This window comes from Roseovarius salincola (assembly GCF_026891095.1).
Taxonomy (GTDB): Bacteria; Pseudomonadota; Alphaproteobacteria; order Rhodobacterales; family Rhodobacteraceae; genus Roseovarius; species Roseovarius salincola.
In genome coordinates this window covers 113,344-165,828 of record NZ_JAPTNL010000006.1, presented here as the reverse complement: position 1 = coordinate 165,828, position 52,485 = coordinate 113,344, and the positions used below count along the sequence as shown (strand labels likewise).

Here is a 52,485-nt window from a genome sequence, read left to right as displayed (position 1 = left end):
TCGCCATGATCTGTGCATCGCTGTATCGTCCGTTCTTCATCGTAAATCTCCTCAGATATCTTGCCGAGAAAATTCTACTTTTGAACACCACTGATTTTCGGGGGGATTACCGCTGCCGCTGATGATCTTATCCTGAAACTCCAGTTCGGCAAAGGCAGCGATGGCCTTCGAGCATGAACAGGCATGCATCGGGCGCACCCCGAGTCCGGGATGAACGAAGGCGCGCGCGGGATCTTCCGGCGTTTCCGCATGGATGATCTCGACCTGGCTGTTTCGAAAGCGGGCAAGAAAGACGGTTTCCCTGAAGTGACTGGCCGCAGACTTGAGCAGAGGCCCCGCCGCCTTTCTCACATCCACGTCGGACTTCCCGAGAAGGGCGATCCGGATCAGGCGCTCACCGATCACCACGCGCCCGCCGCCTGACGGGGCCTCGACAAGCCCCTGGTCCTGAAGCGTCTGGATCAGCCTGTAACAGGTCGGCTTCGGAAGCCCGGTGGCCTTCTGGATTTCGGTCGTGGAAACGGGCCGCCCTGCGACGGCAACGATTTCCAGGATGGTGATCAGGCGGTCCAGATGCATGTCGCTCGAATCATATCGCAGAAAGAGACTGATTCTCAAATTGTGATACAATTTGCGCATAAGGCAATCAGTTTCAGAAAAATTTCACAATCCGTCGCCGCGGCGAGGATGGCGGGTTGATCCGGCGCGACGATGCAGAACCGCATGCGCAGGCTGCGCGCGGGGTCCGAGGCGCGGGGCAAAGCCGGGGCCGGCGCCAATCACTGCCCGTGTTGACCAGCTATTTCAGGACGCGGCCAGGCAGGGTTGCCCGCGTGACCATCTTTATGGCGCAGTCCGCAAACACTACATTGCCGTAGGGAAAACGACAGAACGGGAGGAAGGGCAATGACCAGGATCACGGAGTACAAGGTCATATCGGCGCTCTATGCCGAGACGGACGCGGACGAGACGCATGACAGGCTCTCCAAGCAGGTGAACGATCACATCAAGAACGGATGGCAACCGTTCGGACAACTCGCTTCGGCCACGCTCGCCGAAACGCTCATATTGACACAGCCGATGGTTCGCTAACAGGAGGTGTCACAAGAATGACCTTGCGACGGCTTTTGCCGTCGGGTTGCAATACCCGGGATCTGGGCCGGGAATACGCCCGAGGGGTCCGATTCGCCGCGGGCGATGGCTTCGGCTATCACCGTTCAGAAATACTCAAATCAGATGAACGCTGTCATCTCTCTGCGCTTCGCTGACAGCACATGCGCCGGAAGGCTGCGATCCTCTTGATCGCCTCGTCCCTCGTTTCACGTGGCCTCGTCCTGCGCGACTGCGTCCATTGCCGCCAATTCGCCAAGCGTCACTGGTTTCAGGGGCGGGCGAATGCGGAAATGGCCCGTCTCGTCCGGTGTGCGCCCATTCGCATCCGCAAGGAGCGCCGACACCGTCAGACCGCAGAATCGCCCCTGGCAAGGCCCCATGCCCGCCCGCCCGAACGCCTTGGCCTGGTTCGGTCCGAGGCAGCCCAGGCTGGCATAACGGCGGATGTCTCCGGCCGTGATCTCCTCGCAACGGCAGACAATCGTGCTGTCTCCGGGCGCAAGCGCCTCGGCGCAGGGCGGATAGGCTGTATCCAGAAACGCGCGCGGCGCGCGTTCGCGCGTCAGAGCGGCCCGCAGAGGAGTGGCCTGCTCCATGCAGCCCGACGGATCGAGGCGGCCCAGTTCCTCGGCGATCTTCAGCGCGGCAAGGCCACCGGCATGTTCCGCCGCCTTCGCCCCGCCGATCCCGGCCCCGTCTCCAGCGATGAAAACGCCCGGAATGTCGCTCTGGCCCCATTCATCCACTGCCGGGACAAAGCATTTCTGCGCCCGGCTCCATGAATGACCGACACCCAGCGAACGCGCGGCCTGCGTATTCGGCACGACGCCATGATGCAGGAAAACCGTGTCGCAGACGATTCGGCGGCTGCGGCCTGCGCTGGTGAAGGTGACGGCCTCGGCCTTCGTGTCGCCCTCGATGGCGACCCCCTGCGCTCCGGTAAAGCGTGGCACGCGGGCGCGGGTGATCTCGGCCAGCATCATCATGCCCTTCAGCAGATAGGGCCACCCGCGAAGCGCCCCGCCAAGGTGCCTCATGGCGCTGATGATGTCGCCCCGGCCTTGCGTTTCGACCATGGCGGCGGGCGGCGTGCCCGCGCGGATCATCTGTGCGGCAATGAGGTAAAGCAGCGGCCCCGAGCCCACCAGCGCAGCATTGCGTGCCAGAACGCCCGATTGCTTGAGCAGGATCTGCCCGGCGCCCGCCGTCATCACGCCCGGCAGCGTCCAACCCGGCAGCGGCATTGGTCGCTCCAGCGCTCCCGTCGCCAAAAGAACATGCGAGGCGGCGATCTGTGCACCCTGCCCGTCTTGGCTGTAGGAGATGCGAAAACCTTCTTCGATGGCCCAGACCACGGCACCGGGCAAGTGGTCGATCGCATCGCGGCGCAAACCTGCGGTCAGGGTTGCGCCATGCGCGTAATCCTTGCCCAGGATATCGCCGCGCAGTGCAGCGGCGCGGTCAACATCGCGATAAATCTGCCCACCGGCGCGGAGCTGCTCGTCCAGGATGCTGACGCTCAGCCTCAGATCGGCCGCCCGCACCGCCGCGGCCATGCCTGCGGGCCCGGCACCGATGATGACAAGATCACGCCGGATCATCATGCGCCTCCGCCTCATGCGGCCGGTTGATCCGCAGCCCCTGGGATGCCTCGACCATGCAGGCCTGCCGCACGACGCCGTCGATCTCCACCAGACAGTCGAAACAGGCCCCCATCATGCAGAAGGCCGCACGCGGCGCGCCTGTGGTCTTGGTGTGGCGGAATACCTCCACGCCCGCTGCCAGAAGGGCGGCGGCAAGATTCGCGCCCTCCGTCAGGCGCAGCGGCGCGCCTTCAAAGGTGACATCGACGCACGGACCGGCGTCGGCACCTATCTCAAGAAACGGCGAAGCGGTCTTCACTGAACACCTCCAGATCCGGGGCCGCATCGGTGCCTTCCAGCCAATCAGGCATCAGACGGGCATGCGCGGCGGCCAGCGTGATGCCGCTGTGACAGGTCACGATAAATGCCCCCGGCATCGTGGCGCTTTCCTGGTAGATCGGCAGCCCGTCGGGCGACAGCACCCTCAGCGCTCCCCAGCTTCGGACAAGCTGCGCCTTGGCCAGCGCGGGATAGGCGGCGACCGCCTTGGCGGCCAGCCCCGAAAGCCCCGGCTGCGTGACCCGATCATCAAGCCCGACCTCTTCGTTGGTGGCGCCGATCTGAATGCCGCCCTCGTCGACCTGACGGGCGATGAGCGAGGGCCGGTTGATCAGCTTCGGCAGCTTCTCGGTGATTAGCACCTGTCCGCGTTGCGCACGCACCGGGGCCTTGAAACCCATGCGCGGGCCAAGTTCTGCCGCGCCAAGCCCTGCCGACAGGACGACCTTGCCTGCACCAAGCGCCGTCCCGTCTGCGCAGACAACACGAAATCCGTCAGGCTTGGTCACCTCAGTGACGGTCTTGCCGGTCAGCACGCGCCCTCCCATCCGCCGGACATCGGCCGCCAGCGCCATGAGCAGCCTGAGCGGATTCGCATGACCATCCTGATGATGCAGGATCGCCCCCACGACCCCGGGGCCGATATGGGATTCTTCCTTGCGAAGCGCATTGTGACCCAGCACCTCGTAAGGGTAATCGCCACCCAACTGCGCTTTCAGTGTCTCGTATTTGGCGACCTTGGCTTCCAGGGCCTCTTCCGAGAAATGCAGATCATAACCGCCCCTTTGTTCGAGCGGCACATCCTGACCGGTATTGGCGCCGAGTTCATTGGCGAATTCCGCCCAGATCGCGGCGGATTGCTGCGACCAGCGGGCATATCGGGGCTGGTTCACGCCCTTGGACTGGACCCAGACCAGGCCGAAATTCCCGCGGCTGGCACGGAACGACCCATCGTCACCGTCCAGAACCGTCACCGTCAGCCCGCGCCGCAAAAGGCCCCAGGCCAGCGAGAGCCCGACAACCCCGCCTCCGATGATGGCATAATCGGTGTCCATGTCCCTGCCCCGATAGTAAAAGAAACGGGCGGGGCGGCAAGAACCGCCCTGCCCCATGCTGGCTCAGTTGGATGCGGCGGCAACCTTGTCAAGGATCGCCTGGCCCCAATCGGCGCCCACATCCTCCAGAACGGCGGGCCAGACATCGGCGCGGGTTTTCTCGGCCATGGCTGCCAGATCCTGCTCGCTCAATTCAACGACGGTCGCGCCCAGCTCGTCAACCAGACGCTGCTCGTTGCGGCCCTGATCGGCCTCGGCCACATCCCAGCGGGTCGCCTCGAAGGCCGCCGCCTGTTCCTTCAGTGCGGCCTGATCCTCATCCGACAGGCCGGCAAGGCTCTCGTTCGAGATGATCATGTACCAGACCTCGAAATGGGTGTTGGCGGGAATGTAGGTCTTGGTCACGTCGCGGAACGAGGCGTAATATCCCTCGGCGCCCGACCCGATCACACCATCGACCACGCCGGTCTGTACGGCCGTGAAGGCCTCCGAGAACGGGATCGGCGAGGGAATGTAACCCAGCGCCTCGCCGGTCAGCTGAAAGGACTTGATGCCCGGCACGCGCACCTTGATGCCATTTGCTTCGACCGAACCCGCCCCGGGATGTTCGACATTGAGCGAGATACCACCGAAATACACGGGATAAGCCGCCAGCATGGTGATGTCCTGCTCGGCGTAAAGCCCGGCCATCACCTCGCGCACGACACCGCCGGGGCCATAGACCGCGCGGGCCTGGTCCCAGTTGCCGGCCAGATAGGGGAAAGAGCTGATCTGCATGCGCCGGTCGGCGGCAGTCGCCGCAGGCTGGGTAGCCATGTCGATGGCGCCGACACTGACGCGTTCCTGCACCGTGGTGTAGTCGCCCAGCGCCGAGGCCGGGAAGATATTGACCTTGACGTCGCCGCCCGTGGCCTCATCCACTGCGGCCGAGAACGCGCGCAACTCCACGTCGATAGTGGCGTCCTGGGGGCGCACATGGCTCATCTTCAGGTCCTGCGCCTGCACGAAGGTTCCAAACGCCATCAGTGCGGCGGTAGCGGTTGTCAGAAAGGCATGTTTCATTTTGGTTTTCTCCTTGTTGGATTTTTTTGCTAGGGCTTGATCAGGGCGCCACGTCATAACCGAAGAAACGCGGCAGAAAGAGCGACAGGTCCGGCCAGAGCGAGGTCAGGAAGACCACCGGCACATAACCGAACAGGATCAGCTTCATCGCGGGCGGGATGACCTTCGTCACCTTCACCTTGCCGATCCGCGCTCCCAGGTAGAGGATCGAGGCATAGGGCGGTGTCACCCCGCCCATCGCGGTATTGACCCCCATGATCGCCGCGAATTGCACCGGGCTGACGCCGATGGCGTTCATCAGGGGCAACAGCAGCGGTGCGATCAGAATGATCGCGGTCACGTCATTGACCACCATGCCCACCATGAACAGCAGGATATTGATCATGATCAGCAACAGGACCTTGTTTTCGGTAATTGCGAAAATCCCCTGCACCAGTTGCTGGGGGATGCTTTCATAGACGAACATCTGCGACAGGATCATCGAGAACAGGATCATCAGCATGATCGCGCCCACGGCGGTTGCGGCTTCCTTGCCCGCCGAAAGGAAATTGGACAGCCTCAAACCTTTGTAGATCAGAAAGCCGACGGGCACGGCATAAATCACCGCCACGGCCGCAGCCTCGGTCGGGGTCATGACGCCGCCATAGATGCCGCCCAGGATGATCACCGGCATCAGCAGCGCGGGAAAGGCATGAAACCCGCGCCGGGCGACCTCGCCCGAGAGTTCCGAGAAGGAAGGCTTTTCATCCAGCATAAGGTCGAACTTGCGCGACATCACCAGGTTTATCACCGAGAACGCGAACATGATCAGCAGGCCGGGACCCAGCGTCGCCAGAAAACAGGCCAGGATTGAGGTATCGGTGACCCAGCCGTAAACGATCATCGTAACCGATGGCGGAATGAGCAGGCCAAGAATCGATGAATTGGCAATCAGTGCGGTGGCGTATTCGCGCGGATAGCCACGCTTTTCCATTTCGGGGATCAGCAGCGGGCCGATGGCGGCAATACCAGTGAGACCCGAGCCCGAGATCGCCCCGATCACCGCGCAGGATACGGCTGCAACCACCCCCAGACCGCCGCGGACGTGGCCGATGAAGGCGTTCACGAAGCGCAGAAGCGACGCGGCAATCCCGCTTTCGGACATGATTGTCCCGGCCAGCACGAACAGCGGAATCGCCAACAGCACCGGATTGCCAAGCTGTTGGAACCCCCAAAGCATCATGCCTTTCATCGTCACGTCGCCGAAGAAATACATCACCATCAGCGCGGCGCCGAAACAGTAGGGCAGCGGCACGCCCAGCGTAAGGGTGATCACCAGGAGGGCGATGGCGAAAAGCGCGATCTCGATCATACCATTTCCCCCCTGCCGCGCAGGCTGCGGATGTGGCACCAAAGGTGCCATGCCGTGTAGACCATCATCAGTCCAAGCCCGATCAGCAACGCGACATCGGAATAGAATGTCGGTATGTAGAGCGTCGGGCTTTCGCGCCAGACTCGCCAGGCATAGCGCGTGTAATCCCACGCCCAGGAGAGCAGCCAAAGCCCGACGATCAGGCTGATGATCTCACCTAGAATGGCAAGAATCGTGTGACCCCGCTCGGTCGTGATAAAGATCTCAAGCACGTTCGCGCGGATATGCGTGTTCTCGCGCGATGCGTTGACCGACCCGAGGATATAAAGCCACAAGGTCGGGTAAAGCATCGTCTCTTCAAGCCCCATCACGGGGACCTGCAACACATAGCGTGTAATGACCTGCACGAACTGGCCCAGGGCCACGATGCAGATCAGGGCTGTCAGCAGGTATTTGGCGAAAGTGTCCATCGGTCCCCCTCGCCCACGCGTTGTCCGCGTTAGGCTTTGATCCATAACACTGGACATCATCCATAAAATCAATTTCATAATATCTTTAAAGCCATTGATTGGATTTATACCCAATGCATCTCACGCTCCGGCAACTCGCCACCTTTAGGGAAGTCATGCGCTCGGGCTCGATCAGTCAGGCCGCGCGCGCCGTCAGCCGCACCCAGCCGGCGGTATCGACGCTGGTACAGTCGCTGGAGGGTCAGCTTGGTTTTGCTCTCTTCGTGCGCGAACAGGGCAAACTCACGCCGACACCCGAGGCGCATTTCTTTCTCGAGGAATGCGAGGAGATTCTCAGCCGGGTCGAACGCGCCGAACGCACGCTCGAACGGATCGGTACGCTTCAGTCGGGCAAGTTGCAGGTGGCGTGCCACCCGGCGGCCTCCAGCGTGCTTCTGCCCAAGCTCATGACACGGTTTCTCGACGGGCGCGACGACCTTGACGTATCCCTGATCATGCGCTCCTCGGATATCATCGAGGATCTGATCGCATCACAGCAATTCGATATCGGTTTTTCGGAAACGCCCCGGCCCCGCGCCTCGATCCGGCAGACCGATTACGATCTCGAATGCGTCTGCATCCTGCCCGCCGATGATCCTCTGGCCCAGTCAGACACGATCACCCCCGCCGATCTCGACGGGCGCCCAATGGCCGTGCTCTTTGACGAGCACCGAACAGCCGTCCAGACAGAGGCCGCGTTTCGCGCCGCGGGGTGCCGGTTCAAGAAACGGCTGGAGCTGCGCACCTTCCTGCCTGGTCTTCAGTTCGTCGCGGCGGGTGTCTGCGTGATGGTCTGCGACATGATCACCGCCTACAGCCACCTTCTCGAGGCCCCGGAAGGCGCGCGCCTGTCGATCCGGCGTTTCAGGCCGCGCATCTCGAACAGTGTCTCGATCCTCACACCCGGCTACGCCACGCAATCAATGGCCGGGCGCGCCTTCATCCGCGAACTGGAAACCGCCGTGGACCGGATGCAGGTCGAGATCAACCACGTCTTGGCGCCGGGTTGACGCCACGCTCCGCGCTAAAGCGCCAGCAGCAGCGGAACGAAGGCGATCAGCAGATAGACCACGATCAGCACCAGCAGATAGGGCAGCACCGCGCGGGCGATCCTTTCGATCGGTACATTGGCCGTGGTCGAGGCCACGAACAGATTGATCGCCACCGGCGGCGTTACCATGCCGATGGCCAGCCCCACGACGATGATGATCCCGAAATGCACCGTGTCGATCCCCAGCTGCGCCGCCAGCGGCAACAGCATCGGCGTCAGGATGATCAGCGCGCTCGCGGTTTCCAGGAACACGCCGGTGATCAGGATCAGCGCCATGATCAGGATCAGCAGCACGTAGATATTCCCCGACAGCGCCAGTGCGAAGGATGCGATCGCCCCCGGCACCTGCCAGCTGGCCAGTGCCCAGCTCAGCACCGAGGAGGCGGCAATCACAAACATGATGACGGCCGTGGTCACCCCGGCGCGCAGCACGATCCGGTAAAGCCCGCTCAGCGTCAGATCGCGGTAGATGAAGACCGAAACGAAGACGGCATAATTCACCGCCACCACCGCCGCTTCGCTGGGGGTGAAGATGCCCGAAAAGATGCCCCCGAGAATGATCAGCGGCGCCATCAGGCCCCAGCTTGCCGAAATCAGCGTGCGCCCGATGGTGGCCAGCGACAATGCCGTGCCACGCGGATAGGCGCGCCTGTGGCCCTGAATGAGCGCGACGGCGATCAGCCCCACACCCATGGCAAGGCCGGGAATGAAGCCGTTCAGGAACAGCTCCTTCACCGATTCCTGCGCAATCACCGCGTAGATGATGATCGGCACCGATGGCGGAATGACCACCCCGATCGTGCCCGATGCGGCGATCAGCGACGCCGCCGAAGCCGGGTCATACCCCTTGCGCTTCAACTCGGGCACAAGGCTTGCGCCCACCGCCGCCGTGGTCGCCGCCCCCGAGCCCGAAATCGCGGCAAAGAACATGCCCGCCAGCACCGACACCACCGACAGACCGCCCTTGATGAAACCGAACATGCTGTCGGCAAAGGCCACCAGCCGCCTGGAGATCTCGCCCTGCGCCATGATATCCCCGGCCAGCACGAACATCGGCACCGCCACCAGCGCAAAGCTGTTGATCCCCGAGAACATCTGCTGTGGCACCACCATCAGCGGCACGCCCCCGAGCTTGAGCGCGCTCATCGCCGCCGCCCCGATGACGATGGCGACGGGCAGGCCCATGAGCAGAAACAGGATGAACAGACCGGCCAGCACCAGGCTCATTCCAGCCCCTCCGGCACCGCAGCGACACCGCGCGGCTCCTGTCCCGCCAGCAGGCGGATCAGATCGATCATCGACAGAGCCGCCATGATCGCGGCGCAGACCGGCATTACCGCATAGACCAACCCCATGGACATGCGCAGCGACGGCGATTTCTGGAAACTCTGTATCCCCATGTAACGCCAGCCAATCACCGCCAGCGTGACCAGAAACGCGATCGCCACCAGCATCCCCGCGCCCGACACGACCCGACGCAGGCGCTCCGGCAGGCTGTCACGCAATAGCGTGACAGCGATATGCCGGCCTTGTTGGTAGGCCAGAGTGGCACCCAGAAAGGTGATCCAGATCAGCAGGAAACGGGCGACTTCCTCGGTCCAGCTGACCGAGGTGAACGCCACCCGCGACACGATCTGCAACGTGATCACCCCGGTCAGCGCGACCATCCCCGCGAACACCACGGGGCCAAGTATCGCGCCGACCATCCGGTCGATCCACTCCAGCAGTTTCAGCATCTTACTTCAGCGCGTCCTGGATGCGCGTCAGGTAATCGCCGAACCTCGTGCCATATTTCTCATAGACCGGCGCGACCGCTTCGGAAAACGCCGCAAGGTCGGCATCGTCCACGATCTCCATCCCCGAATCGCGCAGCGCCTGAAGCTGCTCACTCTGCTGCTCGGCATTGAGCGCGCGTTCATATTCGGCGGCGTCCTGTGCGGCCTGAACGACGATCTCCTGCGCTTCGGGCGACAGTTTCTGCCAGACCGGCATGCCCATCACGAAGATCGCCGGCGCGTAGCTGTGGCGCGTCATCGTCATGTTGGTCTGGGTCTCGTTCAACTTGAAGGAATAGACCACGCCCACCGGGTTTTCCTGCCCGTCGATGGTGCCTTGCTGCATCGCGGTCAGCGCCTCGGTCCAGGCCATGGGGATGGCATCGGCACCCAGTTCGCGGAACGTGTCGATGTAAACGGGGTTCTCCATCACGCGAATCTTCAGGCCCTCGATATCCTCGGGGCTGCGTACCGCGCGCTCGGAATTGGTCAGGTTGCGAAAGCCACGCTCGGCATAGGCCAGACCCTTGAGGTTCACTTCCGACAGACGGTCGAGAAGCTCCTGACCGATCGGCCCGTCAAGCACCTCATAGGCCTTCTCGGCCGAGGGGAACAGGAAGGGCAGTTCGAACACCGCCATATCCTCAAGGAAATTCGATACCGGACCGTTGGTGATCACGCCCATATCCACGGTGCCGATCTGCATGCCCTCCAAGAGGGTGCGTTCGTCCCCCAGTGTCGCGTTGGGGAATATCTCGACGCTGATCGCCCCGTCCGAGCGTTCACCGACAAGCTCCTTGAACTTGGTGGCAGCGGCGTGAAAGCCGTCCTGCTCGTTCACCACATGCGCAAGGCGCAAGTTCACCGGCTCGATCTCGGCGGCCAAAGGCAGGGCGCTCGCGGCCAGACCGAACCCTGCCACAACGGCGGAACGGACCATCGTTTTCAAATCATTCATCTTGTTTCCTCCTGAAACCAATCGCGAACGGCGCTTCTTGCGCCCGGGTGCTGCGTTCCGGGATCGGAGATTTCGGCCAAGCCCGGATCAGCGTCTCTCATGTGCTGAAACCCTATGCAAAACGCAGCTTTATTACGCTTAAACGTGAAAGCTGACGGGGATTCAAGGGACTCTTGCGGGGGCGCCAAACGGTGCTTGCCTTGCCTTGCCCCCGCCTTTGGCGCGCCGCGCTCAAAATGCCTGCGTCGCCGCTACGGCGCGTTTCCAGGCGTCATATTTTCGCGCGCGCTCATCCCCTTCCATCGCCGGGGTGAACTGGCGCTCCAGCGCCCATGTCTTGGCGAATTCCGCCGCATCCGGGTAAAGCCCGGATTGCATCCCCGCCAGCCACGCCGCGCCCAGCGCCGTGGTTTCCAGAACCTCGGGGCGATCCACCGGCGCGTCAATGATGTCCGAAAGAAACTGCATGGTCCAATCCGATGCGCTCATGCCGCCATCGACGCGAAGGACCGCATCGCCCTGCCCGGCCCAATCGCTTCGCATCGCCTCCAACAGGTCGCGGGTCTGGAACCCGACACTTTCCAGCGCGGCGCGGGCAAACTCCTCGGGGCGCGAATTGCGCGTCAGGCCGAATACCGCGCCCCGGCATTCGGCGTTCCAGTAGGGCGCGCCAAGCCCGGTAAAGGCCGGCACCAGCACCACGTTCTGGCCGGGATCGGCCTGTTGCGCCAGCGGCTGCGTTTCCCTGGCCTCGCGGATGATCCTCAACCCGTCGCGCAGCCATTGCACCACCGCTCCCGCGATGAAGATCGAGCCCTCCAGCGCATAAGTCGGCTTGCCGTCAAGCTGATAGGCGATGGTCGTCAGCAGGCGGTTTTGCGATGTCACCGGCGTGTCCCCGGTATTGAGCAGCGCGAAACAGCCCGTGCCATAGGTCGATTTCATCATTCCGGGCTGGAAACAGGCCTGCCCCAGCGTCGCCGCCTGTTGGTCCCCGGCGACCCCGCGAATGGGAATCTCGCGCCCGAACAGATCGTCGCGCACCATGCCGAAATCGCCCGCGCTGTCGCGCACCTCAGGCAGCATACCCATCGGGATATCCAGCATTTCGCAGATAGTGCTGCTCCAGCGCGCCTTGCGGATGTCGTATAGAAGGGTGCGTGCGGCGTTGGTCGCATCCGTCGCATGCAGCTTGCCGCCGGTCAGCTTCCAGATCAGAAAGCTGTCGACCGTACCGAACAGCAACTCGCCCCTTTCGGCGCGCGCGCGGGCGCCCTCCACATTGTCGAGTATCCATTTCAGCTTGGTTCCCGAGAAATACGGGTCCAGCAAAAGCCCCGTGCGTTGGCGCACCGCCGCCTCATGCCCCGCATCGCGCAGATCGCGGCACAGCTCGGCGGTGCGCCGGTCCTGCCAGACGATCGCGTTGTGAACCGGCGCGCCGGTTTTCCGGTCCCAGACCAGCGTGGTTTCGCGCTGATTGGTGATGCCGATGGCGGCGATATCCGCCACCGTCAGCCCGGCCCGCTCGATCACCGCGCGGCAGGTGCCCGCGATAGTCGACCAGAGGTCATTGGGGTCATGCTCGACCCAGCCCGATTCGGGATAGATCTGGGGGAATTCCTCCTGCGCGGTGGCCTTGAGGCGCATTTGATCGTCGAAAATGATGGCGCGGCTCGATGTGGTGCCCTGGTCGATCGCAAGGATATGGCTCATGTCTCTCCTCCGGCGGCGGCAGGCTCATTATGGCGCGGCCTGCGCTGCTCGGCCATCCATGCGTCCAGCGCGGTGATCTCGCTTGCGCTCATCCGCAGCCCCAGCTTGCTGCGCCGCCAGAGCACGTCCTCGGCGCAGCGCGCATATTCGCGGCGCATCAGCCACTCCACCTCGCGCTGATGCAGGGTCGCGCCGAAATCCCGGCCCAGATCGCCCGCCTTGCGCGCATCGCCCAGCACCTCGCCCGCCTCGGTGCCATAGGCCCTGATCAGCCGTCCGGCCCAGCCCGCATCAAGAAACGGATAGGTCTCACAAAGTTCCTCGATCAGACGCGCCACGGCATCGACCTCGAAAGCGCCCCCCGGCAGCGCCATCCCCGCCGTCCAGTCACGTTGCAGCCCCTGGAAGAACGGCGACAGGTTGCCCATCGCCGCCTCGGCGAGCTTGCGATAGGTGGTGATCTTGCCGCCGAAGACATTGAGCAACGGCACCCCGTCCCCCGGCTCGAGCTTGAGCACGTAATCGCGTGTCGCCGCCGTCGCCGATGCCGCGCCGTCATCATAAAGCGGCCGCACACCCGAATAGCTCCAGACGATATCCTCCCGCGTCACCGGCCGCGCGAAATATTCCGACGCGAAACGGCACAGGTATTCGGCCTCTTCTTTTGTGCAGACCGGCGGGGTCGCTGGGTCCTCGTGCTCGGCGTCGGTGGTGCCGATCAACGTGAAATCCCCCTCATAGGGGATCGCGAATATGATCCGCCCGTCACCCCCCTGAAAGAAATAACTGCGGTCGTGATCGAAAAGCCGCCTCGTCACGATATGGCTGCCCCTGACCAGCCGCACAGCCTGCCCTGCATCGCCGTTCCGCCCAAGCGCGTCGTGGATCACCTTGCCCACCCATGGGCCGCCCGCATTGACCAGCGCGCGCGCCCGCGTGGTGCTGACCTCGCCGGTCTCGCCATCCTCAAGCGTGACCGCCCAGACCCCGCCCTCGCGGCGCGCCGACACCACCTTGACGCGGGTGCGAATGGCCGCACCCCGCGCCGCCGCATCGCGCGCATTCAGCACCACGAGGCGGCTATCCTCGATCCAGCAATCGGAATATTCGAAGGCGCGCCTGAACTTGCCCTTCAACGCAACGCCCGCGCGATCCGTCGTCAGGTCCACCGCCCGCGTGCCCCGCAATATGTCCCGCCCGCCCATATGATCATAGATGAACAGCCCCAGCCGGATCATCCATGCCGGCCGCCGCCCCTTCATCCAGGGCATCACCCGGTTGAGCAGCTTGGACGCCGGCGTCTCGCCCTCGAAACGCATCCCCTCATGCAGCGGCAAGACGAAGCGCATCGGCCAGCTGATATGGGGCATTGCCCGCAACAGCGTTTCGCGTTCGATTAACGCCTCTCGCACCAGCCGGAATTCGAAATACTCGAGATAGCGCAACCCACCGTGAAACAGCTTGGTCGAGGCCGATGACGTGGCCGAGGCCAGGTCGTTCATCTCCGCCAGCTCCACGCTCAAGCCCCGCCCCGCCGCGTCGCGCGCGATGCCACAGCCATTGATCCCGCCGCCGATCACGAAAAGATCGACCGGATCCTTGCCCCGCGCTGCTTCCACCTGCCGTCCTTTCACTGCCATGCCGATGCGCTGACGCAAGCATGGCCCGCCTGACAGAGTCAATCCGAATCCTTCGTTTAGGTTCGTTTTGATTAAATTTATGTTCTAAATTTCGCTATATCGCATCCATTTATCAAGTTTTTCTTGCCATTCTGCCATATACGAACATAATCGAACAAATCAGCGAAAGGCCCCGAAACCCCGTGCCACAAAGCTTCCGGCAACCTGACATCCTCGAAATCGCCCGCAGCGCGGGCAAGGTCACCGTCGACGGACTGGCCGCGCATTTCGGCGTCACCGTCCAGACCATTCGCCGCGACCTCACCGAACTCGCCGATGCCGGCAAGCTCGAACGCGTCCATGGCGGCGCCATCCTGCCCTCGGGCGTCAGCAATATCCTATACGAGGAACGTCGCCGCCTTCACGACAGCGCCAAACAGGCCATCGCCCGCGCTTGCGCCGCCACGATCCCCGACAGCGCCTCGCTGTTCCTCGATATCGGCACCACCGCCGAAGCCGTGGCACGCGCCTTGCTGGGGCATGAAAACCTGATGGTGGTGACCAACAACATGAACGTCGCGCAGATCCTGCTGGCCAATGAAAGCTGCGAGATCGTGGTCGCGGGCGGTACGCTTCGGCGCTCGGATCGCGGGCTGGTGGGCGCGCTGACCGCGCGCACCATCGCAGATTTCAAGTTCGATCATGCGATCCTTGGCTGCTCGGCGCTCGATCCCGATGGCGACATGCTCGATTTCGACATGCAGGAGGTGATCGTCGGCCAGACCCTCCTCAGCCGCTCACGCGAATGCATCCTCGTGGCCGATCATTCCAAGTTCGCCCGCAACGCCCCGATGCGGATCGGTTCGTTGTGCGATATCGACCAGTTCTTCACCGACAGCCCCCTGCCCGCGCCACTGGCCGAACGCTGCCGGGGCTGGGACACCCGTGTCTGCGTCGTTGATCCCTGAGCACCGCCGCTAACTGCCGTAAACCGCGCCCCAGCGCTCGATCAGCGCCTGTTGCAGCGTCTTGGCGCGACCGTTCCAACCGGCGGCACCCGGCGGGCGGCCCGCCGCCCCAAGATTCGCCTGCCGGCGTCGCCCCTGATTCGCGGCCAGGATCGCAAAGGCCAGTTCGCTGCCGTCCGGCGTGGTCATGTATCCTGACAGCGAGCTGACAAAGTAAAGCGTGCCGGTCTTTGCCACCACCTTGATCGGATTGCGCTTGTTGACCGCACCATTGTCGTCGCGCAGCGGAATTTCCTTCAGAATTGCGCGCAACTGGCCATCCCGGCGCGCCTTGACCATCGCCTGCGCCAGCGCCTCGGCGCTCAGCCGTGATTTCTCGCCCAAGCCCGAATGATCGACCAGCGACGCCGCCTCCATGCCCAGTTCGGTGCGCGCCCACCGGCTCATTTCGCGCGCCGAGGCTGCCAGCGACTGTGCCCGCCCGACGCGTTTGGCGCTGGCGGTCATGCCGATCAGTTCGGCCGTCAGGTTGTTGGAGTATTTCAGCATGTCGCGCAGCACCTCGCGCAACGGCGCGCTTTGATGCACGACCAGCGTCTTGCCCTTTGGCGGTTCGCGCAACGCCGCGCCCCCTTCAAGGACAATCCCGTGCGAGCGCACCAGGGTCGCGAACACTTCGGCGGCATAGGCTTCGGGCTTGCGCACCGGCAGCCATCGAGCGCCGCCATTGCCCAGCGCCGCATTCGCCACGGTCCAGGAATCGTGGTCGCCGCCGTCTCGGTATGTATAGACCGGCCCCTTGCGCTGCGACACCGCCATGCGTGCGATCGTGACCGCCGGGCGATTGGCCCGCGCGCGCGCGTCCATCGTCACCTGATAGCCGCTTCCACCGCGCTTCCATTCGAAATGCACGCGATTGAAATTGAGGTTCATCCCCGAGATCGACGGGTTGTAACCCGCATGTTCGGGCTGCGTCGGGTCGATTGTCCGCTCGAAGGGCAGCGCCCCGCCCCAGACGTGGAACCGCCCCCGCACCTCATGGACGCCCTTGCGCTTCAGTTCGGCGGCCATATCGGCCAGGGCATCGGTATCCAGCGTCGGATCGCCGCCGCCCGCCAGGATCAGATCGCCCTTGATGACCCCGTTCTCGATCGCTCCGGTCGTCAACAGCCGCGTGCTGAAACGGAAATCCGCACCCAGCGTGGCCAGCGCGTAAAGCGCCGTTACCGATTTGGTGACACTGGCCGGGGGCAGCCCGTCATGCGCGCCGCGCGTTTCCAGCATCAAGCCGGTTTTCACATCCATCACCGCGAAGGTGACGTCGCCCCCCAGCTTCGCCGACTCGACCAGCTTTTCGGCGCCCGGCGCGACGCGCGCCGCCTTACTGCCGGGCCTGGCCTGCGGGCGCAGCGATACCGCCGGCGCACCGGCCCATGCAACGGAAGCTCCCAGCGGCGCCAGCGCGCCAATGGCACCCAGCGCGCTTCCAAGGAAAACGCGTCTCGAAACAGGTCTGCTCATGATGCGAAAATAAGCCGAGCGCGGCGTCCAAGACAATCGGTTTCAGGCAGATTTCCGGGTTCAGCTCCGATCGCGGCCCGGCCATTCGCCCCGACGGCGCAGCCCTGTCGATGAAAGCGCGATCATCGGCACGTTCACAAAGCACCATGCCGGCACGTCACTTCGGCCCAGAAGTCGGCTGTCGCGCGTCGGAAGGCGCGCGAATCCATAGACCTTCGCGGCTTTGGACATGCGCGCCGAAATCCGCTGGCCGGGCCGGGCGAGAACCCCTACCGGCACGCGGTTCATGATCTCGCGCCAGTCCTGCCATTGATCGAACTGCACCAGGTTATCCGCGCCCATCAGCCAGACGAACCTCACGCCCGGCCGGGCATCTTGCAGCAGCCGCAGGGTCTGGGCGGTGTATCGCGTGCCAAGCTGTGCCTCGACATCGGTGACCGCAATGCGGGGGTGATCGACGATCTCGCGGCAGGCCTCCATACGCCGCTCCAGCGGGGCAGGCCCCTGCGCCTTGAGCGGATTGCCCGGACTGACCAGCCACCATACACGATCAAGGTCAAAACGGCGCAGCGCCTCGCGGCTGATATGCACATGCCCCGCATGGGGCGGATCGAAGGATCCTCCCAGCAGTCCGACCACCTGGCCGGGGCGTATATGTGGCAAAGCGATTTTCATCGTGCTTCCATCACCTTGGCACCAAGCTGCTGTCAAGCGCCAAGCCACGATTGACAGAGGTAAATAGTTTACCATAGTAAACCATCATGAGCCTCGATCCGATCTCCCGCATTCGCCGCTTCAACCGTGCAGTGACCCGTGAAACCGGCGTTCTGGACACGTCCTTCCTGGGGCGCGGGCGACCGCTCGGCGCGGCCCGCGTCCTTCATGCCATCGGCTTTAAGGGCGCCGATCTGGAAAGCGTCCGTGACGTTCTCGATCTCGAAAAGGCGCTGCTCAGCCGCTATCTCGGCATGCTGCGCGCCGAAGGACTGGTCACGCTCGCGACCTCCCCCGATGATGGCCGCCGCCGCGTCGCCCGCCTGACCGCGCAAGGACGGCGCGAGCTCGAGGCCTATGACACCCTTTCTGACGCCCGCGCCCGCAAGCTGCTGGATCGCCACCCCGATCCCGAAACGCTGCTCGCCGCGATGGACCTCGTCGCCTCGGCGCTCGGACGTGACCGTGTGACTTTCACGCGCGTCGACCCGCGCCAGGACGACGCCCGCCACTGCCTCGAATCCTACTATGCCGAGCTCGCCCGCCGCTTCGAGACCGGCTTCGATGTCAACCTGAGCTGCGACCCCGACGCAACCGACATGATCGCCCCGCGCGGCGCCTTCGTGCTGGCGCTCTCGGACGGCCTGCCGCTTGGCTGCGTCGGGCTCAAAGGCACTGATCTCGGCTATGGCGAGATAAAGCGCCTCTGGGTCGCCCCCGCCGCCCGTGGCATGGGCCTTGCGCACAGTCTGATGGCCGAAATCGAAACCGCTGCCCGCGACCTCGGCATCGCCAAGCTGCGGCTCGATACCAACTCGGCCCTGCCCGAGGCCGTCGCCCTTTACCGCAACAGCGGCTGGACCGAGATCGACCGCTTCAACGACGACCCCTACCCCGACCACTTCTTCGAAAAAACCCTCTGACCCCGCACCGCGCCCTTGGGTGATTGCTCCTGCGCGCCGCCTCGGCTATCACGGCCCGCGACACACGTTCACCCATCAGGAGCGGACAACAGATGGCAGCCTATCAATACGTCTATCACATGCAGGGCGTCTCCAAGACCTATCCCGGCGGCAAGAAATGCTTCGAGAACATCCATCTCAGCTTCCTGCCCGGCGTTAAGATCGGCGTCGTCGGCCCCAACGGTGCCGGCAAGTCGACCCTCATGAAGATCATGGCCGGACTCGACACCGACTTCACCGGCGAGGCCTGGGCTGCCGAAGGCGCCAAGGTCGGCTACCTGCCCCAGGAGCCCGAGCTCGACCCGAATCTCAGCGTGCGCGAGAATGTCATGCTGGGCGTCGCCACGAAAAAGGCCAAGCTCGACCGCTTCAACGAGTTGGCGATGAATTACTCGGACGAGACCGCCGACGAGATGGCCGCGCTCCAGGACGAGATCGACAGCCAGAACCTCTGGGATCTGGACGCCCAGATCGATGTCAGCCTCGAGGCGCTGCGCTGCCCGCCCGACGACGCCGATGTCACCAGCCTCTCGGGCGGTGAAAAACGTCGCGTCGCGCTGTGCAAGCTGCTTCTCGAAGCGCCCGACATGCTGCTGCTGGACGAACCGACCAACCACCTGGACGCGGAAACCATCGCCTGGCTGCAACAGCATCTGATCGACTACAAGGGCACCATCCTGATCGTCACCCATGACCGCTATTTCTTGGATGATATCACCGGTTGGATCCTCGAACTCGACCGTGGCCGCGGCATCCCCTACGAGGGCAACTATTCGGCATGGCTGGAACAGAAGGCCAAGCGCCTTCAGCAGGAGGCGCGCGAGGACAAGTCGCGCCAGAAGACGCTGGAACGCGAGCTGGAATGGATGCGCCAGGGCCAGAAGGCCCGACAGGCCAAATCCAAAGCCCGGATCAACGCCTATAACGACCTCGCCAACCAGTCCGAGCGCGAGAAACTGGCCCGCGCCCAGATCGTCATCCCCAACGGGCCGCGCCTTGGTTCCAAAGTGATCGAGGTGAACGGCCTCAAGAAACACATGGGCGACAAGCTGTTGATCGAGGATCTGAGCTTTTCGCTGCCGCCTGGCGGCATCGTCGGGGTGATCGGCCCCAACGGCGCTGGCAAGTCGACGCTGTTCAAGGTGCTGACCGGGCAGGAAGCGCCCGACGAAGGCACGGTCGAATATGGCGACACGGTCTCGCTCAGCTACGTGGACCAGTCGCGCGACGACCTCAAGGATGGCGAAACCGTCTGGGAAGCGATCACCGGGGGCGCCGAGATCATCCAGCTGGGCGATGCGCAGATGAATTCGCGCGCCTATTGCTCGGCCTTCAACTTCAAGGGCGGCGACCAGCAAAAGAAGGTCTCTCTCCTGTCGGGGGGCGAACGCAACCGCGTCCACATGGCGCGGCTGCTGAAATCGGGCGGCAACGTGCTGCTGCTCGACGAGCCGACCAACGATCTCGATGTCGAGACGCTGCGTGCGCTCGAGGACGCGCTGGTGGATTTCGCCGGCTGCGCCGTGGTCATCAGCCACGACCGTTTCTTCCTCGACCGCATCTGCACGCATATCCTCGCCTTCGAGGGCGAGGCGCATGTGGAATGGTTCGAGGGCAATTTCGAGGATTACGAGGAAGACAAGAAACGCCGCCTCGGGCCGGACGCGCTTGAGCCCAAGCGGATCAAGCACAAGAAGTTCGCGCGGTAAGCATTTCGTCGGTGGCATGAGCGCCTTGCCATCCCGCGCATCGCGCAGGCCGGGGTTCACCCCGGCCAACCTTCCCCGTCGCACCGCATGAAACGCCGCGCGCACCCGCGCCGGGGTAAAACCCCGGCCTACTCTCCGAACATGCCCTCCCGAACAGCTCCGCCCCAGTCCGATCCTCACCCTGCCAAAAAGCGCATCCGAGTCGGTCAGCCGTAGGCCGGGGGTCACCCCGGCCAACCTCTCCCATCGCACTCCATGAAACGCCGCGCGCACCCGCGCCGGGGTAAAACCCCGGCCTACTCTCCGAATATGCCGTGCAGAATCACGCCTGCCCATTCGGGATCGACCCGCCCCAACCGCATATCGCGGTGAATCGACGAGTACGGCCAATCCACCGCCCGCGCGGTGAATCCATGCTTCACCGGGTTGTTCCAGCAATACCGGACATGGGCGTTGAAATCCGCCTCATCCCGGATGGGATGCTCCCAGAAACGACGCTGCCAGAGCGCAACCTCACCCTTATCCTGGCGCAGACCGGGGTTTACCCCGGCATATTGCCCCGCCCGGACCACCGGGAACCGGGGCCAGGTCACGGCCTCCGCCTGACGCACCCCATGGGTAAACCGCGCCTTGATCGCACCCCACCGGACCGCATAGCCGCTATCGCCTTCGGGCAGTGTCCAGACCGCATGCATGTGATCGGGCAGCACGACCCAGGCATCCACATGAAATGGCCGCTCAGCCATGGTCGCGCGCACGGCGGCGCGCAGCCGGGCAATCTCCTCGACCAGAAGCCTGCTGCCCCGTACGGACAGAGTGACCGTGAAAAAGATGGATGCCCCCGGGATCGCGGGCCGGATGTAGCGCGACATGGCCCGATCAAACCCGACCTGGTTTAACTTTGCGTTACCGGCATCCCCGCCGATTTCGCTTGCCTGAACGCCGGTTATCTGTCATACGGCCCGTGCTAAGTTACTCTATTTCGACCCACTGTCTCCCTTCAAACGGCGCTCAGTCAATCGATCCAGACGACGACGCCAGGCTGCCGCAATATCGCGGGCAGCATATATCTAGGAGACAACGGATGGCCAATGGCACCGTAAAATGGTTCAACACAACCAAAGGCTTCGGCTTTATCGCACCTGAAACAGGCGGCAAAGACGTTTTCGTTCACATCAGCGCCGTCGAGCGTTCGGGCCTGACCGGCCTGGCAGACGACCAGAAAGTGACCTACGACGTCGAAGCAGGCCGTGACGGCCGCGAAAGCGCGACCAACCTGCAGCTGGCCTGAGGCCACTGACCGCCCAAGCGGCGACAGGTGAATGTTTGGGGGGCGGGCCAATGGTCCGCCCCCTTCGCGTTTCAGGGATGTTTTCCGGCACGCTCAGCCCGGCGTCACGGGGCCTTCCCCGCCACCGTCATCCTCGCCGCTGCTGATCCTGCCGCCGCTCTCAAGCCAGGCCCGCTCGTTCTCGCCGATCGCTTCCCCCGCGTCCGGCTCGCCCTGCGCTGCCTGCGCGTCGTCGGGGCCGGGCTCCCTGTAACCCAGCCGTTTCTTCAGATGTTCATCCAGTTGCACCTCGCCCGCGATCTTCATCTGCGCCCATGTGGCCAGAAGCCGGTTGATCCGCGCCTGATAGCCTTTTCCCATCGCCCGGTAGAAACGCACCACCGAACGATCGAGGTAAAGCGTGACCTTCTGCTTCTTCTCCTCGACATCCAGATCGGCCTCCAGCGTGTGCCAGGCCTCGGGCACCTCGTCCGCGATCACCGAGGTGATCCAGCCGTCGCGATGCAGGTGAATGAGGTTCCTCATCAGCCCTTCGCGGGCGATACGCTCGGTCTTGGTCATGCGCGGTGGCTGGCGGGTGGTCTTGCTGGTCATCGCCTGTCTCCTCTGGGCGCGGACAACCTGCCGGCAAAAGGGTTAACAAGCCCCGACCCGGGCGCGCGCAGCCACCGATACGATGCCGGCGCGATACCGACGTGATGCCGATACCATGCTTGTCGGGATTCTTTGACGGTCACCGGGTTTTGATTTTTCCTTTCCTCAGGCGCAGACTATACGTCGCCATGAGCAAACGAGGGATTCAATGATGTTCAACCGACGTTTTTTCATCGGGGCGGGCCTCGCTGCTGCCAGCCTTCCCGCCACCGCACAGGCCTTTGAACTTGAAGAGAAATTCAAACCAACCCAAGTGCGTGTTTCCGCAGAATACCAGCCCGGCCAGCTTCTGGTGCTGCCGCGTGCGCATTTCCTCTACTTCGTCACCGCCCCCCGCCAGGCAATCCGCTACGGCGTCGGCGTCGGCAAGGCCGGCCTCCAATTCACCGGCACCGCAACCATCGACGTCAAAAAAAAATGGCCCACCTGGCGCCCCACCGAGGAAATGATCGAACGCGACCCTCGCGCTTACGGGCGCTTTAAGGATAATGACTATATCCAGCCCGGCGGGCCGGAAAACCCATTGGGCGCGCGGGCGCTTTACCTGTTCCAGAACGGGCGCGACACTTATTTCCGCATTCACGGCACCAATGCACCGCGCTCGATCGGCCAGTCGGTCTCGAACGGTTGCATCCGGATGCTGAACGAGCATGTGAAGGACCTTTACGAGCGCGTCCCCATAGGCACGGTCGTGACCGTCATCTGACTCCGCCACGAGGCCGGCAGAGAACTGGATTCCGCAGCTTTCCCCTTGCAGGACCGATTTGCACGTTCCATATTCTTCGTGCGACGTTACCTCTATCGACCATCTGCTCCGACCACGGCTCAGTCACTCGATCTTGCTCTGACTTAGCCGGGCTGCCGCACTCGGGCGGGCAGCGAAAACCAAAGGAGAAATCGGATGGCCAATGGCACCGTCAAATGGTTCAATACAACGAAGGGCTACGGCTTCATCGCCCCTGAGGGCGGCGGCAAGGACGTTTTCGTCCATATTTCGGCTGTCGAGCGCGCAGGGCTGACCGGCCTCGCCGACAACCAGAAAGTGACCTTCGACATCGAAGCTGGCCGCGATGGCCGCGAGTCCGCATCGAATATCGCGCTGGCCTGAGCCCGCGTATTCGCATGTGACACTTGCGGGCCCCTCTCCGGGGCCCGTTTTCATTTGGCGCGCGCCACCAGTTCCCTGACGGCGGGGCCAAGCGCCTCGGCGATACGCCCCACGCCCTGCGCATTGGGATGAATGCCATCGGGCTGGAAGAAGCGGCGCGCCTCGGCCGGATCGTCCTCGTTCAGACCGGAAAAGAAATTCCTGAAGAGAAGCGTGTCGTATTCCTGTGCCAGTTCGGGATAGATCGCTTCAAACGCCGCCTTGTAATCTGGGCCGTAATTGCCCGGCGCCGACATGCCGACAAGCAGAACCTCAACGCCCTCTGACTTTGCGGTCTTCAAGATCCGCTCCAGATTGGCGCGGGCGACCTCCGGGTCGATGCCGCGCAAGAGGTCGTTTGCGCCAAGCGCGACGATCATGGCGCCAACCTCGGGTGTCAGGCTCCAGTCCACGCGCGCGGCACCGCCTGCCGTCGTATCCCCCGAAACACCACCATTGATCAGCTCGGCCTCGACCCCTTGCGCTTCAAGCCAACGCTCAAGCTGCGGCACCAGCCCCTGCTCTTCGGGGAGACCATAGCCCTGCGTCAGGCTATCCCCTAGCGCAAGCACCGTCACCGGATCGGCCATGGCGGCAGGTGCTGCGACAAAAAGAAAGGCAGCTGCCACCTTGCCCCCCAGCAGGCATACACCATATGACAGAAAGTTCTTTGTAATCAGGCGCAGCTGCATGACCGATCCCGTCCTTTCACTCAATGACGCCGCGCTTTCGCTTCAGGGCAATGCGGGGCTTGTCCGGATACTCCACGGGATAACCCTGGATGTCCAGAAAGGCGAAACGCTCGGCCTTGTTGGCCCCTCGGGTTCCGGCAAGTCTTCGCTTCTGATGCTGATGGGCGGGCTTGAGCGGGCCAGTTCAGGGCAGGTCCTCGCGCTTGGCCATGATCTTTCCGATATGAACGAGGATCAACTGGCGCGGCTGCGGCGTGATCATTTCGGCGTGGTCTTCCAGTCCTTCCACCTGATTCCCACGATGACGGCGCTTGAGAACGTCGCTGCACCGCTGGAACTGGCAGGGCACCCCGATGCGTTCAAGCGCGCCGCCGAGGAACTGGAAGCGGTCGGCCTGTCTGACCGGGGCGAGCATTACCCCTCGCAACTTTCGGGTGGAGAACAGCAGCGTGTTGCCCTTGCCCGCGCAGCAGCACCCCGTCCCGACATCGTGCTGGCGGATGAACCCACCGGCAACCTCGACGGCGTCACGGGCGCGTCGATCATCGAGCTTCTCTTCGACCTCAGCCGTCGGCATGGCGCAACCCTGGTGCTCGTCACACATGCGCCCGATCTTGCGGCACGTTGCGACAGGGTGGTGGAACTGGTGGATGGGTGCCTTTCCGACATGGCCCGGGTGCCTGCATGAGGCTACTGACGGCGATGCGCTTTGCGCGGCGCGAACTGCGCGGCGGCTTGCGCGGTTTTCGCATTTTCCTTGGCTGCGTGATCCTGGGCGTCGCCGCCATCGCCGCTATCGGCACCGTGCGTGAGAGCATCACCACCGGGCTGGCACAGGAGGGGGCGGTCCTGTTGGGCGGCGATGCGGAAATCGAGCTGACCTATCGTTTCGCCACGCCAGCCGAGCGCGAATGGATGAATAACAAAGCCGAGCGCGTCTCGGAGATCGCCGATTTCCGCTCGATGGCGGTGTCGCCGGACGGCGAGCGGAGCCTCACGCAGATCAAGGCGGTCGACAGCGCCTACCCCCTTTTGGGACAGATCGAACTGTCACCCGAGATGGCACTGGATCAGGCGCTTGCAGGACAGGACGGCACTCCCGGTGCGGTGATGGACCCCCTTCTGAGTGCAAAACTGGGGCTGGAGCCCGGCGACAGGTTCAAGCTGGGTTCGAATGACTATGTTCTGAGCGCTGAAATCATGCGTGAGCCTGATAATGCGACGGCTGGCTTCAGCCTTGGCCCGCGCACCATCGTTCAGACCGACGCGCTGGATGGGTCGGGCCTGCTCGGACCCGGAACACTTTTTTCCACGCATTACCGCATGGACCTTCCCGCCAGCGCCGATCTGGCGGGTTTGCAGCGGGAGGTCGAAGCCGCCTTTCCCGATAGCGGACTGCGCTGGAGCGATGCGCGCAATGGCGCGCCGCGCGTGGCGGAGTTCGTGAACCGACTGGGCGCGTTCTTGGTGCTTGTCGGCCTCTCGGGGCTGGCCGTGGGAGGCGTCGGAATCTCTGCGGCGCTGCGGGCCTATCTGGCGACCAAGACCGAAACGATCGCCACGCTGCGCACGTTGGGCGCGGACCGGCAGACCATCTTCCTGACCTATTTCCTCCAGATCGGCGTGCTGGCCTGTCTGGGTCTCGTGCTGGGTCTGGGTCTGGGCGTCGGAACACCGATCCTTCTGGCACCGCTGATCGAGTCGCGTTTGCCGGTGCCCGCGGTGTTCGCGCCCTATCCCGGCCCGATGGGCGAGGCGGTGCTTTACTCGGTGCTGACGGTCCTGATCTTCACTCTCTGGCCGCTGGCAAGGGCACAGGATATCCGCGCGGCAACCCTGTTTCGCGATGCGTTTGGCGCGGGGCAAGCGCTGCCGCGTTGGCCCTATCTGGTGACCATCGCCCTGTTGACGGGCGCGTTGCTAAGTGCGGCGACGTGGTTTTCAGGCAATCTCATGCTGACGATGTGGACTGCGGGTGGCATCGCCGGGGCACTGGTTTTGCTTGGCCTTGCCGCGATCGCTATCCGACAGGGCGCACGGCGGCTGAAAACCGCGGCGCGCGGGCGTCCCGCGCTTGGCTGGGCGCTTGCGGCCATCGGCGGGCCAGGCAGCACCGCGGGTCCGGTGGTCCTATCGCTTGGTCTGGGCCTCTCGGTGCTGGCCGCCGTTGGCCAGATCGACCAGAATCTGCGAAGCGCGATCTCGCGCGATTTGCCGGCCCGCGCCCCGGCCTATTTCTTCGTCGACATCCAGAAAGACCAGATGCCCGGTTTCATGGAGCGGCTCGAAAGTGACCCGGCAGTGACCGGGATCGACTCGGCCCCGATGCTGCGCGGTATCCTGACACGGATCAACGAACGCCCGGCGAATGAGGTCGCAGGCGGCCATTGGGTGATCGAGGGCGACCGCGGCATCAGCTATGCCGCCGAGCTGCCAGACCGCACCACCCTGACCGAAGGCGACTGGTGGGGGGCCGGATATGACGGACCGCCCCAGATTAGTTTCGCCGCCGAGGAGGCTGCCGAGATCGGGCTGAAGCTGGGTGACGTGATCACCGTCAACATCCTTGGCCGCGACATCAACGCCACGCTGACATCGCTGCGCGAGGTCGATTTCTCGACCGCGGGAATGGGTTTCGTCATGGTCATGAACCCCGCCTCACTGGAGGCCGCCCCCCATACATTCATCGCCACGGTCTATGCTGAACCCGAGGCCGAAGCGGCGATCCTGCGCGACCTGTCGGGGCAGTTCCCCAACATCACCGCGATCCGCGTGCGGGACGCCATCGACCGGGTGTCTGGGGTCCTCGCGGGGCTGGCCTCGGCCACCGCCTGGGGCGCGACCGCGACCTTGCTGACCGGGTTTCTAGTGCTGATCGGGGCGGCGGCCGCAGATCAAACCGCACGCACACGCGAAGCAGCGATCCTCAAGGCGATAGGTGCCAGTCGCGCCCGCATTCTGCAAAGCCTCGCGCTGCGCGCAGCGCTTCTGGGGGCGGCGGCCGGGCTTATCGCCCTTGCGACTGGAATCGCCGGTGGATGGGCCGTGACCTATTTCGTGATGGATACGGATTTTGCCGTCGCCTGGGGCTCGGCGGTGATGATCGTCAGCGGCGGGGCGCTGATAAGCCTTCTGGCCGGTCTGGGCTTTGCGTGGCGGCCTATGAAGGCGCGCCCCGCACGCATTCTTCGCGCAAGGGAATAGCGCAGGCAGGCAGGCGGCCCGGCTTGGCCCGCCTGCCCGCTTTTCGCTTATTCGGCGCTTATTCGGCAGCGTCCGCGTAGCTTTCCATCGGCGGGCAGGTGCAGATCAGGTGCCTGTCGCCATAGACATTGTCGACGCGGTTGACCGGCGGCCAATACTTGTCCACCCGGAAAGCGCCGGGCGGAAAGCAGCCTTGCTCGCGGCGATAGGGGCGATCCCAGTCTCCGACCAGATCCTCGACCGTGTGGGGCGCGTTCCTGAGCGGGTTGTTCTCACGGTCGCTGCGGCCTTCCTCAATGTCGCGAATCTCCTGCCGGATCGCCAGCATCGCATCGCAGAAGCGGTCCAACTCGGCCTTGGTTTCGCTTTCGGTGGGTTCGACCATCAGCGTCCCCGCCACCGGAAAGCTCATGGTCGGCGCGTGGAAGCCGCAATCGACCAGCCGCTTGGCGATATCGTCCACGCTGACGCCTGCGCTTTTCTCGAAGGGGCGCGTGTCGAGAATGCACTCATGCGCCACGCGACCCGTCGGCCCCTTGTAAAGCACGTCATAGGCGCCCTCGAGCCGCTTGGCGATGTAGTTGGCATTCAGAATGGCCACGCGCGTCGCCTGCGTGAGCCCCTCGCCGCCCATCATAAGGCAATAGGCCCAGGAGATCGGCAAGAGTGACGGCGAGCCATAGGGCGCGGCCGAGACCGGCCCCTCGGTGCCGTCCGTCACCGGGTGGCCGGGCAAATGTGGTACCAGATGTTCCTTAACACCGATCGGCCCCATGCCGGGACCGCCACCGCCATGCGGGATGCAGAAGGTCTTATGCAGGTTGAGATGGCTGACGTCGCCGCCCACATCGCCGGGGCGCGCCAACCCCACCATGGCATTCATGTTGGCACCGTCGATATAGACCTGTCCGCCATATTCATGGGTGATGTCGCAGACCTCGCGCACGGTCTCTTCGAAGACACCATGGGTCGAGGGGTAGGTGATCATGCAGCCCACCAGATTATCGGCATGCTCTTGCGCCTTGGCGCGGAAATCGTCGACGTCGATATCACCGTTCGCAGCCGATTTGACGACCACCACGTCCCAGCCCACCATATGGGCGCTGGCCGGGTTAGTGCCATGCGCGCTCATCGGGATAAGGCAGATCCTGCGATGCCCTTCGCCATTGGCGCGGTGCCAGGCGGAGATCGTCAACAGACCCGCATACTCCCCCTGCGCGCCGGAATTGGGCTGCATCGAGATCGCCGCGTAACCGGTTATGCTGCACAGTTTGGCGCTCAGATCGTCGATCATCTCACGATAACCTGCCGCCTGATCCTTGGGCACGAAGGGATGCAGCAACGAGAACTCACGCCAGCTCACCGGCATCATCTCGGCAGCGGAATTGAGCTTCATCGTGCAGGAGCCAAGCGGGATCATAGCGCGATCCAGCGCCAGATCACGATCCGCAAGGCGTCGCATGTAGCGCATCATCTCGGTCTCGGCGCGGTTCATATGAAAAATCGGGTGCGTCAGGTAATCGGATGACCGCAGCAAGGAATCCGGCATCCGGTATTCAGGGGCGAAATCGCTATCCTCCATGACGATCCCGAAGGCGCGCCAGACAGCTTCGATCGTGGCCGGGCGGGTGCGCTCGTCAAGCGCAATGCCGATCTTGGTATCGCCGACGCGTCGCAGGTTCACCCCCTCGCGCACCGCCGCCTGAAGCACGCCGCGCTGCAACAGCCCGACATCGACGGTGATCGTGTCGAAGAAGGTGTCCGGCTCGACATGAAATCCCGCCGCCTCTAGCCCCCTTGCAAGGCGCACGGTCTTGCGGTGGATGCGCTGCGCGATCGCCTTCAGGCCCTTGGGCCCGTGAAACACCGCATACATCGACGCCATCACCGCCAGAAGCGCCTGCGCGGTGCAGACATTCGACGTGGCCTTTTCGCGGCGGATATGCTGTTCGCGGGTCTGAAGCGCCAGCCGGTAGGCGCGGTTGCCGTGACTGTCCACCGAGACCCCGACGAGACGCCCCGGCAGGGCGCGCTTGTAAGCTTCCTTGGTGGCCATGTAGGCGGCATGCGGGCCGCCATAGCCCATCGGCACGCCGAAGCGCTGTGTCGAACCCACGGCGATATCAGCGCCCATTGCGCCCGGTTCCTTGAGCAGGGTCAGCGCCATCGGATCTGCGCTCACGATACCGATCGCTCTGGCCTCGTGCAGGGCCGCCATTTCGCCCGAGAAGTCGCGCAGATGCCCATGCGTGCCCGGATACTGGAAGATCGCGCCGAAGACCTTGTCGGCCTCCATCTCATCTGGTGCGCCGACGATGATCTCGATATCCAGAGGGGCGGCGCGGGTGCGCATGACGGCGATGTTCTGCGGGTGGCAGTTTTCGTCGATGAAGAACGCCTTCGCCTTCGATTTCGCGACCCGCTGCGCCATGGTCATCGCCTCGGCTGCGGCGGTGGATTCATCGAGAAGCGATGCATTGGCGATCTCGAGTCCGGTGAGGTCGCTGACCATGGTCTGAAAGTTCAGCAGGGCCTCAAGCCGCCCTTGGCTGATCTCGGGCTGATAGGGCGTGTAGGCGGTATACCAGGCCGGGTTCTCGAGGATGTTGCGCTGGATCGCGGGCGGCGTGACCGTTCCGTGATAGCCCTGACCGATCAACGAAATCAGCACCTTGTTCTTGTCCGCAACCTTGCGCATGTGGTGCAGCAATTCGCGTTCGGACATCGGCTTGCCGAAATCGAGCGGTTCCTCCTGGCGGATCGACCTGGGAACCGTGTCGTCAATCAACGCCTCAAGGTTATCCACCCCCAAAACGTCCAGCATCTGCGCCATTTCATCGGGCGAGGGGCCGATATGGCGGCGGTTGGCGAAATCATACGGCAGATAGTCGATCGGCTCGAAAGGCATGGTCTGTCCTTTTCATATCATCGGCCAGGGGCGCGGCTTGGTGGCCGCCCCGACATGTTGGTCAGAAAGCGGCGGCCGTGCCGCCGCCGCAGGGAGCATCAGCCTATGAATTCCTTGTAGGCGTCCTCGTCCATGTAGTCGTCCATTTGGGAGGGGTCGCTGGTCTTGAGCTTGAAGAACCATGCATCGCCCAAAGGATCAGAATTCACCTTGCCCGGATCGTCGGCCAGCGTCTCGTTGATCTCGATGATCTCGCCATCCACGGGCGCGAGGATATCGCTTGCGGCCTTGACGCTTTCGATCACCACGATGTCGTCGCCCTTGGTGACCTGGGTGCCGACTTCGGGCAGTTCCACGAACACCACATCGCCAAGCTGTTCGCTGGCATGTTCGGTGATGCCCACCACGACCACATCGCCATCCGCGCGCAGCCATTCGTGTTCTTCGGTGAATTTCATATGTCGCTCTCCCCTGTCGTCAGCGTTTGAAATTGGCCGGGGTGAATGGCATCTTCGCCACATTTACCGGCATGCGTTTACCGCGCACCTCGCCATACAGCTTGGTGCCGGTTTCGGCCATCTCAGATGGCACGTACCCCATTGACATCGGCGCGCCGATCGTCGGGCCGTATGCGCCCGAAGTAACGCGCCCCACGGACGCGCCGCCCTCTGCCTGGTCAAAAAGCTCGGTGCCCTCGCGCATCGGCGCGCGCCCCTCAGGGCGCAATCCCACGCGTCGGCGCGGTGCACCGTTTTCGAGCTGTTCCAATATGACATTCGCGCCGGGGAAACCACCCGCGCGCGCGCCACCTCCCCGGCGAACCTTCTGGATCGCCCAAGCCAGCCCGGCCTCTACAGGCGTCGTGGCGCTGTCAATGTCGTTACCGTAAAGGCAAAGCCCCGCCTCGAGGCGCAGGCTGTCACGCGCTCCAAGGCCGATGGGCTCCACCTCGTCATGCGCCAGCAGGACGCGGGCGAAAGCCTCGGCGCTGTCATTGGCGACGGAAATCTCGAACCCATCCTCGCCGGTGTAGCCAGATCTCGATATCCATAGCTCACCATGATCGCTCGCAAGGACGGCCACATCCATGAAGCGCATGCCGGCCACTTCCGGAACGAGCTTGGTCAGAACCGCTTCGGCGCGCGGCCCCTGAAGGGCCAGAAGCGCGCGGTCGGTGATCACTTCCACGGCGCAGCCCGTCATCGCGGCGTGCATATGGGCGATATCGGCCTCCTTGCAGGCCGCGTTGACCACGACAAAAAGATGATCGTCGCGATGCGCGATCATCAGATCGTCCAGAATGCCGCCCGCTTCGTTGGTGAAGACCCCATAGCGTTGACGCCCCGCGCCAAGCCCCAGCAGGTCGACCGGCACAAGCGCTTCCAGCGCGCGCGCGGCCGCCTCGTAGCCGTCCTTGGCCCGCACAATGAGCTGCCCCATGTGACTGACATCGAAAAGCCCCGCCTCGTCGCGGGTATGCAGATGTTCCTTCATCACCCCAAGCGGGTATTGCACGGGCATCTCATAGCCTGCGAAGGGCACCATCTTGGCTCCCAACTCAAGGTGCAATGCGTGCAGTGGCGTCCTGCGCAGCGTGTCGCTCATCGGGATCTCCCCAAAATGGCGCCAGTTTGAATGCTGTATCAATCCGGCATCGTCCATGCACGACCCTTCTGGCCCGCGCCTCGATGCCCCCTCTGTCCTTATGCCTGAGATCGCTATCCCTTCGGCGGGCGCATCGCGTGCACCACTCTCCAGAGTTTTCAGTGTCGAAACGGTCCCTGTCGCCTGAGAGTTTCCGGGGCGGTTGCTCCTTCGGCACCGGCAAGGCCGGTTCTCCCGTTTCGAATGATGTCGAAGCTAGTATACCGAAACCACGCTTTCAAGTCTGTTTCACGCAAACGAACGGGGTAAAGATCGCCCGCAGCGGCTCGTTGTTGCAGACCAGCGCATCAAGGGTGATCTTATCAAGATGGGTATAGAAGGCCTCCGCCGCATCGGCGATGGCCAGACGCAGGCGGCAGGCTTCGGTCAGCGGGCAGGTATTGTCCACATCGGCAAAGCATTCGGCGATCGGCACATTGGATTCGAGTTGGCGAAACACGTCGCCGATCACGATCTCATCCATCGGGCGTGCCAGCGCGATTCCGCCGCTGCGGCCCCGTTGCGTGTGCAGAAAGCCCAGCTGGGCCAAGCGGTTGATCACCTGCGCTAGGTGGCTTTCCGAGGTATTGCAGCGCGCCGCGATCTCGGATTTCGTGACCAGCCGTTCCGAACAGGCCGCGCAGAACATGAGGACGCGTATGGCGATGTTGGTGCGTTTCGTGATGCGCATGTACAAGAGGCCCATTGATTGAATTCGGACCATCGTGACGGCTAAGAAGACCCTGCAACATGACTCAGATCAAGGGATCCGCAGATAACATCCATGTCGGATACATATTTCTTCGGCTATGGCAGCCTGGTCAATCGCGACACGCATGAATTCACCGAGACCCACAGCGCCCGGCTGCGCGGTTGGCGGCGGATCTGGCGTCATACCAGCCTGCGTCCGGTTGCCTATCTGACAGTCGTGCCCGACCCAAACACCGAGATCGACGGGCTGATTGCCCCTGTTCCGGGCCATGACTGGGCGGCACTGGACGAGCGCGAGAGCGCCTATGATCGTGTCGCTGCCGCCCACCAGATCAGCCACACCCTGCCACACATGCCCGAGATCGCGGTCTATGCGATTCCTGAAGGCCGCCACAGCGGCGCGACCGAGACTCATCCCGCCCTGCTCAGCTATATCGACGTGGTGGTCCAAGGGTATCTGCGGGAATTCGGCGAAACCGGCGCGCAGCGGTTCTTCGACACGACCGATGGCTGGGACGCGCCGGTGCTCGATGACCGCGCCGACCCGGTCTATCCGCGCCATCGCTCGCTGCACCCGGACGAACGCGCCTTCGTGGACGACCAATTGCGCGCCCGCGACATACGCTTGTTGCGTCGCTGAGCGAACGTGGCTCGCTACCTGCTGGACCAATCCGCATGCTTGGGGCAAGCTGGGGACGACTGGACAGGACCGCGATGACCACGACCAGAACCGTCTCCAAGCCCCTGATGATACTGTTGCGCGCCGCGCGGCGGCTGTGGGTGCGTGTCGCGTTGATGGCCCTGCTGGCAGTGATTGCTTCGACGTTGGCGATGCTGTTCGAGGATGCCATCCCTGCGGCAGTCAAAGACCGCATTCAACCCGATGCCGTGATGCCAATTCTGACCATTCTGGCCTCTGGAATGCTGGCAGTCAGCACCTTTTCCCTCAATGTCATGGTATCGGCCCACAACGCCGCCGCCTCGCAGGCTACCCCGCGAGTGCACCGCATCCTTCTGGCCGACACCACAACCCATACCGCTCTGGCCACCTTTATCGGGGCTTTCGTCTATGCGCTGACGTCGATCATCCTGTTAAAGGCGCAGTTGCATGGCCCCGGCGCCTCAGTCGCGATCTTGGGCGTGACAGTCGCCGTCGTGGTCCTTGTGATCCTCGCCATGCTGCGCTGGATAGACCACCTGAGCGACCTTGGAAGCATGGACAACAGCCTGCGTGTCACAGAGGCCGCAGCCCGAAGCAGTCTGATGCAAAGCCGGACTACACCCGCGCTTGGTGCTCAGGCCCTGACGGATGCGACCCTGATGCCAGAGAACGCCGATCCGATTCTGGCCCCGCGCTCGGGTTATGTCCAGTTCATTGATCTTCACAGGCTCGACCGGATCCTCGAAAGGCATGATGCAAGGCTGTACGTCCATGTCGCGCCGGGGGCTCCGGTTCTCGAGGGCCGGGCAATCGCTCATGCAGCAGGACTGCCGGCGGCACAGCGCACGCAGGTTCAGGGTTGCCTGACGATCTCGGATACCCGCACCTTCGAGCAAGACAGCGCATTCGGTCTTCTGGTCTTGTCCGAAATAGCCTCACGCGCGTTGTCAACGGGTGTCAACGATCCCGGCACTGCGCTCGACGTGATCAACCGTCAGGAGCGGCTCCTTTGGCACTGGTCCCGGACACCGCCGAACGATGCGGAGCCAGTTCATGATCGCATCTTCGTTCGACCGGTGAACGCGGCAGATCTGATCGAAAGCGCCTTTGGCAGCATTGCTCGCGACGGGGCCGGGCTGATCGAGGTGGTCGACCGCCTGCTCGACGCACTTGGCGCTTTGTCGCAAAGTGCGGACATAGCGCTGTCCGAGGCCGCAGGTGACATGGCCAGCCACGCCCGCAGCCATGCTGAAGACGCGCTGCCGCTTGCCACGCAACGGGCAAGGCAGGCCGGCGCAGCACCAGAGCAGCGCGCGCCTTAGCCGCCGCGCGCCTTGATGTTCTGGAGCAGCGGCAGAACCTGTCCCATGTCGGGTCCGTGTGCCTGCCCGGTCAGAGCCTTGCGCAAGGGCATGAACAAGCCCTTGCCCTTGCGGCCCGTGGTCTCTTTCACCTCGGCGGTCCAAGTGCTCCAGGTGGAATCGTCGAACGGACCTTCGGGCAGCAACTCCATGGCCTGCGCCACGAATTCGCGGTCTTCATCCTCAATCACCGGCTCGGCACCATCGCGGAACATCGTCCACCATGCGGGCAAATCCCTGAGCGTGGTGATGTTTTCGCGCGTGACGGTCCAGAACCGCTCGGCCAGATCTTCGGGCACTCCGATCGCGGCGATCTCGTCGCGAACCTCGTCATAGCTGCGCTCATGCAGAAGGCGGGCCGTCAGCGGGAACAGGTCGTTCACGTCGAACTTGGTGGGCGCGGCACCAAAGCGCGCGATATCGAACCCTTCGATCAACGCCGTCATGTCGGTGCGCAGTTCCACCGGATCGGCAGATCCAAGCCGCGCCATCAGGCTGAGCAGTGCCATCGGCTCGACCCCCTGCGCACGAAGATCGCGCAGGCTGAGCACACCAAGGCGTTTCGAGAGCGACTCGCCCTGCGGCCCGGTCAGCAAGGAGTGATGCGCGAAATCCGGCACGTTCCCGCCAAGCGCCTGGATGATCTGAATCTGCGTGGCGGTGTTGGTCACATGGTCGGAGCCGCGCACAACATGGGTGACGCCCATTTCGGTGTCGTCCACGACCGAGGCCAGCGTGTACAGCACCTGGCCATCGCCGCGGATCAGCACCGGGTCACTGACGCTGGCCGCGTCGATCGAGATATTGCCAAGGATGCCGTCATCCCATTCGATCCGCTCGTGATCCAGCTTGAAGCGCCACACACCGTCGCCGCGCTCGGCGCGCAGCCTCTCCTTTTCGGCCTCGGGCAGGGTCAGCGCAGCGCGGTCATAAACGGGCGGTTTGCCCATGTTGAGCTGCTTCTTGCGCTTGAGATCAAGTTCGGTCGGGGACTCGAACGCCTCGTAGAAACGGCCCAATTCACGCAGCCTGTCGGCGGCCTCGGCGTAGCGGTCCAGCCGCTCGGACTGCCGCTCGACCCGGTCCCAGTGCAGGCCCAGCCATTCAAGGTCCTGCTTGATCGCGTCGACATATTCCTCCTTAGAACGTTCGGGGTCGGTGTCGTCGATGCGCAGGATGAATTGCCCGCCGGCCTTTCGGGCGATAAGAAAGTTCATCAATGCGGTGCGCAGGTTGCCCACATGGATGTATCCGGTGGGCGACGGGGCGAAACGAGTGGTCGTCATGGGTTTCTCCTGGTTCGCGTGGGCCATGTCACAGCGCCGCGTGTTTGTCCAGATTTCACGGTTCGGGCGGGGTCGCGGACGTGGTATCACATTGGCGTGAGAGGGCGCGCCGCGGGGCGCTGACGCATTAAGATGAGTTTAGGTCAACAAGGAGGATTCCCATGTCACGATCAATGATTTCCCGGCGGGCTGTTCTGGCTTCGGGGGCGGCGCTGCCATTGGCGGCCGCTTCGGGCGGAGTGGCGCGGGCGGCGGCGCCGATGATGGGCAATGGCATGTCCCGGTTCAACCGCGTGGGGCTTGGCGGGTTCGAGGTCACGACGATCCTTGCCGGGACAATGCCGCGCCCGGACCCGCATTCGATCTTTGGCCTGAATGTCGACGAAGAGGCATTCAGCGCGGCCTCGAAAGCGGCGCGCATCCCTACGGACGTGGCGCAGTTCTTCTTCACACCGACCGTCGTCAACACCGGTAACGCATTGATATTGTTTGATACCGGGCTGAATGCCGAGGGCACCACGGCCGCCCTTGCCGAGGCCGGATACAGCCCCGATCAGGTCGATGTCGTGGTGATCACCCATATGCATGGCGACCATATCGGCGGGCTGATGAATGGCGACGCGCCGACCTTTCCCAATGCCAGATATATCACTGGCGCCAAGGAGTTCGATGCCTGGGCGGGGATGGAGAACGAAGGGTTCGAAAGCAAGGTGCGCCCGCTGGCCGAGCAGATGGAAATGCTGGAGGATGGCGCCAGCGTGGCACCAGGTGTCACCGCAATGGCCGCCTTCGGCCATACGCCGGGGCATATGACCTACATGCTGGAGAGCGACGGCAAGCAACTTCTTGTGGCTGTGGACTTCGCCAACCACTATGTCTGGTCGCTCGGCCACCCGGATTGGGAAGTGTCGTTCGACATGGACAAGGCAGCCGCTGCGGCCACGAGGCGGCGTATTCTGGACATGCTGGCCGCCGACGGATTGCCCTTCATCGGCTATCACATGCCCTGGCCGGGGATGGGATATGTGGAGTCGGAAGGCGATGGATTCCGCTATGTTCCGGCCAGTTACCAGCTGATGCTGGAAGGGTGACGAGCGGGATTTATCCCCGGTATACAATGCCTTATGATGCATTCCATGCAGCATGAGCCGAGTATATCCGAGTTCGAGACCATGGCCCGCGATACCGTCGCGGGCCTGCCCGAACCCTTCCGCAAGGCGGCGCTGGAGGTGGCACTGAGGGTGGTGGACTGGCCCGCGCGCGACATGCTGCGAGAGCTTGAAATGCATGATCCGCTGGATCTGACCGGGCTATACGAGGGCATTCCGGTTACGGAAAAATCCTTTATGGATCAACCATATGGCCCCGATACCGTGTGGCTGTTCCGGCGCCCCATACTGGCCGAATGGCGTGAGCGGGGAGATGTGGAGATCGCGGAGCTGATCGCCCATGTGACGATCCATGAATTCGCCCATCACTTCGGCTGGTCGGACGCCGATATCGCCAGCATCGACCGCTGGTGGGAATGAGCCGCGCTTAACGTACGAAACGTCCGTTTTGTACGCCGGTTTCGTACCGAAATCCGGCGGTCGGGGTCTCAGTTCGTACAAAACCCCGATGACGCGCAGAATCGCCCACCCTGCACACCCCGCCAACCATTTGTTAACGTCCCTGTGGTTTCCTGCCTGCACCAGAGGCGAGACACGAAGGTCAAGGATGACAGACAGGCACGCGGTTCATTCCAGTGGCGGCAACTCCACTTTCCATTCGATACGCGCGGTAACGGGCGTGGCCCCTTCGGCCACTTTCGGATCCGAGCTGTATCCGGTGAGGCGCAGGAATTCGCCGGCGATCACGCCGCTTGCGATATTGCCCTCCATGGAAAAGGCGGCCAGCGTTCGGTCACCGCCATCGGCCCCCATCACCATCGGCGCGTCAAAGCCCTGATCGTCGAAGACCTCGGCCGAGAGGAAAGCCATGTCGCCCGTGCGCCTTTGCAAGGTGATCTGCAACATAGGGCTGCCGGGCATGCCATCGGGCTCCGGCACCTGCCCGACCGCATTGATGGTCAGGAAGGTGCCCATGATCATCGTCTGCTCGGCATAGCCGCGCTGTTTTTCCGTATCGAAGGGAATCACCATGTCAAAGGCCTTATCGCCCAATTGCACGGTCATGGTGCCCATGGCGGTATAGCGGTTGGCGGGATCAGCGGCGAATGCGGGCGCGGCCATGCACAATGCCGGGATGGCGGAAAGGGAACGGGTCATTGAAAATCCTGTGCCCGGTCAGATCAGTAAGCGGAGCATGGCATCGCGCGGGCGCGCAGCCAAAGGGAGCATGGCATCACGCGGACGCGCGGCCATAGATCGCTTCAGTCAGCCAGCGGCGAAAGCGGATAGACATGATCCAGTAGATCCCGCGAAAACGCCGCCTGGGCGCGTCGGCCAGCCGCCAGCCGCCAGCGCGCAGCGGGCCGCGCAACCGGTCCAAGACCTGTTCGGGCAACAGTCCCGTGTCCGGGATCGCGAAGCCCGGTTCATTCAGGAGATGCCGCACTTTGCGTTCGGCGCGGCGCGCAGCCGTGCCGTTCGGGGTGAAGCGAAGCCGGACGCGAATCTGATCGCCCACGCCCCAGCCGACATACATGCTTTGATGAATGATCGACTCGACCTGCGACCAAGGGATGTCCGGCCCGTCACCGATGGCGATCCCATCGGCGTTGGCGTGCATCAGCAGGCGTGGCACACGCGCGGTGCGACGCCGCAATCCGGCGCGCAAGGACAGCCCGGCCAGCAACAGAAGGCCCGCGCAAAGCACTACCGATATGGGGTGGATCAGGGCCGCGCGCCCCAGCTGCGCGATGAATCAGACAAGAACCGCAAGAAGCAGCCCCCACATCCCGGCGAACCAGAGCCAGATGGCCCCGGCCTGCCCGTGCTCATAGAGTTCAAGCGCTGTTGCCTCAGCTTTCATCGCGCCAGCGGTTGGCGATGGGGTAACGGCGATCCAGCCAGAAGGCGCGTTTGCTGAGCCGCGTGCCGGGGGCGGACTGGAAGCGTTTGTATTCCGAAATATAGAGCAGGTGTTCGACCCGCCTGGCATCTTCGCGCGCATAGCCGGCGGCGACGCAATCGGCGATCGAACCGTCCTGATCGACCAGGATATCGAGGATGCCATCCAGCACGGGATAGGGCGGCAGGCTGTCTTCGTCGCGCTGATCGGGGGCGAGCTCGGCGCTGGGGGGGCGCGCGATGATGCGCGTGGGGATGATCGCGCCCTCGGGGCCGTCCATCCAGTCGCGGTGATGCGCGTTGCGCCAGCGGCAGGTTTCAAAGACGCGAGTTTTATACATGTCCTTCAGCGGGTTATACCCGCCCGCCATGTCGCCATAGATGGTCGCGTAACCCACCGCCACTTCGGATTTGTTGCCGGTGGTCAGGAGCATCTCGCCGAATTTGTTGGAGATCGCCATCAGCAGCAGGCCGCGCAGGCGGGACTGGATGTTTTCCTCGGTCACGTCGGGTTTCGTGCCCTCGAAAAGCGGCGCGAGCGTGTCGGTGATGGCGGCGCGGCCTTCGGCAATGGGCACGAAATCATAGCGGCAGCCCAGGTTCTCGGCGAGCGCTTGGGCATCATCCAGCGAGGCTTGCGAGGTATATTCCGAGGGCAGCATCACGCAGCGGACATTATCCGCGCCCAGCGCATCGACCGCCACCGTCGCCACCAGCGCCGAATCGATCCCCCCCGAAAGGCCCAGCAGCACCTTGGAAAACCCGGTCTTGCGCAGGTAGTCGCGCAAGGAGAGCACCATCGCATGGTAATCCTGCTCGGTCGGGCCGGGGATGGGGGCCAGCGGCGCCTGTTCGATGCGCCAGCCATCGGCGCCGCGCATGAGGTCGAGATGGGCCAGCGATTCTGTCATGACCGGCATTTGCAGCGCCAGTTCGCCCCCCGGATTGAGCGCGAAGCTGGCGCCGTCGAACACCTGATCGTCCTGGCCGCCGACCAGGTTGAGATAGATCAGCGGCAGCCCGGTTTCGACGACGCGCGCGACCATGAGCTGATGGCGATGCGCGAGTTTCTCGCGGTAATAGGGCGAGCCGTTGGGTACCAGCAGGAATTCGGCCCCGGTCTCGGCCAGGGTTTCGCAGACATCCTCGTACCAGCTGTCCTCGCAGATCGGCGAGCCGATGCGCACGCCGTTGATGGCATAGGGGCCGGTGACATGGCCTTGGGTGTAGATGCGTTTCTCGTCGAACACCGTCTCGTTGGGCAGATGGTGTTTGAGGATGCGCGCGGCGATGCGCCCGCGTTCGAGGATGTAATAGGCGTTGTAAAGCGCGCCGCCCTCAAGCGCGGGGCCGCCGATGGCCAGCGCTGGCCCGTCGGCGCATTCGCGCGCAAGGGTCTCGATCGCGGCCATGGCAGCCGTGTGAAAGGCCGGTTTCATCACCAGGTCCTGGGTGTTGTAGCCGGTGATGAACATCTCGGGCAGCGCGACAAGGTCTGCGCCTGCCTCGCGGCCTTCGCTCCATGCGGCGCGGGCACGCGCGGCGTTGCCCTCAAGATCGCCCATCGTGGGGTTCCATTGCGCGAGCGTCACGCGAAACCGGTCGGCCATGCGATGCCTCCTGCTTGCATTGCGGCCATGATTTAGCAGATCGCTGCGCGAGGGAAAGCCGATTTGGGCAAAACACGTTGTCAGCCCCGCGAGGCTCCACTAGATTTCAGGCGGTGCGCTGGCGCGCGAAACTGGGGATTCTGGGGCCGACATGAGCTTTTCACTGAGGGATGCGACGATCGTGACGGCGGTACTGGCCGGGGGGGCCGCGCTGGCGCAGGACGGCGAGGTGCAGACCAAGCAATATGACGATGGCGGCATCTACGAGGGCACGTTCAGGAACGGGCTGCAGCATGGCACCGGCACCTATACGCTGCCCAATGGCTATGAATATTCGGGCGAATGGGTCGATGGCGAGATCCGCGGCCAGGGGGTTGCGCGGTTTCCCAACGGGTCCGTCTACGAGGGCCAGTTCGCCAAGGGCAAGCCGGAGGGTGTGGGCAAGATCGTCTTCGCCGATGGCGGCACCTTTGAGGGCGACTGGCAGGACGGCAAGATCACCGGCCAGGGGGTCGCGGTCTATGCCAACGGGGTACGCTACGAGGGCGGTTTCCGCAATGCGATGCATCACGGCAAGGGCCGCATGGAAAGCCCCGGCGGCTATGTCTACGAGGGCGACTGGGTCAATGGCGTCAAGGATGGCGCGGCGCGGATCACCTATCCCGACGGCGCGATCTACGAGGGCGAGGTCAGCCGCGGTGCGCGCCACGGGCGGGGCACGCTGACCATGCCCGACGGGCTGATCTACGAGGGGCGCTGGCAGGACGGGCAGATCGACGGCACCGGCAAGCTGATCCAGCCCAATGGCGATGTCTATGAGGGTGATCTCGTGGCCGGGCGGCGCGAGGGCCAGGGGCGCGTCACCTATGAGAACGGCGATGTCTACGAGGGTGAGTTCAAGAATGACCGCCGCCACGGCGAGGGCGTCTTCACAGGGACTGACGGCTATCGCTACGAAGGCTCCTGGAGCGCGGGCAAGATCTCGGGCCAGGGGCGGGTGACCTACCCCGACGGCTCGGTCTATGAGGGCGCGTTTCGCGACGATCTCGCCAATGGCGAGGGCAAGATTACCTATCCCGATGGCTCGACATACGAAGGCGAATGGCGCGGCGGCGTGATCGATGGCAAGGGCCGGGCCACCTATCCCAATGGCGTGGTCTACGAGGGCGCGTTCGAGAACGCGCGCAACCACGGCCAGGGCGTGATGACCTATGCCGACGGTTACCGCTACGAGGGCCAGTGGAAAGACGGCCAGCGCGAGGGCATGGGCACCGCCACCTATCCCGACGGGACCATCTACGAAGGCGAATTCCTGGATGGCCAGCGCCATGGCCAGGGCAAGATCACCATGCCTGACGGCTTCACATACCAGGGCGAATGGAAAGAGGGTGAAATCTCGGGCCGGGGCGTTGCCACCTACACCAATGGCGATGTCTACGAGGGCAATTTCCTCGAGGGCGAACGCCAGGGCGAGGGCACGATGCGCTATGCCTCCGGCGAAGAGGAAAGCGGCACCTGGGACAGCGGCGCGCTGGCCGAACAGACCGAAACCACCACCGCCGACGAGACGCCCGACCCCGCCGAAACACCCGATGCGCCCGATGCGCCCGAAGCCGAGCCCGAAGCCCCGCAAGGCGACTGACCGCTCCGGCTTCATCTGGCGGAAAATACCTCGGGGGAGTCGCGGCCTCTGGCCGCGGCGGGGGCAGCGCCCCCTGCCCGCTCAGACGATCTCGCCCCGCTCCAGCCGCCCGTGAACCCGCGCGGCCCCCTCCAGCACCAAAGCGCGGCGGGCCTCGTCCATGCGCTCCCATGTGCGATAGACCGGCGCCATGCGGGGATTGCGCGCGAAACGCTCGCGGTGGCGGATCAGGAAGTCCCAATAGAGCAGGTTGAACGGACAGGCCGACTCGCCGGTCTTGTCCTTCACCTTATAGGCGCAGCCGGCGCAGTAATCGGACATCCGGTCGATGTAATTGCCCGAGCTCACATAGGGTTTCGAGGCGATGATGCCGCCATCAGCGAACTGGCTCATGCCGATCGTGTTGGGGGCCTCGACCCATTCGAACGCGTCGATATAGACGGACAGATACCATTCATGCACCTGGGCCGGATCCACCCCCGCCAGGAGCGCGAAATTGCCGGTCACCATCAGGCGCTGGATATGGTGGGCGTAGGCCGCGTCGCGGGTCTGGGCGACCGCATGGGAGATGCAGTTCATGCGCGTCTCGCCGCCCCAGAACATGGCGGGCAGCGCGCGCTCATGGCCCAGCGCGTTGCGCGCAGTATAATCGGGGCCTTCGCGCAGGTAGATCCCGCGCATGTATTCGCGCCAGCCGATGATCTGGCGAATATAGCCTTCGGCGGCATTGATCGGCACGCGCCCGGCCTGCCATTCGGCCTCGACGCGCCGGCATATTTCCAGCGGCCCCAGCAGCCCCAGATTGAGATAGGGCGAGAGCAGCGAGTGATTGAGGAAAGCATCACCTTCAAGCATCGCGTCCTGCGTGTCGCCGAACCCCGCCAGCAGATGGCGCGCGAAATGATCGAGCGCCGCCAGCGCATCCGTGCGCGTCACCCCGTAGTGAAACGGCAGCAGCGTGCCGAAATTGCCGCCAAAGCGCGCGCCGACCAGGTCGAGCACCTCTTGCGTCACCGCGTCGGGCTCAAAGCGCGGCGGCGCGGCGCGGAAAAGATCCGGCGCGGCGGGTTTGCGGTTGTCATGGTCGAAATTCCATTTGCCGCCCGCCGGTTTGTCGCCCTCCATCAAGAGGCCGGTCTTGCGGCGCATCATGCGATAGAACCACTCCATGCGCAGTTCCTTGCGCCCCTCGGCCCAGGCGTCGAACTCGCCGGGGGACGCGATGAAGCGGTCATCGGGCAGAAGCGTCACCGAAAGCGGTGCGTTTTCCAGCGCCTCGATCAGCCGCCATTCGCCGGGGGTGGTGGCGATCACCGTGCCGGTGCCATGCGCCTCGGCGCGGCGCATCAGTTCGCCCACGATCGAACCCGAGGAGTCGGGATCATCCAGCCGGGTATAGGCCAGCTGCCAGCCGTCGCGCTCCAGTTCGGCCGCGAAATGGCGCATCGCCGACAGAACGAGCGCGATCTTCTTGGGGTGATGGGGGACATAGGCGGCCTCGTCCGTCACCTCGGCCATGACGATCAGGTCATGCGCCTTGTCGGCCGCCGCAAGCGCCGAAAGCCCCGCGCTCAACTGGTCGCCCAGCACCAGCACAAGGCGTTTTACCATGGCACGGGTTTCCCAGCCCAGTCGAAGAACTGCCCGCTTTGGGACGGGGTCAGCCCGTCGATCACGCCCAGAAGATTGGCCGCCGCCTCGGGCGCGGGCACGGTCGGGTGATTGCGGGCATAGCGCGCCGTCAGCGGTGTTTGCACGGTGCCAGGATGAAGCGCGACGCAGATGGATTGGCGATGCGAGCGGCTGAGTTCGATCGCGCCGGTATGGACGATCTGGTTCAGCGCGGCCTTGGCGGCGCGATAGCCGTACCAGCCGCCAAAGCGGTTGTCGCCAATAGAGCCCACCCGCGCCGAAAGCGCCGCAAAGACCGCCCGCCGGTCGCGCGCCAGAAGGCGCGGCGCGTGTTTGAGCACCAGCGCGGGGCCGATGCTGTTGAGCGCGAACTGGTCGGCCAGCGCTTGCGCGCTCAGTTCCTTGAGGGATTTCTCGGGGCGCTGGCCGTCGATCTCGAGCCCGCCGGTGGCGACGAAGATCAGGTCGAAAGGGCCATCCAGCGGATCTAGCGCGGCGATGATCGAGGCTTCATCCGTCAGGTCGATCCCGTCATCGCGGCGCGAGAGCGGGGTCACGGCGGTGCCGCGCGCGCTCAGAGCGGCGCAGAGCGCAGCCCCGATCCCGCCCGAGGCGCCGATGATCAATGCGTTTTCCATGCGCGCCACGTAGGGTGGCGCTCATGCGCTTCAAGTGCTGACCGCCCGCGAATGAGGCGCAGCGGATTCGGGGGTTTTCAACGCGCCTCACGGCCCTTATAGTTTGTTGCATGATGAAGCAGGACCATATCTCATTTCCCGTGACGCCCCGCCAGGCGGGTTGCGTTCGTGTCCTGCTGCTCCTAAGCCGCCTCTGAGCGTGCCGATCCGGCGCGACCGCTCAGAGGATGTGCCTTTTCGCGCCATTGGCTTAGGACAATGAACGAGATTCGACATGACAGACCAGACCAAGACCGTATCGCCTGAAGCGAACAAGGATCGCGTTTCGCCGGAGGCGAACAAGGATCGCGTGGTGATTTTCGACACCACCCTGCGCGACGGAGAGCAATCCCCCGGCGCGACCATGACCCATGATGAAAAGCTCGAAATCGCCGCCCTGCTCGATGACATGGGCGTCGATATCATCGAAGCGGGCTTTCCCATCGCCTCCGAGGGCGATTTCCGCGCCGTGAGCGAGATCGCCAAGCGGGCGAAACAGGCGACGATCTGCGGGCTGGCGCGCGCGCATCTCAAGGATATCGACCGCGCCTGGGAGGCGGTGAAACACGCCGGCAGCCCACGTATCCACACGTTCATCGGCACCTCGCCGCTGCACCGCGCCATTCCGAACCTGACCCGGGACGAAATGGCCGAGCGCATCCATGAAACGGTGACCCATGCGCGCAATCTGTGCGACAACGTGCAATGGTCGCCGATGGATGCCACGCGCACCGAATGGGATTACCTGCGCCGGGTGGTCGAGATCGCCATCAGGGCGGGCGCCACCACGATCAACATCCCCGACACGGTGGGCTATACCGCGCCGGTGGAAAGCGCCGATCTGATCCGCCGCCTGATCGCCGATGTGCCGGGCGCCGACGAGGTGGTGTTCGCCACCCATTGCCATAACGACCTGGGCCTTGCGACGGCCAATGCGCTGGCCGCGGTGGCGGGCGGCGCGCGCCAGATCGAGTGCACGATCAACGGGCTGGGCGAGCGGGCGGGCAATACCGCGCTCGAAGAGGTGGTGATGGCGCTCAAGGTGCGCGGCGACATCATGCCCTTCTATACCCATGTGGACAGCCGCAAGATCATGAACATCTCGCGCCGGGTCGCCACGGTCAGCGGCTTTCCGGTGCAATACAACAAGGCGATCGTGGGCAAGAACGCCTTCGCCCATGAATCGGGCATCCACCAGGACGGGATGCTCAAGAACGCCGAAACCTTCGAGATCATGCGCCCGGAGGATGTGGGCCTGGCCGAGACCAGCATCGTTCTGGGCAAGCATTCGGGGCGCGCGGCGCTGCGCGCCAAGCTCAGGGACCTGGGCTATGAGCTGGCCGAGAACCAGCTCAACGACATGTTCGTGCGCTTCAAGGAACTGGCCGACCGCAAGAAGGAAGTCTATGACGAGGACCTCATCGCGCTGATGCGCGCGGGCGAGGACGAGGCCAGGGACCGGCTGGTCATCAAGTCGCTGCGCGTGGTCTGCGGCACCGGCGGACCGGCCGAGGCCGAGCTGGTGATGACCATCGACGGCACCGAGAAGAACGTGACCGAGACCGGCGACGGCCCGGTCGATGCGACCTTCAAGGCGGTGCGCGAACTGCATCCCAATGATGCGCATCTGTCGCTTTATCAGGTGCATGCGGTGACCGAGGGCACCGACGCGCAGGCCACGGTTTCGGTGCGGCTCGAGGAAGAGGGCAACATCGCCACCGGTCAGTCGGCCGATACCGATACGGTCGTCGCCTCGGCCAAGGCCTATGTGAACGCGCTCAACCGCCTTCTGGTGCGCCGCGGCCGCCTGGGCGAGGACAAGCGCGAGATCAGCTACAAGGACGTGAGCTGATCCGCCCTGCCCGCTGACAGCGAAAGACCCGGTCGCATCGCGTGGCCGGGTCTTTTCTTTGCGAGGCTTGCATGGGGGCGCTGCCCCCGTCGCGCAAAGCGCGACTCCCCCGGGATATTTGAAAACAGAAGAAGGGCCATGGCGGATCACTCCGCCTCTTCATCTGGCCTGAAATACCTCGGGGGGTCCGGGGGGCTGGCCCCCCGGCGGGTCCCGCAGGGAAAACCTGTCAGACGGATTCGGGATCGGATTCGGCCTCGTCGGCCCATTCCCAGGGGCGGGTGAAGCGGCCGAGCACATGGGCGAGCGCCTCCTCGTCGAGCGCCGCGCCGCGCTCGATCCGGGCGACGAGGCCGCGCTTCTTGGAATCGATCACCTGGGCGACGCGGGCGTCGAGACCGGCTTCGGTCAGGGCCGCGTCATAGATGCGGGTGATGGCGCGTTTGCGCAGGTCCGGCTTGAACACCTTGCCGACCGCCGTCTTGGGCAGTTCGTCGAGGATTTCGACATATTTCGGCATGGCGGCGCGTTCATGGACATGGATCTTGCAATGCGCGCGCAGTTCCTCGGCGGTGACGCTGGCGCCCTCCACCAGTTCCACATAGGCGCAGGGCAATTCGCCGGAATGCGCGTCGGGCTGGCCGATGGCGCCGGCCATGGCGACATCGTGATGGGCCATCAGGGCCTCTTCGATATCGGCGGGGTCGATATTGTGGCCGCCGCGGATGATCAGATCCTTGGCGCGTCCGGTGATCCAGAGGTAGCCATCCGGATCGATCCGCCCCAGATCGCCGGTGCGCAGATAGCGCTCGTAATGATAGAGATCGTTGTTCTTGGCGGCTTCGGTATAGGTGTTGCCGGCATAGACGCCCGGATTGGAAATGCAGATCTCGCCGACCTCGTCGGTGGCGCATTCCAGTGGCGCGCCCGCCTCGTCGGTCTTGAGGATGCGCACATCCGTATAGGGAAATGGCACGCCGACCGAGCCGACCTTTTTCTGGCCCTCGGGCGGGTTGCAGGACACGAGGCAGGTGGCCTCGGTCAGGCCGTAGCCTTCGATCACGGTCATGCCGGTGGCGGATTCGAAGCGGTTGAACAGTTCGAGCGGCATCGGCGCCGAGCCGGAAAACGCGTTCTTCACGGTCGAGATGTCGGCATCGACCTTGCGCTGCATCAGCGCCGACACCGCTGTCGGCACGGTGATCACGAAACTTGTCTGCCAGCGTTCCAGCAATTTCCAGAAATTGTCGAACACCCCGTCGCCGCGATAGCCTGCGGGCGTGGGAAAGACCACATGCGCCCCGGACTTGATCATCGCCATCAGGATGACGTGACAGGCGAAGACATGAAACAGCGGCAGCGGGCACATCACGCTGTCTTCCTCGGTGAACAGCAGCGTATGCCCCAGCCAGCCGTTATAGACCATGCCCGAGTAGCGGTGCTGCGCCACCTTGGGCATCCCGGTGGTGCCGCCGGTGTGGAAATAGGCCGCGACCCGGTCCTGCCCGCCATCGTCAAAGCCGAGCGTCACCGGATGTTTGCGCATCTCGGCGTTGAAGCATTTCACGTCGGCATGATGATTGCCGGGATTCTTCGGGCGGATCAGCGGGACGATCCAGCTTTTGGGCGGGCTGAGGTAGCGGTTGAGGTCGATTTCCAGAACCGTGTGGACATGGGGCGCGTGGCGCACGGCCTCGGCGGTTTTCTGGGCGATATCGGTTTTCGGGAAGGCCTTGAGCGTGACCACGACGCGGGCGTCGGTTTCGCGCAGGATCGCGCCGATCTGTTCGGGTTCGAGCAGTGGGTTGATCGGGTTGACGATGCCCGCGATGGCCGCGCCGATGGTGACGATGGCGGTTTCCAGCGTGTTGGGCAGGACCAGCGCGACGACATCGCTCTCGTCGATCCTGAGATCGCGCAGCAGGTTGGCGGCGCGGCAGACCTGATCATGGAACTGCTGCCAGGTCATGGTCTGCGAGGGGTCGCGCGCGCCCGAGAGAAGCTGATAGCTGATGGCGGGGCGATCGGGGAAGGCATCCACCGTTTCGCGCAGCATCTGGTAGAGCGTCGCCGGGCGCGGGCGCGCCTCCCAGCTCATCTCGTTTTCGATCGCGAGCGCATCCTGGCGCGAGGCAAAGGTCATGTGGTCGTCCTCCCCGATCCCGGCCTTCCGACTGGCCGGTTCTTCTCCTGACAGGCAAGATGGAAGGCTTTGACCAGCGGCGCAAGGTTTACGCTGCGTTTCGGCGCGCGGTGCGGGGCAGACAACCCTGAGGCGTCAGCGCCGCACCGTCGGGTCCTGTGGTGTCAGCCCTCCGGCGTCAGGCATTCGGCCATCGCGCCGGCCATGTTGCGCAGCATCGCCGGGTAAAGGCCTGCGCCCGGTTCCAGATCGACGCCGATCGGATCGAGCACGCCGACCGGGACGGCATCGCCGAAGACCGAAGCGATCACGGAGGTGTTGAACTGGGGTTCGGCGAAGACGCAGGCCGCGCCCTGTTCCTGCGCCAGCGCGCGCAGTTCAGCAAGGCGCGCGGGGCCGGGATCGCTGGCGTCGCTGAGCGAGAGCGCGCCCGCGGCCGCGACGCCGAAGCGGTTTTCGAAATACTGGTAGGCGTCGTGGAACACGAGGAAGGGGCGATCCGCCAGCGGGGCAAGCCGCGCGGCGATCTCTTCGCTCAATGCGGCGAGTTCGGCCTGACCGGCGGCGGCGTTGGCCGCGTAGAGATCGGCGTTGCCGGGATCGAGCGCCGAGAGTTCGCGCGCGATCAGGTCGAGCCAGATCGCGGCGTTCTGCGGATCGAGCCAGGCATGGGGGTCGGGACCGGCATGGGCGTGGTCATGGGCCTCGGCGTGGTCATGCGCCGCGTGGTCGTCGTGGCCGGCCTCGTGGTCATGGTCCTTGTGATCGTCGTGGTCGTCGTGGCCGGCCTCGTGGTCATGGTCCTTGTGATCGTCGTGGTCGTCGTGGCCGGTCTCGTGATCATGGTCCTTGTGGTCGTCGTGGTCGTCGTGGCCGGCCGCGTGATCATGGTCCTTGTGGTCGTCGTGGTCGTCGTGGCCGGTCTCGTGGTCGTGGTCCTTGTGATCGTCGTGGTCGTCGTGGCCAGCCGCGTGATCATGGTCCTTGTGATCGTCGTGGTCGTGGTCATGCGCGCCGAAGCGCGGGTCGATGCGGCCCGGCAGGATCAGGGTTTCGGGTGCGGTCAGCAGGCTGAGATGGGCGGCCTCGGGGGCCAGCGTTTCGATCGGATCGCCAAGCCAGGGCGTGAGCCCCGGCCCCATCCAGACCACGAGATCAGCCTTTTCGAGGGCGCGCGCCTCGGAGGGGCGCATCGCGTAGCCATGCGGCGAGGCGCCGGGGCGCACGATCACCGCGGGCATCGCATCCGCCCCCACCCCGTCGAGCACCCGCGCCACGAGCGACTGGACGGGCGCGATATCGGTGGCGACACGGGGTGATTCGGCTGCGGCAGGAAGGGCCAGCGGCAACAGCGCGGCAAGCACGGCGGCGGAAAGGCGCATCGGGATCTCCATGTGATAATATAACATTCCGGATGCTTGATAATTGTAATTCTATAACATATCAACCCTGCAAAGCGGGAGACCCTGAAATGGACGCCATCGGATTTGAAACCCACGACCACAAGGGCTGCATGCGCGCCGGCCTGGAGCGGGTGGAGCGCGCTTGCGCGGAGCGCGGGCTGCAGTTCACGCCGGGGCGCCGGCGGGTTCTGGAACTGCTGCTCGAGGGGCACCGGGCGATGGGCGCCTACGAGATCCTCGACATCCTGCGCGAAGAGGGCGCCGGGTCGCAGCCGCCGGTGGCCTACCGGGCGCTGGATTTCCTGGTGAGCAACGGGTTCGCCCACAAGATTCAGCGGCTCAACGCCTTTATCGCCTGCATGCATCCGGGCGAGGATCACACCCCCGCCTTCCTGATCTGCCGGGGCTGCGATGCGGTGGCCGAGGCCCATGCCGACCCCGCGAGCGGCCTGCTGGGCCGCGCGGCGCGCGACAGCGGCTTTACCATAGAACAGGCGGTGATCGAGGCGGTGGGGCTCTGCCCTGCCTGCACGGAGGCCGCTGCATGAGCCTTGTGAAAACGCGCGGGCTGGGCGTGCGGATCGGGCGCAACCGCATCCTGGATCACGTTGACTTCGCCATCGAGCGGGGCGAGATCGTCACCATCGTGGGGCCGAACGGGTCGGGCAAGTCGACGCTGTTGCGTGCGCTGATCGGGGCGGTCACGCCCAGCGAGGGCGAGATCACGCGCGCGCCGGGGCTCAGGATCGGTTACGTCCCCCAGCGGCTGCATATCGACCCGACGCTGCCGATGACGGTGGGGCGGTTCCTGAGCCTGCCGCGCCGCCAGCCTGCGGCCGAGGTGCGCGCGGCACTGGATGCTGCCGGGCTGCCGGACCTGGCCAAGCGGCAGATGGCGGATCTGTCGGGCGGGCAGTTCCAACGGGTTCTGCTGGCGCGGGCCCTGATGGAAAAGCCCGATCTGCTGATTCTCGACGAGGCGACGCAGGGGCTGGACCAGCCCGGTTCGGCGGCATTCTACCGGCGCATCGAGGAGGTCCGGCGCGAGATGGGCTGCGCGGTGCTGATGGTGAGTCATGAACTGCACGTCGTGATGAGCGCGAGCGACAGGGTGATCTGCCTCAACGGGCATGTCTGCTGCGAGGGGCAGCCCGAGCATGTGGCGCAGGCCGAGGAATACAGGGCGCTGTTCGGCAGCGGCACGCAGGGGGCGCTGGCGCTGTATCGGCACGATCACGATCATGAGCATGAACACGACCATGCGGGATGCGCCGGCGGTCATGACCAGCACGGGCATGGGCACGAGCAGGAGCACCAATACGGAGCGACGCGATGATCGGCGCATTGATGGATGATTTCCTGATCCGCGCGGCGCTGGCCGGACTGGGCGTGGCGCTGGCGGCGGCGCCGCTGGGCTGTTTCGTTGTCTGGCGGCGGATGGCCTATTTCGGCGATGCGACGGCGCATGCCTCGATCCTGGGGGTGGCGCTGGCGCTGGCCTTCGGGATATCGATCTTTGCCGGGGCGCTGGTGGTGGCGCTGGCGATGGCGCTGGCGGTCTCGACCCTGTCGGGGCGCGGCGTGGCGATGGATACGCTGCTGGGGGTGCTGGCGCATTCGGCGCTGGCCTTCGGGCTGGTGGCGGTGTCGTTCCTGCAGGGCGTGCGAATCGATCTCATGGGCTATCTGTTCGGCGACATCCTGGCCGTCGGAAAGACCGATCTGGCGGTCATCTGGGGCGGGGCGATTCTGGTGGTGGGGTTGCTGGCTTGGCGCTGGCAGGCGCTGCTGACCGCGACCCTGAGCCCCGACCTGGCGCAGGCCAGCGGGATCGACCCGCGGCGCGAACAGCTGGGCCTGACACTGGCGCTGGCGGTGGTGGTTGCGGTGGCGATCAAGGTCGTCGGCGTGCTGCTGATCGCGGCGATGCTGATCATTCCCGCCGCCGCCGCGCGCCCGCTGGCGGGCACGCCCGAGCGGATGGCGGCGGTGGCGATCGGTCTGGCGGCGCTGGCGGCGCTGGCCGGTGTCGAGGGATCATTCGTGCTGGACACGCCGACGGGGCCGACGATCGTCTGCGTGGCGGCACTGATCTTTGCGCTGACCAGCGGCGCGGCGGCGCTGGGACGGGCCGTGGCGCGGCGCTGAGACGCATCTTCCTTGAAATACGGGCGGACGGGCACTGCGGGTGCGACATGCTTTCACAGCAATTCTTTCCTGTTGACTGTTTTTGTCGGAAATGCGTAGAAATGTCTTACTGTTTCACTCGGTTTTCAGGAGGTTTCACGAGACCATGACCAGCACCATCACCCGCAGCTTTGTCGCTGCGCTTGCGCTTTCGGCCACGGTCGCCCCTGCGCTGGCGCAGGAAGTCAACATCTATTCCAGCCGGCATTACGATTCCGACCAGCCGCTGTTCGACGAGTTCACCAGCCGCACCGGCATCACCGTGAACCGGATCGAGGCCAAGGCGGACGAGTTGATCGCGCGCATGGAGGCCGAAGGCGAGAACAGCCCCGCCGACGTGCTGCTGACGGTCGATGTGGGCCGTGTGGGGCGCGCCGAGGATGCGGGCCTGCTCCAGCCCTTCGAGTCGGAAATGATCCGGGATCGCATCCCGCCGCATCTGCGCGATCCCGAGAACATGTGGTTCGGTGTCTCGCAGCGCGCGCGCATCATCTTTTACGCGAAAGACCGCGTCGAGACCCCGCCGCGCAGCTATGAGGCGCTGGCCGAGCCGGAATGGAAGGGCAAGGTCTGCATCCGCTCTTCGTCGAATATCTACAACCAGTCGCTGATGGCCTCGCTGATCGAGGTTCATGGCGAGGAAGCGGCCAAGGAATGGGCCGCAGGCATCGTCGGGAACATGGCGCGCGCGCCCCAGGGTGGCGACACCGATCAACTGCGCGGCATCCTGTCGGGCGAATGCGATGTGGCCGTGTCCAACCACT

General features: G+C 64.1%; 49 protein-coding genes and 1 riboswitch (1 of these 50 only partly in view). Of the genes, 20 read left to right on the top strand and 29 right to left on the bottom strand.

Annotated features, from left to right (window positions below; all coding sequences use genetic code 11):
- Positions 1-51: 51 nt before the first annotated feature.
- Positions 52-579 (bottom strand): IclR family transcriptional regulator, encoded by a 528-nt coding sequence (locus N5A93_RS09395; RefSeq protein ID WP_268954827.1) that lies wholly within the window; start codon positions 577-579, stop codon positions 52-54.
- 327 nt (positions 580-906) lie between these two features.
- Here N5A93_RS09395 and N5A93_RS09390 point away from each other — a divergent pair, with 327 nt between their 5' ends.
- The gene (locus N5A93_RS09390) at positions 907-1,092 is read left to right on the top strand and encodes a DUF1737 domain-containing protein (protein ID WP_268954826.1); all 186 of its coding nucleotides are present in this window, start codon (positions 907-909) and stop codon (positions 1,090-1,092) included.
- 227 nt (positions 1,093-1,319) lie between these two features.
- Here N5A93_RS09390 and N5A93_RS09385 read toward each other — a convergent pair whose 3' ends face one another.
- From N5A93_RS09385 to N5A93_RS09360, 6 genes are all read right to left on the bottom strand, one after another.
- Positions 1,320-2,714 (bottom strand): FAD/NAD(P)-dependent oxidoreductase, encoded by a 1,395-nt coding sequence (locus tag N5A93_RS09385; protein ID WP_268954825.1) that lies wholly within the window; start codon positions 2,712-2,714, stop codon positions 1,320-1,322.
- Entirely contained in the window at positions 2,701-3,015 is a 315-nt protein-coding gene (locus N5A93_RS09380) for a 2Fe-2S iron-sulfur cluster-binding protein (protein ID WP_268954824.1), read from the bottom strand. The genes N5A93_RS09385 and N5A93_RS09380 overlap by 14 nt, the downstream gene beginning before the upstream one ends.
- Positions 2,990-4,090 carry an NAD(P)/FAD-dependent oxidoreductase gene (locus N5A93_RS09375; RefSeq protein ID WP_268954823.1) on the bottom strand — a complete coding sequence of 367 codons (1,101 nt, stop codon included), beginning with the start codon at positions 4,088-4,090 and terminating at the stop codon, positions 2,990-2,992. The genes N5A93_RS09380 and N5A93_RS09375 overlap by 26 nt, the downstream gene beginning before the upstream one ends.
- A 63-nt stretch (positions 4,091-4,153) precedes the next feature.
- A complete protein-coding gene (dctP, locus tag N5A93_RS09370) occupies positions 4,154-5,152 on the bottom strand; it encodes a TRAP transporter substrate-binding protein DctP (RefSeq protein ID WP_268954822.1) in 999 nt (332 codons plus the stop codon).
- 40 nt (positions 5,153-5,192) lie between these two features.
- The gene (locus tag N5A93_RS09365) at positions 5,193-6,503 is read right to left on the bottom strand and encodes a TRAP transporter large permease (protein WP_268954821.1); all 1,311 of its coding nucleotides are present in this window, start codon (positions 6,501-6,503) and stop codon (positions 5,193-5,195) included.
- Positions 6,500-6,973: a TRAP transporter small permease gene (locus N5A93_RS09360; protein WP_268954820.1), complete on the bottom strand. Its 474-nt coding sequence runs from the start codon at positions 6,971-6,973 to the stop codon at positions 6,500-6,502. The genes N5A93_RS09365 and N5A93_RS09360 overlap by 4 nt, the downstream gene beginning before the upstream one ends.
- 113 nt (positions 6,974-7,086) lie before the next feature.
- Here N5A93_RS09360 and N5A93_RS09355 point away from each other — a divergent pair, with 113 nt between their 5' ends.
- On the top strand, positions 7,087-8,022 hold the full coding sequence (locus N5A93_RS09355; RefSeq protein ID WP_268954819.1) for a LysR family transcriptional regulator: 936 nt from the start codon (positions 7,087-7,089) through the stop codon (positions 8,020-8,022).
- A 14-nt stretch (positions 8,023-8,036) separates the two neighbouring features.
- Here N5A93_RS09355 and N5A93_RS09350 read toward each other — a convergent pair whose 3' ends face one another.
- The 5 genes from N5A93_RS09350 to glpD all read right to left on the bottom strand — a co-directional run bounded on the left by N5A93_RS09350 (position 8,037) and on the right by glpD (position 14,152).
- On the bottom strand, positions 8,037-9,290 hold the full coding sequence (locus tag N5A93_RS09350; RefSeq protein WP_268954818.1) for a TRAP transporter large permease: 1,254 nt from the start codon (positions 9,288-9,290) through the stop codon (positions 8,037-8,039).
- The gene (locus N5A93_RS09345) at positions 9,287-9,799 is read right to left on the bottom strand and encodes a TRAP transporter small permease (RefSeq protein WP_268954817.1); all 513 of its coding nucleotides are present in this window, start codon (positions 9,797-9,799) and stop codon (positions 9,287-9,289) included. The genes N5A93_RS09350 and N5A93_RS09345 overlap by 4 nt, the downstream gene beginning before the upstream one ends.
- A 1-nt stretch (position 9,800) precedes the next feature.
- Complete coding sequence (locus N5A93_RS09340; protein ID WP_268954816.1) at positions 9,801-10,796, bottom strand: TRAP transporter substrate-binding protein; 996 nt, start codon at positions 10,794-10,796, stop codon at positions 9,801-9,803.
- A gap of 231 nt (positions 10,797-11,027) precedes the next feature.
- Complete coding sequence (gene glpK / locus N5A93_RS09335; RefSeq protein WP_268954815.1) at positions 11,028-12,512, bottom strand: glycerol kinase GlpK; 1,485 nt, start codon at positions 12,510-12,512, stop codon at positions 11,028-11,030.
- Positions 12,509-14,152: a glycerol-3-phosphate dehydrogenase gene (glpD, locus tag N5A93_RS09330; RefSeq protein WP_268954814.1), complete on the bottom strand. Its 1,644-nt coding sequence runs from the start codon at positions 14,150-14,152 to the stop codon at positions 12,509-12,511. Before glpD ends, glpK begins: the two co-directional genes overlap by 4 nt.
- A gap of 182 nt (positions 14,153-14,334) precedes the next feature.
- Here glpD and N5A93_RS09325 point away from each other — a divergent pair, with 182 nt between their 5' ends.
- The gene (locus tag N5A93_RS09325; RefSeq protein WP_268954813.1) at positions 14,335-15,099 is read left to right on the top strand and encodes a DeoR/GlpR family DNA-binding transcription regulator; all 765 of its coding nucleotides are present in this window, start codon (positions 14,335-14,337) and stop codon (positions 15,097-15,099) included.
- Positions 15,100-15,108: 9 nt separating this feature from the next.
- On the opposite strand, the gene dacB is transcribed toward N5A93_RS09325, so the two are convergent.
- Together dacB and N5A93_RS09315 are read right to left on the bottom strand one after the other, a co-directional pair.
- Positions 15,109-16,620, bottom strand: a complete 1,512-nt coding sequence (gene dacB / locus N5A93_RS09320; RefSeq protein WP_268954812.1) for a D-alanyl-D-alanine carboxypeptidase/D-alanyl-D-alanine endopeptidase — start codon at positions 16,618-16,620, stop codon at positions 15,109-15,111.
- 60 nt (positions 16,621-16,680) lie between these two features.
- The gene (locus tag N5A93_RS09315; RefSeq protein ID WP_268954811.1) at positions 16,681-17,295 is read right to left on the bottom strand and encodes a nicotinate-nucleotide adenylyltransferase; all 615 of its coding nucleotides are present in this window, start codon (positions 17,293-17,295) and stop codon (positions 16,681-16,683) included.
- A gap of 86 nt (positions 17,296-17,381) precedes the next feature.
- Here N5A93_RS09315 and N5A93_RS09310 point away from each other — a divergent pair, with 86 nt between their 5' ends.
- Positions 17,382-18,257 (top strand): bifunctional helix-turn-helix transcriptional regulator/GNAT family N-acetyltransferase, encoded by an 876-nt coding sequence (locus tag N5A93_RS09310; protein ID WP_268954810.1) that lies wholly within the window; start codon positions 17,382-17,384, stop codon positions 18,255-18,257.
- A gap of 92 nt (positions 18,258-18,349) precedes the next feature.
- Positions 18,350-20,005: an energy-dependent translational throttle protein EttA gene (gene ettA, locus N5A93_RS09305; protein ID WP_268954809.1), complete on the top strand. Its 1,656-nt coding sequence runs from the start codon at positions 18,350-18,352 to the stop codon at positions 20,003-20,005.
- A 296-nt stretch (positions 20,006-20,301) separates the two neighbouring features.
- Here the strand turns inward: ettA and N5A93_RS09300 are convergent, their stop codons facing one another.
- Positions 20,302-20,877: an REP-associated tyrosine transposase gene (locus N5A93_RS09300; RefSeq protein WP_268954808.1), complete on the bottom strand. Its 576-nt coding sequence runs from the start codon at positions 20,875-20,877 to the stop codon at positions 20,302-20,304.
- Positions 20,878-21,089: 212 nt separating this feature from the next.
- Here N5A93_RS09300 and N5A93_RS09295 point away from each other — a divergent pair, with 212 nt between their 5' ends.
- The gene (locus N5A93_RS09295) at positions 21,090-21,296 is read left to right on the top strand and encodes a cold-shock protein (RefSeq protein ID WP_085815897.1); all 207 of its coding nucleotides are present in this window, start codon (positions 21,090-21,092) and stop codon (positions 21,294-21,296) included.
- Positions 21,297-21,389: 93 nt separating this feature from the next.
- Here N5A93_RS09295 and N5A93_RS09290 read toward each other — a convergent pair whose 3' ends face one another.
- Positions 21,390-21,890 (bottom strand): BrnA antitoxin family protein, encoded by a 501-nt coding sequence (locus tag N5A93_RS09290; protein ID WP_268954807.1) that lies wholly within the window; start codon positions 21,888-21,890, stop codon positions 21,390-21,392.
- A 211-nt stretch (positions 21,891-22,101) separates the two neighbouring features.
- On the opposite strand from N5A93_RS09290, the gene N5A93_RS09285 reads away from it, so the two are divergent.
- Both N5A93_RS09285 and N5A93_RS09280 read left to right on the top strand, forming a co-directional pair.
- The gene (locus N5A93_RS09285) at positions 22,102-22,656 is read left to right on the top strand and encodes a L,D-transpeptidase (protein ID WP_268954806.1); all 555 of its coding nucleotides are present in this window, start codon (positions 22,102-22,104) and stop codon (positions 22,654-22,656) included.
- Positions 22,657-22,851: 195 nt separating this feature from the next.
- The gene (locus tag N5A93_RS09280) at positions 22,852-23,058 is read left to right on the top strand and encodes a cold-shock protein (protein ID WP_085815894.1); all 207 of its coding nucleotides are present in this window, start codon (positions 22,852-22,854) and stop codon (positions 23,056-23,058) included.
- Between the two features lie 50 nt (positions 23,059-23,108).
- Here the strand turns inward: N5A93_RS09280 and N5A93_RS09275 are convergent, their stop codons facing one another.
- Complete coding sequence (locus tag N5A93_RS09275; RefSeq protein ID WP_268954805.1) at positions 23,109-23,789, bottom strand: arylesterase; 681 nt, start codon at positions 23,787-23,789, stop codon at positions 23,109-23,111.
- Here N5A93_RS09275 and N5A93_RS09270 point away from each other — a divergent pair.
- Both N5A93_RS09270 and N5A93_RS09265 read left to right on the top strand, forming a co-directional pair.
- On the top strand, positions 23,788-24,477 hold the full coding sequence (locus tag N5A93_RS09270) for an ABC transporter ATP-binding protein (protein ID WP_268954804.1): 690 nt from the start codon (positions 23,788-23,790) through the stop codon (positions 24,475-24,477). The two genes, N5A93_RS09275 and N5A93_RS09270, sit on opposite strands and share 2 nt — an antisense overlap.
- Positions 24,474-26,993 carry an ABC transporter permease gene (locus tag N5A93_RS09265; protein WP_268954803.1) on the top strand — a complete coding sequence of 840 codons (2,520 nt, stop codon included), beginning with the start codon at positions 24,474-24,476 and terminating at the stop codon, positions 26,991-26,993. The genes N5A93_RS09270 and N5A93_RS09265 overlap by 4 nt, the downstream gene beginning before the upstream one ends.
- A gap of 58 nt (positions 26,994-27,051) precedes the next feature.
- Here N5A93_RS09265 and gcvP read toward each other — a convergent pair whose 3' ends face one another.
- From gcvP to N5A93_RS09245, 4 genes are all read right to left on the bottom strand, one after another.
- Entirely contained in the window at positions 27,052-29,901 is a 2,850-nt protein-coding gene (gene gcvP / locus N5A93_RS09260; protein ID WP_268954802.1) for an aminomethyl-transferring glycine dehydrogenase, read from the bottom strand.
- 98 nt (positions 29,902-29,999) lie between these two features.
- Entirely contained in the window at positions 30,000-30,359 is a 360-nt protein-coding gene (gene gcvH / locus N5A93_RS09255; protein WP_268954801.1) for a glycine cleavage system protein GcvH, read from the bottom strand.
- A gap of 19 nt (positions 30,360-30,378) precedes the next feature.
- A complete protein-coding gene (gene gcvT / locus N5A93_RS09250; RefSeq protein ID WP_268954800.1) occupies positions 30,379-31,506 on the bottom strand; it encodes a glycine cleavage system aminomethyltransferase GcvT in 1,128 nt (375 codons plus the stop codon).
- A gap of 160 nt (positions 31,507-31,666) precedes the next feature.
- Positions 31,667-31,753, bottom strand: a riboswitch (glycine riboswitch).
- A gap of 30 nt (positions 31,754-31,783) precedes the next feature.
- Positions 31,784-32,236 carry an RrF2 family transcriptional regulator gene (locus N5A93_RS09245; RefSeq protein WP_268954799.1) on the bottom strand — a complete coding sequence of 151 codons (453 nt, stop codon included), beginning with the start codon at positions 32,234-32,236 and terminating at the stop codon, positions 31,784-31,786.
- A 93-nt stretch (positions 32,237-32,329) separates the two neighbouring features.
- Between N5A93_RS09245 and N5A93_RS09240 the strand changes: the two genes are divergently transcribed.
- Together N5A93_RS09240 and N5A93_RS09235 are read left to right on the top strand one after the other, a co-directional pair.
- Positions 32,330-32,896, top strand: coding sequence for a gamma-glutamylcyclotransferase family protein (locus N5A93_RS09240; RefSeq protein WP_268954798.1), 567 nt, complete (start codon positions 32,330-32,332; stop codon positions 32,894-32,896).
- Positions 32,897-32,970: 74 nt separating this feature from the next.
- On the top strand, positions 32,971-34,239 hold the full coding sequence (locus N5A93_RS09235; protein WP_268954797.1) for a DUF2254 domain-containing protein: 1,269 nt from the start codon (positions 32,971-32,973) through the stop codon (positions 34,237-34,239).
- Here the strand turns inward: N5A93_RS09235 and gltX are convergent.
- Complete coding sequence (gene gltX, locus N5A93_RS09230) at positions 34,236-35,564, bottom strand: glutamate--tRNA ligase (RefSeq protein ID WP_268954796.1); 1,329 nt, start codon at positions 35,562-35,564, stop codon at positions 34,236-34,238. The two genes, N5A93_RS09235 and gltX, sit on opposite strands and share 4 nt — an antisense overlap.
- Before the next feature lie 161 nt (positions 35,565-35,725).
- On the opposite strand from gltX, the gene N5A93_RS09225 reads away from it, so the two are divergent.
- Entirely contained in the window at positions 35,726-36,655 is a 930-nt protein-coding gene (locus N5A93_RS09225) for an MBL fold metallo-hydrolase (RefSeq protein WP_268954795.1), read from the top strand.
- 36 nt (positions 36,656-36,691) lie between these two features.
- Complete coding sequence (locus N5A93_RS09220; RefSeq protein ID WP_372920792.1) at positions 36,692-37,093, top strand: metallopeptidase family protein; 402 nt, start codon at positions 36,692-36,694, stop codon at positions 37,091-37,093.
- Between the two features lie 207 nt (positions 37,094-37,300).
- Here the strand turns inward: N5A93_RS09220 and N5A93_RS09215 are convergent, their stop codons facing one another.
- The 3 genes from N5A93_RS09215 to N5A93_RS09205 form a co-directional block, all read right to left on the bottom strand.
- A complete protein-coding gene (locus N5A93_RS09215; protein WP_268954793.1) occupies positions 37,301-37,831 on the bottom strand; it encodes a hypothetical protein in 531 nt (176 codons plus the stop codon).
- Positions 37,832-37,907: 76 nt separating this feature from the next.
- Complete coding sequence (locus tag N5A93_RS09210; protein ID WP_268954792.1) at positions 37,908-38,360, bottom strand: hypothetical protein; 453 nt, start codon at positions 38,358-38,360, stop codon at positions 37,908-37,910.
- A 166-nt stretch (positions 38,361-38,526) separates the two neighbouring features.
- Positions 38,527-40,185, bottom strand: coding sequence for an NAD+ synthase (locus N5A93_RS09205; RefSeq protein ID WP_268954791.1), 1,659 nt, complete (start codon positions 40,183-40,185; stop codon positions 38,527-38,529).
- A 151-nt stretch (positions 40,186-40,336) separates the two neighbouring features.
- Here N5A93_RS09205 and N5A93_RS09200 point away from each other — a divergent pair, with 151 nt between their 5' ends.
- Positions 40,337-41,827 carry an MORN repeat-containing protein gene (locus tag N5A93_RS09200; protein WP_268954790.1) on the top strand — a complete coding sequence of 497 codons (1,491 nt, stop codon included), beginning with the start codon at positions 40,337-40,339 and terminating at the stop codon, positions 41,825-41,827.
- An 81-nt stretch (positions 41,828-41,908) separates the two neighbouring features.
- On the opposite strand, the gene N5A93_RS09195 is transcribed toward N5A93_RS09200, so the two are convergent.
- Positions 41,909-43,438, bottom strand: a complete 1,530-nt coding sequence (locus tag N5A93_RS09195) for a cryptochrome/photolyase family protein (RefSeq protein ID WP_268954789.1) — start codon at positions 43,436-43,438, stop codon at positions 41,909-41,911.
- Entirely contained in the window at positions 43,432-44,097 is a 666-nt protein-coding gene (locus N5A93_RS09190; protein ID WP_268954788.1) for an SDR family NAD(P)-dependent oxidoreductase, read from the bottom strand. The genes N5A93_RS09195 and N5A93_RS09190 overlap by 7 nt, the downstream gene beginning before the upstream one ends.
- A 274-nt stretch (positions 44,098-44,371) precedes the next feature.
- On the opposite strand from N5A93_RS09190, the gene N5A93_RS09185 reads away from it, so the two are divergent.
- Positions 44,372-45,988: a 2-isopropylmalate synthase gene (locus tag N5A93_RS09185; protein WP_268954787.1), complete on the top strand. Its 1,617-nt coding sequence runs from the start codon at positions 44,372-44,374 to the stop codon at positions 45,986-45,988.
- A gap of 229 nt (positions 45,989-46,217) precedes the next feature.
- On the opposite strand, the gene N5A93_RS09180 is transcribed toward N5A93_RS09185, so the two are convergent.
- Together N5A93_RS09180 and N5A93_RS09175 are read right to left on the bottom strand one after the other, a co-directional pair.
- Positions 46,218-48,131: an acyl-CoA synthetase gene (locus tag N5A93_RS09180; protein WP_268954786.1), complete on the bottom strand. Its 1,914-nt coding sequence runs from the start codon at positions 48,129-48,131 to the stop codon at positions 46,218-46,220.
- Positions 48,132-48,295: 164 nt separating this feature from the next.
- Positions 48,296-49,540: a zinc ABC transporter substrate-binding protein gene (locus tag N5A93_RS09175; RefSeq protein ID WP_268954785.1), complete on the bottom strand. Its 1,245-nt coding sequence runs from the start codon at positions 49,538-49,540 to the stop codon at positions 48,296-48,298.
- A 62-nt stretch (positions 49,541-49,602) separates the two neighbouring features.
- Between N5A93_RS09175 and N5A93_RS09170 the strand changes: the two genes are divergently transcribed.
- The 4 genes from N5A93_RS09170 to N5A93_RS09155 form a co-directional block, all read left to right on the top strand.
- The gene (locus N5A93_RS09170) at positions 49,603-50,082 is read left to right on the top strand and encodes a transcriptional repressor (protein ID WP_268954784.1); all 480 of its coding nucleotides are present in this window, start codon (positions 49,603-49,605) and stop codon (positions 50,080-50,082) included.
- Positions 50,079-50,870, top strand: a complete 792-nt coding sequence (locus tag N5A93_RS09165) for a metal ABC transporter ATP-binding protein (RefSeq protein ID WP_268954783.1) — start codon at positions 50,079-50,081, stop codon at positions 50,868-50,870. Before N5A93_RS09170 ends, N5A93_RS09165 begins: the two co-directional genes overlap by 4 nt.
- Positions 50,867-51,682: a metal ABC transporter permease gene (locus N5A93_RS09160; RefSeq protein WP_268954782.1), complete on the top strand. Its 816-nt coding sequence runs from the start codon at positions 50,867-50,869 to the stop codon at positions 51,680-51,682. Before N5A93_RS09165 ends, N5A93_RS09160 begins: the two co-directional genes overlap by 4 nt.
- Before the next feature lie 145 nt (positions 51,683-51,827).
- On the top strand, positions 51,828-52,485 hold the 5' portion of the coding sequence (locus N5A93_RS09155) for a Fe(3+) ABC transporter substrate-binding protein (RefSeq protein ID WP_268954781.1). It continues 365 nt past the right edge of the window; the window shows 658 of its 1,023 coding nt (coding positions 1-658); its start codon is at positions 51,828-51,830; its stop codon lies beyond the right edge, outside the window.

Bases quoted from the DNA above. Each gene is read 5' to 3' on its own strand.
- N5A93_RS09205 (WP_268954791.1), bottom strand. From the start codon at position 40,185: ATGGCCGACCGGTTTCGCGTGACGCTCGCGCAATGGAACCCCACGATG.
- N5A93_RS09355 (WP_268954819.1), top strand. From the start codon at position 7,087: ATGCATCTCACGCTCCGGCAACTCGCCACCTTTAGGGAAGTCATGCGC.
- N5A93_RS09365 (WP_268954821.1), bottom strand. From the start codon at position 6,503: ATGATCGAGATCGCGCTTTTCGCCATCGCCCTCCTGGTGATCACCCTT.
- N5A93_RS09175 (WP_268954785.1), bottom strand. From the start codon at position 49,540: ATGTTATATTATCACATGGAGATCCCGATGCGCCTTTCCGCCGCCGTG.
- N5A93_RS09185 (WP_268954787.1), top strand. From the start codon at position 44,372: ATGACAGACCAGACCAAGACCGTATCGCCTGAAGCGAACAAGGATCGC.
- glpD (WP_268954814.1), bottom strand. From the start codon at position 14,152: ATGGCAGTGAAAGGACGGCAGGTGGAAGCAGCGCGGGGCAAGGATCCG.
- N5A93_RS09285 (WP_268954806.1), top strand. From the start codon at position 22,102: ATGTTCAACCGACGTTTTTTCATCGGGGCGGGCCTCGCTGCTGCCAGC.
- N5A93_RS09240 (WP_268954798.1), top strand. From the start codon at position 32,330: ATGTCGGATACATATTTCTTCGGCTATGGCAGCCTGGTCAATCGCGAC.
- N5A93_RS09215 (WP_268954793.1), bottom strand. From the start codon at position 37,831: ATGACCCGTTCCCTTTCCGCCATCCCGGCATTGTGCATGGCCGCGCCC.
- N5A93_RS09350 (WP_268954818.1), bottom strand. From the start codon at position 9,290: ATGAGCCTGGTGCTGGCCGGTCTGTTCATCCTGTTTCTGCTCATGGGC.
- gltX (WP_268954796.1), bottom strand. From the start codon at position 35,564: ATGACGACCACTCGTTTCGCCCCGTCGCCCACCGGATACATCCATGTG.
- gcvP (WP_268954802.1), bottom strand. From the start codon at position 29,901: ATGCCTTTCGAGCCGATCGACTATCTGCCGTATGATTTCGCCAACCGC.
- N5A93_RS09390 (WP_268954826.1), top strand. From the start codon at position 907: ATGACCAGGATCACGGAGTACAAGGTCATATCGGCGCTCTATGCCGAG.
- N5A93_RS09395 (WP_268954827.1), bottom strand. From the start codon at position 579: ATGCATCTGGACCGCCTGATCACCATCCTGGAAATCGTTGCCGTCGCA.
- gcvT (WP_268954800.1), bottom strand. From the start codon at position 31,506: ATGAGCGACACGCTGCGCAGGACGCCACTGCACGCATTGCACCTTGAG.
- N5A93_RS09225 (WP_268954795.1), top strand. From the start codon at position 35,726: ATGTCACGATCAATGATTTCCCGGCGGGCTGTTCTGGCTTCGGGGGCG.
- N5A93_RS09300 (WP_268954808.1), bottom strand. From the start codon at position 20,877: ATGTCGCGCTACATCCGGCCCGCGATCCCGGGGGCATCCATCTTTTTC.
- gcvH (WP_268954801.1), bottom strand. From the start codon at position 30,359: ATGAAATTCACCGAAGAACACGAATGGCTGCGCGCGGATGGCGATGTG.
- N5A93_RS09385 (WP_268954825.1), bottom strand. From the start codon at position 2,714: ATGATCCGGCGTGATCTTGTCATCATCGGTGCCGGGCCCGCAGGCATG.
- dctP (WP_268954822.1), bottom strand. From the start codon at position 5,152: ATGAAACATGCCTTTCTGACAACCGCTACCGCCGCACTGATGGCGTTT.
- N5A93_RS09165 (WP_268954783.1), top strand. From the start codon at position 50,079: ATGAGCCTTGTGAAAACGCGCGGGCTGGGCGTGCGGATCGGGCGCAAC.
- ettA (WP_268954809.1), top strand. From the start codon at position 18,350: ATGGCAGCCTATCAATACGTCTATCACATGCAGGGCGTCTCCAAGACC.
- N5A93_RS09290 (WP_268954807.1), bottom strand. From the start codon at position 21,890: ATGACCAGCAAGACCACCCGCCAGCCACCGCGCATGACCAAGACCGAG.
- glpK (WP_268954815.1), bottom strand. From the start codon at position 12,512: ATGAGCCATATCCTTGCGATCGACCAGGGCACCACATCGAGCCGCGCC.
- N5A93_RS09360 (WP_268954820.1), bottom strand. From the start codon at position 6,973: ATGGACACTTTCGCCAAATACCTGCTGACAGCCCTGATCTGCATCGTG.
- dacB (WP_268954812.1), bottom strand. From the start codon at position 16,620: ATGAGCAGACCTGTTTCGAGACGCGTTTTCCTTGGAAGCGCGCTGGGT.
- N5A93_RS09340 (WP_268954816.1), bottom strand. From the start codon at position 10,796: ATGAATGATTTGAAAACGATGGTCCGTTCCGCCGTTGTGGCAGGGTTC.
- N5A93_RS09190 (WP_268954788.1), bottom strand. From the start codon at position 44,097: ATGGAAAACGCATTGATCATCGGCGCCTCGGGCGGGATCGGGGCTGCG.
- N5A93_RS09180 (WP_268954786.1), bottom strand. From the start codon at position 48,131: ATGACCTTTGCCTCGCGCCAGGATGCGCTCGCGATCGAAAACGAGATG.
- N5A93_RS09170 (WP_268954784.1), top strand. From the start codon at position 49,603: ATGGACGCCATCGGATTTGAAACCCACGACCACAAGGGCTGCATGCGC.
- N5A93_RS09275 (WP_268954805.1), bottom strand. From the start codon at position 23,789: ATGCAGCTGCGCCTGATTACAAAGAACTTTCTGTCATATGGTGTATGC.
- N5A93_RS09270 (WP_268954804.1), top strand. From the start codon at position 23,788: ATGACCGATCCCGTCCTTTCACTCAATGACGCCGCGCTTTCGCTTCAG.
- N5A93_RS09200 (WP_268954790.1), top strand. From the start codon at position 40,337: ATGAGCTTTTCACTGAGGGATGCGACGATCGTGACGGCGGTACTGGCC.
- N5A93_RS09310 (WP_268954810.1), top strand. From the start codon at position 17,382: ATGAGCCTCGATCCGATCTCCCGCATTCGCCGCTTCAACCGTGCAGTG.
- N5A93_RS09235 (WP_268954797.1), top strand. From the start codon at position 32,971: ATGACCACGACCAGAACCGTCTCCAAGCCCCTGATGATACTGTTGCGC.
- N5A93_RS09220 (WP_372920792.1), top strand. From the start codon at position 36,692: ATGCATTCCATGCAGCATGAGCCGAGTATATCCGAGTTCGAGACCATG.
- N5A93_RS09295 (WP_085815897.1), top strand. From the start codon at position 21,090: ATGGCCAATGGCACCGTAAAATGGTTCAACACAACCAAAGGCTTCGGC.
- N5A93_RS09280 (WP_085815894.1), top strand. From the start codon at position 22,852: ATGGCCAATGGCACCGTCAAATGGTTCAATACAACGAAGGGCTACGGC.
- N5A93_RS09160 (WP_268954782.1), top strand. From the start codon at position 50,867: ATGATCGGCGCATTGATGGATGATTTCCTGATCCGCGCGGCGCTGGCC.
- N5A93_RS09265 (WP_268954803.1), top strand. From the start codon at position 24,474: ATGAGGCTACTGACGGCGATGCGCTTTGCGCGGCGCGAACTGCGCGGC.
- N5A93_RS09315 (WP_268954811.1), bottom strand. From the start codon at position 17,295: ATGAAAATCGCTTTGCCACATATACGCCCCGGCCAGGTGGTCGGACTG.
- N5A93_RS09345 (WP_268954817.1), bottom strand. From the start codon at position 9,799: ATGCTGAAACTGCTGGAGTGGATCGACCGGATGGTCGGCGCGATACTT.
- N5A93_RS09195 (WP_268954789.1), bottom strand. From the start codon at position 43,438: ATGGTAAAACGCCTTGTGCTGGTGCTGGGCGACCAGTTGAGCGCGGGG.
- N5A93_RS09245 (WP_268954799.1), bottom strand. From the start codon at position 32,236: ATGCGCATCACGAAACGCACCAACATCGCCATACGCGTCCTCATGTTC.
- N5A93_RS09375 (WP_268954823.1), bottom strand. From the start codon at position 4,090: ATGGACACCGATTATGCCATCATCGGAGGCGGGGTTGTCGGGCTCTCG.